The following is a 57,671-nucleotide window of genomic DNA, read 5'->3' as shown; positions in this document are numbered from 1 at the left end:
TTATGATATTTTCTTCCACAGAATCTTTAGCTATAAGCTTGATTACTTCAACAATATTTTGCTGGCCAATTCTATGAGCTCTATCGGTAGCTTGATCTTCAATGGCTGGATTCCACCATGGATCAAAATGTAGCACTAAATCTGAAGATGTAAGGTTAAGGCCAGTACCTCCTGCTTTTAAAGAAATTAAGAATATCTTTAATTCTTCACTTTCATTAAATTCCTTCACCATCTCCACTCTTTTATTGGCTTTTGTACTACCATCTAAATATAAATATCCTATATTTTTTTCTGATAATTCATCTCCTAATTTTTGTAGCACAGATGTAAATTGTGAAAAAATAAGTACCTTTCTATTTTCTGCAATTGCCATATTTACAATATTTAGAGCTGCTTCTATTTTAGCACTTCTCCCTACATAATCATCTAAAATAAGTGATGGATCTAAGCATAATTGCCTTAGCTTAGTTAGATAAGAAAATACTGTAATCTTATTGTCTTCTCCGCTATATAGCTTTTGCCTCACTTCTTTTATATAAGACTGATAAACGGCCTTTTGATTTTCCTCCATCTCCACCATGAATTTCTTTTCAATCTTATTTGGCAATTCATCAATTACATCCTTTTTAAGCCTTCTTAATATAAATGGCTTAATAAGCTCTTTAAGCTCATCATACATATCTTCTTTAAGATATTTTTCTTTAAATTTTGCCTCACTTAACAAATATCCTGGCATAATATAATCAAAAATTGACCATAATTCCATTAAGTTATTTTCCATAGGGGTTCCACTTAATGCTATACGGCAACTAGCTTTTATTGCTTTAACATACTTGGTATTTTGTGCCTTTGAATTTTTAATATTTTGAGCCTCATCTATAATACAGAAATCAAATTCCTTTTCTTTATAATATTCATAGTCATTTTTTATAAGACCATAGGTAGTTACAATTACATCAAACTCTTTTTCCATCATTACAGACCTGCTTTTTTTATCTGCATGAATTATTCCCACATTAAGACTTGGTGCAAATTTATTAAACTCATCTCGCCAATTATATATAAGAGATGTAGGTTTAATAACAATTGATTTTTTACCTTTTTGACTTAATAGAAAAGCTATTATTTGAATTGTCTTTCCTAGTCCCATTTCATCAGCTAAAATTCCTCCAACCTTCAAGTTGGCAATTTCATTAAGCCAATTAAATCCTTCTACTTGATAGTTTCTAAGTTTGGCATTTAAATCATCAGGTACTTCCCTCTGTTGCCTATTACTTAAGCCTTTATCAAGTTCCTTTATGGTTTCTTCACCTTTATCAAAAGCTGTTCCTTGATTTTTTAAACTTTCATTTATATAAAGCATCTTATTTTTATCTATCGTTATATTATCATCAGATATATCCAAGCTATCTAGAATATTTAATATTCTAATTACTGTTTTATCCTTTAAATCAAGATAGTTATTATTTTTTGTCTTATAAAATCCTTTTTTATTTTTCATATCATGTAAAGCTGAATTTAGCTCTTTAATAGTAAAACCCTTTACCTTAAAATAATACCCTTCATCCTCTTCTATAAATGAATAGTCTAAATCTTTTCCTTTAATAAGCCTTATATCTTTAAAGTCCTTTGTTAGATATACCTTACCTTCTTTTAAAAGTTCTTTAAATCTAACTGAAAGCAAATTATATATATCTTCATCTTCACCAATAAATTTAAATTTACTATCATCTCTAATAAATTTAAGTTTTTCCATTTCCATAACTATTTTTTCTTCATATATATTGTCACGAATAAAACTTAACTTATTTATATCCTTTAGCAAAGTTATTTTTCCTATGGAATAATTTATATCTACTTTGCAGTAAATATCATCATTGACCTTGGTGAAATAAAATTCTGGTTTTATTAAACTTGTAACTAATCTTTTAACTCCTTCTCCTAATGATATATCCTCAGTTATGTTAGAAAGAATTCTTAATATTTTCACTAGATTTTCCTCATTATTTGCAAGAATAACCTGTCCCTTATCCATTAGTGGCTTATATATTACTTTTAAGAATTTAATTTGTTCTTCATTAGGCAAATATATTTTCCTATCATATAAAAATACTTCTAAAGAATTATTTAAAGGAATAGGCATCTTATTGGTGGTTGTTACTGATATCTTTTCCTCTTTAAGCTTTATATTAAAATGTATTGGTAACATTTCTTTAATAACTTCTGCCTTGTAATTAACATAGTCATAATTAAAGAATATACTTTTATTATTCTCTAAAAGCATTAAGAATTCTTTCAAATCCTCTGCTTTAATTTCAAAGTATCTTCCTATTATTCTTTTTTCTTTGGAATCTTTGCTACTTATCTTTTTATTAATATAACTAATAATTCTTTCTGCCTCTTCATTAAGTATATGTTTATGAGGATTATATACAAAATTATCATTAAGGCTTAAAAATCTCTTATTTTCCATGCAATAAATAAATTCATTAATAGATTTCATAAGTGCTAATGAATTATCACCAATCCAAAACTCAGCAATATATTTTTCAATACCATTTTCCTTAATGGCTTTAAGCCTTGGCTCTATTCTAACCTGGATTTTTTCAATCTTTATAGGCTCTTTTGTGCCTTTTTTCTTCTTATCCTTTTTAGCTAACATATAAAACTTATATGCTACAGCCATCATATGCTTACATTTAAAATCTCTATGTAAATTCTTATTCTCTATGTAATCCTCACAACTACAATTTCCACCTGCCATTTTTTTATTCCTTAGGTCTACTTTTATGTGAACATTATAATATTTATCAATCTTTTCATCTTTTACTTTTCCATATATGTGGTATATACTTTCTATCTTCTTACCTTTAATATCACTTACCAGCTTATTTTGATAAAGTCTTTTCCCTTCAATTCTGCTTATCTTGGATCCTGATAGCAATATAAGATCAAGCATTTCATTTAAATCCATATATTTCACCCCGATTCTTATATGTGTTTATACACAATTATATCATAACAAATATGTTCTACCAGCTATATTCCACCCTTTCAAAATAATTAAACAGAAATAGCAGCAAAAATTTTTGCTGCTATTTCATATAATATAATCCTTAAATAATACCATTAAACAATTTTACATCTTTTGCAATACTTCTTTAACAATTCATTAATATCTTCATTATTTTTTAATGCCTTTAAATAATTTAAGAAATTATTTTCCATATCCTCCAATGAATTTTTGAAAGCCTTTTGAAAACTTCCCTCTATATCATCATTTAAATTGCTATAAAATTCTTTATAAGTATCTATGCCAAAGCTTAAAAGAAGATATTCAGTAAAAGCTCCTGCAATGGTATAAGTAATTACAAAATTCACTTTTTTAAATTCTTCATTGTCTACCAGTTTTGTTATATTTACATAGAGATTATTATCAATAAAATAGTTTACCCAATTGTAATTAGGTATTCCTAAATATCCCTTATCAAAAAACATTGCTAAACCTTCTCTGATAAAAGTTTGTGGAGGAATACTTAAGGTATTATATGAAATTACATGGGCATCTTCATGGAAGCCTATACATTTTATCTCCTCATTATAAACTGCATATATATTATTAGGTTCACAAGCAAATGCATTACATGGCTCATTATCACCAAAAATTTCACCAACCTGCTCTGGACTATCACAAAGATAATAGTTAATCTTACATGGCATGTTCACTTCAAGTGTATTACATATAAACTCAAAGCATGTTTCCTGAATATTAATTATCTTTTCTAATTGTTTTTCTGCAACTGATCCTTCATTATAATTAAAAATATAATTCTTACTTTCAATCTTTCTCATATTCTTTTCTCCCCTTAATTTTTTCATATATAATATTTATTAAACATGGAACCTCTAATTAATAAAATTATTATCTTCTTATCTTTCAATAGATTTCTCATTATTAATTCCTTTACTTTATATTATAAATTTAATTATACTATAAATTAACTACTTTTTCCTATATTGGTAAATAATTGGTTGACTATAGCAAAATTTCTATAAAAATAAGATTACTATGAATCTTTTTTCCATAGACTTTAATTTTGTCAATATACCTTTATCTTACTTCTTATAATAATTTTTTTATAGGTATTGCATATATATATTAGGTATATTCTTTTTTGAGGTATTTGAATGATAGATATTGTAGTTGAAACAAAACTTATAGCTAACTATATTAAAAATTTAAGAAAGTATTTTCATATGCATGCAGAATTAAGTATGCAAGAATATGAAACAAATAAAAAAATCAAAGAAGAACTTAATAAGATAAACGTTCCATATTTAAATGAAGTAACCACAGAAATAATTGCTTCCATAGGTAATGATAAAGGAAGAACAGTGGCTTTACGTTGTGATATGGATGGCTTAAAAATAACAGAAAATACTGGTGTGCCTTATGCTTCAATTCATGAAGGTGTTATGCATGCCTGTGGTCATGATGCACATATGGCTTCCCTTATAGGTGCTGCTATTATATTAAAAAAATATGAAGATATACTTCCTGGTAAAGTGCTTCTTATATTCCAACCATCTGAAGAAAATGCCAAAGGTGCAAAGCTAATATGCGAACATGGTTATTTAGATAATGTTGATGAAATATTTGGTCTTCATGTATTTACAGATATAGACTGTGGAAAAATTTCCATTGAAGCTGGCCCTAGAATGGCTGCCTCAGATAAATTCATAATTCATATAAACGGTAAAGCTGGTCATGCTGGCACTCCTCACCAATGTATTGATGCTTCTTTAGTATGTGCTGCCATACTGATGAATCTTCAATCAATTGTCAGCCGTGAGATAAATCCTCTTGATAGTGCTGTGGTAACAGTAGGCCATATTGAATCTGGATCAACTCATAATATAATTTCCAGCAAAGCTTTTATTGAAGGTACTGTCCGTACTTTTTCAGTTTCTACTGCCAAACATATTAAAGCATCCATTGAGCGTATTAGCTATGCTACTGCTCTAAGTTACGGAGCAACAGTAAATATTGAATATGAGTCTTCAGCTCATCCTGCAGTAATTAACGATATAAATGTTGTAAATACTGCCATTAACGGTGCAAAAAAAATCTTCAATGAAAAAACTTTCATTGAAACGCCTCCTATAATGCTGGGAGAAGATTTTGCTGTATATCAAAAAAAGATACCTGGTGCTTTTGCTTTTGTAGGTAGTGGTAATGATGAAATTGGTTGTGATTATCCTAATCATAATGAAAAATTTAATATAGATGAAAAATCCGTAATCATTGGTACTCAATTATACTTAGCCTATGCTTTAGAAGCTTTATCAAAAACATAATAATTTTTTATATAAAAATGGAGCCTGGAAGTGAGAGGCTCCATTTTCAAATTTGTTAAAATACTTTATAGTCATAGCTTTCATATTTTTTATTATATCCATCATGGATAAGGTTAATTTTTACCTTCACTTCCTCTTCCATAGACGCTTCTATCCTATATTCATTATATTCTCCATCTCTATAATTAAAGCTTTCACCATCATCACAGTAATGAGTATATTTCATATGTCCTTCTCCATTTTTAGAACTATAAATTTCTAAATGAAGTACCTTATTTTCTTTTTCCCCTATATAATTCATTTCTTCCATGATAGGAATTATAGAACCAGCTTTTATATAAATAGGACATGTATCTAATGGGGCATCTTTTATGATATACTGACCACCAGTAAATTCCTCCTTAGTCCAATAATCTATCCAACTATCTCCTTCAGGCAAATATACTAGCCTCTTTCTAGCGCCAGCTTCTACTACAGGTGCTACTAAAATATTATCCCCAAATAAAAACTCATCATTTATTTCATAAGTGTTTTTATCATCTTGATAATTATATAATAATGGCTTAAGTATTGGAGTACCATCAAGCTCACATTTTCTATAAGCATCATATAAATATGGAATAAACTTATATCTTAATTTGATATATTTCCTATTTATTTCTTCTGTCTCCTCATCAAAAGCCCAAGGCTCCTGGTCCCTAGTTACCAGTGAAGTATGATTTCTAAAAAATGGTGTAAATGCACCTACTTGCACCCATCTGCTTAATAACTCTCCAGTACAATCAAAACCAAATCCACCTACATCAGTACCGCAATATGCTAATCCACTTAATCCTAAATTCATAAGCATTGGTAGTGACATTCTAAGATGTTCCCAAGTACTTTGATTATCCCCTGTCCATACAGTTGAATATTTTTGTGTACCAGAATAGCATGCACGAGTTACAACAAATGGCCTTTTTCCTGTAGCTTTCTTTAAACCTTCATATGTGGCCTTAGCCATCATATGTCCATAAATATTATGAGCCTCTTTATGCATCATAGGAGTTCCATCATCATTAAACATCACATCATCTGGTAATGGCCCATTAAAGCTTGCAGGTTCATTCATATCATTCCAAATACCTGATATACCTGAATCTAGCATAATCTTTTGATTATTTCCCCACCAATTTCTTACAGCGCTATTCATAAAATCAGGATAAACTGCATCACCAGGCCATACTTTATTTACATAAACTACTCCATCCTTATCAGTGGCAAAATATCCATTTTTAAGACCTTCATCATATATAGTATATCCTTTTTCCTTCTTAACTCCTGGATCTACAATTGTTACTACTTTAAACCCTTTTTCCTTTAACTTTTCCATTATTTCCTGTGGATTACTAAATCTCTTCTCATTCCAAGTAAAAACTTTATATCTATCCATGTAACCAATATCTAAATATATAGTATCACAAGGAATACCCTTTTCTCTAAAGCTATCAGCAATTTCCATCACTCTTTCTTCATTGGCATATGTCCATCTGCTTTGAGCATATCCTAAAGTCCAAATTGCAGGAAGCGGTGTTCTTCCTGTAAGATATGTGTACATTTCCACTACTTCCTTAATTTGTGGCCCATTAATGAAATAGTAATCAATATTACCATCTACTGCTGAAAAGTAATAATAGTTGCTATTTTCCTTTCCCATATCAAAATGAGTTTCAAAATGATTATCAAAGAATATTCCATAAGCATTTCCTTTTTCTAATGCTATTAAAAATGGAATTGATTTATACAAAGCTTCAAATGTTTCTGCATGTGGTGCTGAATTATCTGTATTCCAATTCTTATAATGATATCCACGTTTGTTTAAGGAACCTGTTCTCTCTCCTAACCCGTAAAATAAAGTATCTTTATTCATAGACTTTTTAACAAATACTTTATATTCTATTTCTTTAGCATATTCATGTCCCTCATCTTCTAACAAAGTATAATCACCACTACGTCTTAAAAATGGCTTTCTATCTCCCCTATGATCTGAACATATTAGTTCATTATCTATGGTATATATATCTATCAAAAATTCATCATAAATTTTTATTATAAGAGCTTCTGTAATAATATTAATACTGCTATCCTTTTTCTCCACTGTAAAGTTACATATATTATTATCTAAATATTCTATAGCCTTAGATTTTCTTTCCTTAGAAACCTTTGGTACGAAGAAATTTACTATATTCTTAGTAATAACCTTTACATATGCATCATTTTTTTCATAAGCAATGCTCACTATATTTTCATCAACAGTATAATTTAATAACTTTCCAAATTCTTCTCTCATAATACCCTCATATACTTATATATTTTCTTTTATTATTTTAGCAGGATTTCCTCCTACCACTACATTATCTGGCACATCCTTAACAACAACAGCTCCTGCTGCTACAACTACATTATTTCCAATGGTTACACCCGGTGTAATTACACTTCTTCCACCTAGCCATACATTATCACCAATGGTAACTGGCTTTCCATATTCAGCGCCACTACACCTTTCCTCTGCATCTAAGGGATGAGTAGCTGTATAAATATGAACACCTGGTGCTAAAAATACATTTTTTCCTATATTAACTGGACATACATCTAATATTACACAATCAAAATTTGCATAAAAATTATCACCTACTTTAATGTTATATCCATAATCACACTTAAAGGTTGGTTCAATAAAAATATTTTCTCCTACTTGTCCTAAAAGTTCTTCTAATATTTCTCTTCTTCTTTCAATTTCAGTCTCAATTGTATTATTATACATTCTAGTAAGCCTTCTAGCGTTTATTCTTTCATTTACTAGAGTTTCATCTGCTGATAAATACATTTCGCCATTAATCATTTTTTCTTTCTCACTTCTCATAATTAGCTCCTCATTAATAACCAATTTATGTTATTATTAATATATTACTGTAATTATACATCGGTTTTTATGTTAATACTTCATTAAAAATTACATTTTTATATAACAAAACTGCTCTAGGAGGATTTATGAATTCAGATTTACTTAATTTAAAGGAAAATAAAAATCATGGAGATTTTAATATCTTACTTAGCACTTATAAAGGGGAAATAACTGACTCTTTTCCTCACGTAGTTCTTCATTGGCACAAAGAAATAGAAATGACCTTAATTTTAAGAGGCAAAGCCGAATATAAAATAGATTTTACTACATACCAAGTAAAAGAAGGTGATATTATTATTATTTCTCCTGAAAGCCTTCATGCCATAAATAAAATCAGTGGTTACCAAATGGAGTGGACAACTATAATCTTTAGTCTTGATTTGCTAAAAAGCCATCTTACTGATGGATGTTCATTAAATTATATCTCTCCATTATTAAATAAAAGTTATAAACTACCTGTAATAATCAATGCTGAAAGTTCTGGTTATGAAAAAATTTATTCGATTATTAAAAATATAATATTCACATATGATAAAAAAGATATTGCTTATGAATTAGAGCTAAAATCAATGCTATTCTCCCTTTTTGCAAATTTATATAAATATAACTATGTTCATAAGGAAAATACTCACAATGAACTTACTGATTATATTCAAAATAAAATGAAAACAGTACTTAATTATGTACAGGAAAATTTCAATAGAGATATGTCCATTGAAGAAATTGCCAAGCTATGTAATTTCAGCGAATATCATTTTATGAGATTCTTTAAAAAATATGCTGGTACTTCTTGTTTAAAATATATTAATAACTATAGACTAGAAAAATCTGCTGAATTATTAAAATCCACCTCTTCATCAATTACAGATATTTCTTTAGAATGTGGCTTTAACAATTTATCATATTTTAATAAGCTATTTAAAAGGAAATATCATCTTACTCCAAGAGAATTTAGAGATAATATATAAATTTTAATATTGCCTTAATATGCCTTCATAGGTTATACTAAATGTGCAAAATAAATATACATTTAAATTTGGAGGTACTAAAATGAGTTGCGGATGTTCAAACTTAGGAAATGACGGAAAAGCTGTAGTAGATTTAGTAAGAAGTAAAGGAAAAGCTGATCTTAAATTAAGAAACGCTTACGAAATAAATTGTTCTTGTGGACAAACTTTTACTATGGAAATATTAGTTGATAGATGTCCTCATTGTAATATGACATATGGAGTTACACCATGTAGCCAAGGAGATGTTAATAACATCAAAGCTGCTGGAATCAACTACTAAAATTATTTAAGCCCAGCAAATTATGCTGGGCTTAAATTCATATTAATTGTACTACTTATTTACTTTTCTTATTTTTTATTGCTTTATAAATTCCTAAACTTAATACTAAAAAAATTGATATTATTATTAAATAAGGGATTGCTGCTATAATAAAAATAACTGTATTTATTGAGAATTCTTTTATTTTCTTTAAAGAATTAACAAAGGAACTACTAATCTTTTCTCCTAATGTCTTTGGTACTGATTGTGCCACTGTTTCCTGCGAAACTTCCTGTATATTAATATTTACAGTAGCCATATCTACTAAGTTACTTATTTTATTTAGACAAGTGGTTAAATTTTCAATTTCATATCTTACATCAGTTAAGGCATTTTCAATTTCTATTATGTCTTTAACTTCAGTGGCAGTTTTTAATATCTCTAAATATCTTTCTTCCTGTATTTGAAGTGATTTTAATCTGCTTTCATTATCATAATACTGAGCTGTAATATCCTCCGCTGAGGTGCTCTTATTTCTTACCGTTGCTAGTTTACTACTTTCATCTAAAAAATCATCTAACTTATCACTAGGTACATTTATTTTATAACTGGCAAATCTTAAACATTGATAATTATTATTTATTCCCTCAGCATCTATACTGGATGATGCAATATATCCGCCATAACTTTTTACCATATCTTCCAATGAATTAATAACATCATTAAATTTAGCTGTTTCTAAGGATAACTGACTACTCTTTATTATTTTCCTTTCTGGTTCTAAAAGCTTCTCTCCATTGACACTACTTTCCTCTGTAGCTCCACTATCCATATCATACATTTCTGTACTGACACTAGAATCACTTTGAGCCATTTCTAATGCCTGTGATGCTGAACTTAAATTTTCACTAGTTTTAGAAGTACATCCTACCATGATAATTGAAAAAATTAAAATCAGTCCAATAATTCTTTTCCTCATAATATTCTCCTTTTATTTCTTTTATATTAATTAGATAGTAGCATATTCCATTTTGTTCCGTCAAAAATAAAAGATGCATCAAAAAATTGACACATCTTTTATTTCTTAATTATCTATATGATCCTTTCGCATTCCTTTAATAAAATAGTATAATGTCCTTAGTGGTACTGCTGTTGCTCCACATCCCATATACTCAGATATTGGGCTTTCAGTAGATGCTGTTCCAGCAATATCCAAATGTATCCATGGCTTATCCTGCACAAACTCTTTAATGAACATTGCAGCTGTTATAGTTCCAGCTCCAGTTTTATCGGAATTCTTTAAATCTGCAACTTTGCTCTTAAGCTGCTTCTTATAATGGTCAAAGGTTGGTAACCTCCAAAAGCTTTCATCTGTAACATTGGTTGCTTCCATAAAAGTTTCATAAAACTGATCATTATTAGAAACCACCGCTGTAGTATATCTTCCTAAAGCATGAATTGCTGCACCAGTTAAAGTGGCAACATCAATTATCATGCCAGCTCCTTCCTTTTCAATTATATATGTTATAGCATCAATAAGTGTAAGTCTTCCTTCTGCATCAGTATTATTTACTTCAATAGTCTTCCCTGCCATAGAACCTATGATGTCACCTGGCTTAAAGGCATCTCTAGATAATATATTTTCACAAGCAGCCACCACTGCCACCACATTTTTCTTAAGCTTATTTTTAGCTATAGCACTCATTGTTCCAATTACTGCTGCTGCACCAGCCATATCTTCCTTCATATCAATCATACCTGTAGGAGGCTTTAAGGAAAATCCACCTGAATCATAAGTAAGCCCTTTACCTACTAAGCCCAACACTTCCTTATTACCTTCATCACCCATATATCTCATAACAATAAGTTTAGGTGAATGAACAGATCCCTTTGCCACTGATAAAAAGGCCTGCATTCCCATATCTCTACATTTTTCTTCATGAATTACTTCCACTTCAAAGCCACTTTCAGCACCTATCTTAACCACTTCATTGGCAAGTATTTCTGGATATATTACGTTAGCTGGCTCATTTACTAAATCTTTAGCCATATTAATACTACTTACAATATTTAAAGTTTCATTTAATACTTTATTAGCTTTTACAAGCTTTCCTTCATCTACATTTGTAATATATATTTTAGGATTGTAATTACTTTTTTTGCTCTTATATTTATCAAAAGAATATAATGTCATTGCAGAAGCTTCTGTTATACATTTTATAATACCTGGAAGGCATATCTTATTGCTTTCAAAAACTTCTATTGCAAAACTATTAAGCTTAAGAGCTTTAGTTTGCTTAATGCCTCTAGCAATAGCATTTCTTAATACCTCTCCATTTAACTGTTCTTCTTTTCCTAATCCTACATAAATTCTATATTTTAATCCCTTATCTAAGTATGTTGTATAAAATACTTCATCAGCTTTTCCCTCAAAAGGAATAGATTTTAAAATATCATCATCTCCTGATAGCTTACTGATTTTATTTTCAAAAATAGGAATTATAGTACCTTTTAATTCACCGGAATCTATATTTTTAATCCTTATATTCATATTATACCTCCCTTACCTTATCTTTCTATTATTTGTATATTATCATATATAGTAATGTATTTCTACATGTCACCAAAGATTAAAGTAACTAATTTTAGTTTTTTCGAATATATTAGATATTATACCAATTAAAGGAGTATAAAAATGCATATTCTTTCTTCTATTTTACTCGCTTTTTCATCAAGTATTGACAGTTTGATAATAGGCATTGCCTATGGAGTAAAACAAATTAGAATAAAATTCATTATTAACTTAGTAATTTCCATAATTGTAACACTAACAACATTTCTTGCTATGTGTTTAGGACGCCTTATTTGTGACTATATTCCCGCTGATATTTGCAATTATATAGGTTCAACCTTGCTAATAATAGTTGGCCTATATATGATTTGGGATTATTATAAAAAAGAGCATAAACATACAGAGGAAAACTCAGTAGAATTTATTAACTCTTTAGATTACGACCAAATAATTGAATTTAACAAAACAGCCGACATAGATGGTTCTGGAAACATTGAAATAAGTGAAGCAATCACCTTAGCATTATCATTAAGCATAAATAATCTTGCTTTAGGAATTGGGGCTAGTATTTCAGGTATAAGCATAATTCTTACCACCATTTTAACTTTTGTTTTTAGCGTAATTACAATGATCATAGGATTAAAACTTGGATCACGTTACTTATCTAAAATTTTTGGTGAATATTCTCCACTGATTTCTGCAGTTATTATAATAGCTATGGGTATATTTGAATTTTTCTTTTAAAAAAATAGCCCCTTAATATTAAAGGGCTATTTGGTACTTAGAAGCTTTTTAAGCTTCTTTTTTTCTATTTTTAGCTACTATTATTATTCCTGCAGATATAATTAATAAACCAAATAGACATACAAAAGTTGTATCAGTTCCACCTGTTACAGGGATACTTACTGATGGATTATCTCCATTATTTACATTTTGTCCGTTTTGTCCATTAACTGTTATGCTACCAGAGCCATTATTTGGACTTCCATTTTGTGTATTTCCTCCAACAGTGTTATTACCTGAGCCATTACCTGTGTTATGATCATTGTTGTCTTCACCAATATTAGCATCTTCTAGTTTCTTAATTTCAGCTTCTGCTTTAGTTAATTTTTCATAGTTAGTAACTAATGCTTTTTCTTCCGCAGTCAATACATCATATTCCTTTCTTGCTTCTGAAACTTGAGCCTTGCATTCTAAAGTAACTTCTTCAGGAATTGCTTCAATTAGTTCAATTACTTTATTTACTGCTTCATTACTCACTACTTCTTCTACTTTTTTAACTTCAATTGAGTCTCTTACTCTTAATCTAGCTCCTAATGGATCTGTTGAACCAAGACCTATTGCTGTAACTGTGTCTCCTAGCTTGATATCACTGCTGAATTCACCAACATTTAATGAGCCATCACTAGCACCAACATATCCATTTAAGAATATTCTAATATCACCTGAACCATCATTTAAAATCATGTATTCTTTGTTATTTTCACCTATCTCAACAACCTTACCAGTTACTGAAATTAATAATCCTTCATTTTCTTTCTTAGCTGCATCACCTGTAGAAAGCTTAGTTGGATCTACTAGATTTATACTTTCATCAATTAATTCTATTGTTTCTAAATCTATTTCTTTTTCACCTTCGTATTCACTAACAAGACCAGTTACTCTAACTTTTTGTCCAAGTTTTAAATCGATACCTGCAACTGGGAATATATTAATACCTCCAGTACTATCTTGGATATAAATTGTATCAAAGAAAGCATTTCCTGCTTGAGTACCAGCTGTTACATAACCTTCTACACAATAGAAATCTCCTAATTCCCCATTATGAGCTTCTTTAATTGGTGAAACATTTATTTCTCTATTAATTGAATCCAATATATTTAATGCTATATTGTAATTTGTATATTGTAAATCATTGTAGTTATCTAAAGATGCTTGTACTTCAAAGTCAGAAATAAATATAGTTCCTCCTATGAACATATTTCCGCCACCATTAAGCTTTTCCATACCTAAAGCAACAACATCACCTTTTGCTACACTAGTACCTGGTGTATTTTTATTTGAATCGATAGAATATGTTGTGTCATGACCCTTTACAAGCCAAGTAGCTTTTCCTTCTTCAACAGCTTTCTCGTCTAATGAAACTGAACATCCATTGTAGAAGCTATATTTTTGCCCATCAACAACACCTGCTAAGAATTCATTTTCCATGTTGAAGTTTGTAAATGCTAATCTAAAGTTTTGGCTATTAACTTTATTGTCATCATCAACAACTTCATCATTATTAATTCTTGATGTAGCTCCTATACCTGCTAATAATTTATTTAACTGTGTTGAAGTTGCATAATCCCCAGTACCATCTTGATAATCAGCTATACCACATATTATTAAGCTACCACCATTATCAGTATATCTTTTTACCATTTCAATAAATTCTTCACTGAACTCTTGTGGTTGATAACTTATACCATTTGCATTTGAACTTTTCTTTGCTGGAGCTGATATTACTAATAAATCAGTATTTTCTAACATTTCATCTGTTATTTTTTCTGTTTCTATGTTAACTGCAATATTTTCCTTATTAGCTATAGTAGTAAAATTACCTAGGTTATTTGCATAATATCCTGATACATAATCATTAAAATGTGTTCCATCTACAACAACTCTGCTTACCACTGATGGATCCTTAACATCAATCTTTAATACATCAGTATAAATTTTTTCTACTCCATTGATTACAGCTGTAGCCTTTACATCAATATTAAAGTTACCTGCTTTTCCATGAGTATAATCAAATGTATAATTTGCTGTACCTAAAGAATCAACCTTAAATGAGTTGCTTGTTTCATGAACTACTTTACCACCTATAGAATAAGTGATATTAGTAACTTCTAAGTCTGAACTTTCATTGTTGAAGAAGTTTGATGTAATAGCAAATTCTTCACCTTTAATTGGCATTGTAGTACTTGTTGTAGTTTGTGCTATTCCAGCCTTTTCAACTTCATCTATCCATACTGGTGCAGTTACTGCAATGTCTTTATCTTCTTGATCTACTCTAATGAAATAGTATGAATAATCTGGTGATAAGTTAAATTCAACTGTCCCCTTATTTGAATCTAATTTCTTAGAATCTACTACTTTTCCACCATTAGCAATTACTGATACTGTTCCAATATTTTCAGCATCTTCATCAGATATTTCTACCTTGATATTAACTTCTTCTGGCTTTTCATTTAATACAGTTCCCATTATTTCGTTATTTAAAGTATATTTAATGCTTAAATTTTCATCTTCCGTTGCATATACTCTTAAATTTCTCATAGCATCATAAATGCTTTCTTCTGTTAACGATTCTGCTAATATAACTGATTTTGTTGTATTAGCATTGCCCCATCTACCTTTATGGTTATCTTGGTTATTAGTTGGAGCTACGTGCCATCCTTTGTCTAATGCTCTTGTATAGTATTCATATGAAGGGAAATATCCACTTCCTCTTACAGGACCTTCACCATTACCAACTTCAATCATATTTACAATTGCATCGATTTCTTCATCGTAATGAGAGAAATCATTAAAATCTCCAAAAGTATCTCCTGGATGGTTTAATTGAGATATTGACTGGCTGAATTCCTTTAATTTATTATAGTAATTTTGTAAAGCTTCTGTAGCCTTATATTCTGGCTTTGTTCTATTTTCAAAACCTGGAGTATTGAAAGTATTTATATGTCCAATACCATTTGACCAAGTCATCTCGAAAGCATATATTGCAACGAATTCCTCATCAGTCATTGATTCAGCTAAAGCTTTAGAGCTTGTCCATTCATCACTGGCAGATCCATCTTCCATTGAAGCATCATTACAGTTATCAAATGAATTTGAGTGGTCTGTAACAGCTAAGAAGTCAACTCCAGCAACATTTTTTGCATAATCATATGCTTCTGCTACTGTTCCTGCACCATCTGAGTTTGTTGAATGTGAATGTAGTTGTCCAAAATAAACATTTAATTCATCAGTATTGATTTTTTCCCTAACTTCAAATTGTCCACTAACTTCGCTCTTGAAACCTAAAGTATCGCAAGCTTCCACTTTTATAGTATGAGTTCCAACACTTAAATCTTCACCTGGTACATATATAACACTTGTTTCTGATACATTAGAGTGTGCTGTTACATCTATATCATCAACATATAATTTTACTGTTTGTAAATCTACAGCTGTCATATCAGTGTAAGATACTTTTATTGTTGGTTTAGCATTAGTTGTAGTTGCTGTTGGTGATACTATCTTTAATTCAGGACCTTCTAAATCTTCAATAATTAAGCTAGACTTAACTATATCTTCAGTTGATACAACCATTATTTGATAGTTGTTATGTTGTGAACATATTCCTACAACATCTACTAGTTCATCACTTGTAAAAGTAACACCTTCTGGAATTTTGTAAATATTTATACTGTTACCTTCAGTATCAGTCATTACTGTATTTCCTGAAGTATTAATTGTGCCTAGATTTACTCCTATGAATTTAACTCTTTGTGATTCATAGTTTTCTCCACCGTTATTATTAATTATATCTGCTACAGTTACTTCTTTTGGTGCTGGCAACTCATTACCCTTTGATTTTACAACAACGCTTTCGTTTTGAATTTGCACTAAAGATTTAAATTCTGAAGTCTTTCCTTCAACTATAACTTCATCGCCAATTTCTAAACTTTCAGTTCCTCTTATGGCAATTCCAGCACTTTTATCTTGAATTGCATAGTTATATCCATTGCCTGAAGCTTCTTTAAAAGTAACTATACCTTTTACTTTTACGCTGCTACCAAGCTCTGCAGCTCTAGCATCACTTATTTTTATAGTTCCTTTTTCATCTTCATCAATCTTTACAGTAGTAAGCACAATGTCATCTATTGTTACATTGCTTGTTACCTTAGTGTATTCTAATCTTAGCTTTGTTACATTTCTAGGGATTTCATATGTAACTTTTTGTCCTACATTATTTGGCAGGCTTCCATCTTCTGCTTTTAATACATAAAGATCAGTCCACTGATCATTTACCAACCCTTTGATCGATAAATATGATTCACTAACATTTTGACCTTTTATCCAAAAGCTTAATGTACCTTCTGTTTCTAGTTCAAATGAAGGAGTCTCAATATATCTACCGCTTTTATCAAGCTTTGCTGATGGAGATTCTTTTCCATAGTTTCCTTGAGAATCATATCCTCCCATATTACTTGGTTCAAGAATCCAGCCTTCCCCTGCAGCTATTTGATTCTTGTTACCGCTGAAGCCTTCATTGAAAACTTCCACAATTTCATTTTCACTGGCATTTGCTATTAGAGGTATGTCTATTAAATTTAGTACTAATGCAAATGCCATAAAAATACTTAATAATTTTTTCTTTTTACTTTTGTACATTATACCCCTCCTCTTTCCGAACTAATTATACACTATTTTAATTATATTTCGTGTTATTTTTTCCAAAAAATATTATTTTTCTCACTTTATTCTTTTTTAGCTAATTTTTTTATGAAAATATCATATTTTTATTGGTATAATTGTAATTTTTTAAAGTTATACAGAAAACTTTTTTGAAATACACATATATTAATAATATATTGCTACTAATTTCGAATTAATTAACATATAAAAAAGAAAAGGTAACTAGAAACTTTTTCTAGTTATCTTTTCTTTTAATATAAACTTTGAAAAATTTTATCTGTGTTTTCCAAAGATAATTTCTATAATCTTTTTAACTATTCTTATTACCTTTTCTACCTGTTCTTTAATTACAGTAATTATAGTATTATCTGCAGCTGATTTAAATGTTAAAACAGCAGTTCCTCCTTCTGATGTTTCAGGTATATCAATGGTAACTTTTCCATCACTTTCTACTGTATATTCTTTACCATTATATAAATCTTCAAGTTTATCCCCTTTTTTATAAGAAGTAGTAACAGTCACTGCATTAACTTCTTCTTTTAAATTTAATGCAACAATAACAGATTTATCATTGTAATTTCTTGAATATACTGTATAACCCTCTTCATCACTGGCAGCTATAGTCTTTCTATTACCTTTAGCAAAAACCATAGAATAATCTTTTCTGATATTTAACAGTTTCTTATAATGATTGTATATTACTGAATAATTTTCATCTTCTAATTTATCCCATGGCATATCATATCTATTTGCATCATTTTCAGTAAGTGCTGATTCTCCTAATTCCTCTCCATAATAAACAACTGGTATTCCCTTATCTGTTATTTGAAGAGCTGATGCAATCATCTGCTTATTTAAATCATAATTTACTGTTGCTAAGAATCCATTTTCATCATGACTGCTTAAGAATTGTCCTAAAAGATTTGTATTGTCAATAAGTGCTGCCCTTTCATCAAGGTACTTAGATGTTTCTTCAATGCTACCATTTACAAAATCTCTAGCTTTATTCTTATATGAGAAGTCTAATAATGCATCCATTTCACCATTATCAAGTTTTCCAACTGTATTATTAATGTCTGCACCATAATACTCACCAATCATTTTAAACTCTGGATCAATAATTGACATTTGTGTCTTAAATTCCTTTAAAGTTGCATTATCCACATGTTTTACTGTATCAACTCTAAAGTAATCAATGGTATTTCCTTTATCAGTAGTTGCTCTTTCTATCCAATCACTTTGCCATTTTATTATTTGCGCTCTAACAGCAGGATCTTCTGTTCTAAAGTCTGGAAGTCCACTTACCTCTTCAGTTTCAAAATCACTGCCGCTTTTTTCTCTAAACATACCTGTAAATGCTGCTCTATCATCATCTGTTGGATAATTTGGTGCTGCACTATTTTCCTCTACTTCCTTCATTCCATATCCTGCATGGTTAAGAACTACATCCACCATAATCTTTATACCATTATCATGAGCAGTATCAATTAATTCCTTTAAATCATCTAAAGTACCTAAATGAGGATCAAGACTTTCAAAATCTTTTGCCCAATAACCATGATATGAATATTGCTGTCCACCACTAGCAAACATTTGATTAAAATCTGTATTTTCAACTATTGGAGTAATCCAAATAGTATTGATGCCTAAATCCTTTAAATATGATACTTTTTCAGTAAGTCCCTTTAAGTCTCCACCATGATATGTCATAGCATTTTCTTTATCATAGCCAATATTATTAGGATCATCATTGCTGCTATCTCCATTAAAGAACCTATCTGTTACAACAAAATATATTCTTGATTCATCAAAGCCAAAATCTAGTTCATCTTCACTAGAAATAACTGATGTTACAGTAAGATTTGTAGAAGTACAATGCTCTTCTCCATTTTTATCAATTACTATAACTTTTATTTCTTTTTCTCCAGCAGTAACACTATCCTTAACACCTATAGATTGTCTTATTTTTCCTTCAAATAATAAATCTAAATTCATATTTACTTTACTTGCCATACCAAGGCTACTTAAATCCATATAAATACTTCTAATATTTTCTTTTGATACATCATCACCACTTAAAGAAACATTAACTATAGTATTTTGATTATAATTTACTTCTTTTAATGAAACATCTGCAGCCACATCTATAGCTAATTTCTTATATTCTATTTCATATTCTTCAGTAGAAGTTTCTCCTCCATCTTTAGTCACTATAAAACGATATTTATATACTCCTGATTCTATATTATCAAGGATATATTCAAAATATTGATTCTTTTCATCATAAGCCATATCATAATCATTTACAATGCCACTTGGGCTTTCCACATGAACGACTACCCTTTCAATAGTATCTTGTGCATTTTTTTCATATAGATCTTCATCTCTATATTTAAAACTTATCTTACCTTGATTTATTGATGCATTTTCTATGGCTGGTACTTGGAAGAACTCTCCTACTCCACTGGTAACAGTAACTTTTGTTATGGTCATAAAAGGATCTATACTTATATATCTATCTGAATCATATGGATCTTTTTCATTCCAATCAGTACCTTTTCTTAAAACGAATCCAACAGAAGATGTATCAGGGGCTATTTCAAATTTACAAACAGCTTTTCCATCCTTAACTTCTTGGAAGTCTTTTTGCCCATCTTCTACACCTGTTTGCCATGTCCATATATTCCATCCCTCATAATCTTCTTCTTCTCTTACATAAGTGAATTCTATATATTTCTTTGTATATTTATTTATTGTTATAGATTTTACAGCGCTTGCTCCATCAATAACTGCTGTAATTTCTACATTTCCTTTAGCTTTTCCTTTAACAACGCCAAATCCATTTACTGTGGCAATTGCTTCATTAGAAGATGACCACTGTACATCGTAATTATAAATCTCCTGTCCAAATTGATCTTTCACTTTAAGACCTAATTGAAGTTCCTTTGTAGCATATACTTTATCATCACCATATATCTCAATACTCTTGGCTTTTAATTCTTCTACATTAACTTTAACTTCAATTTCAGCATTGCCGCATTTTAAAGTTAAAGTTGCTATGCCTAACTCTAAACCATTTACCTTTCCAGTAATCTTATCAGCTGAAATAACTTTATCATCTGATACTATCCATTCTATATCTGCATTATCTATTACTCTATTATTTTGATCTCTTACTACAGGCTGTACAAATCTATATCCACCTGGATTAATTCCAATCTCCTCATTTTCAACTTCTATTGTTGTTGGAATTTGCTCTTCACCTTCAATAGATTCATCATATAACACCATCATTGATAATGGTGCTACATATGCAGTATTAGTATCCTCTAAAGTATTTAATACCTCTATACCTGCATTATATTCATCTGCCACCACATTCCAATTAGCCTTTTCTGGCAATGTTATTTTTTCTTCTGAAGTATTTCCATTATAAGCTACAACAATATTCTTCCATCCATCACCATTTGCATAATCTTTTAATTCAAAAACTACTACATTATCTTCACTCTTACAAATTACAAGATTGCTTTCTATGGCATCTCTTGTATTCATCCTAAAGGCTGGATGTGATTTTCTAAGTTCAATAAGTCCTTTATAGTAATCATATACTTCCTTAAACTTTTCTTTATTGCTCCAGTTAATTTTGTTTATTGCATCTGGACTCTTATAGCTGTTATGATCTCCATATTTACTTCTTAAGAATTCATCTCCAGCTTGGAAAAATGGTATTCCTTGAGATGTCATGATTATTCCTGTAGATAATACACTTCTTCTTACTAACTCATTATCAAGTGGATTTTCTTCAGTTATCATGTAATAAGGATTGCTGTTTGCAACAGCTTCATCAACAGATGAATACTTATCTGCACTATCTCCACTTAGCTTACCATCTTGAAGTGTTAAAAATCCTGCTGCATCATTAAGGCCTGCTGCCACAACAATCTTATCCCAAAGATTTAAATTATCATGAGCTGTAACATAATTAATACTTTCACTGGCATTTTGGGTAAAGTCATCAATTGACCCCATTACACCTTTTACTATATCAGCTTCCTTACCTGAAGCTCCTGTAGCATAACCTGTAGTTGCATCATCACTGCCACCTTTTATGGTATTTCTAAAGTTATCATTAAATACACCAAAACCATTTCCAGCTTGTGATCCTTTAAGTGTTTGCATTGAAGCACTAAGAGAGCTACCTCCTGCCTGCCAAGGTTCACCATAGATAATTATATTAGGATCAATTTCTGCTCTTAATTCATTAGTAAGCTCAATAATTGTTGTTGTATCAATAAGTCCTGCAAGGTCAAATCTATATCCATCTATCTTATATTCTTGTGCCCAATATTTCACAGAATCTTTAATATACTTCCTAACCATAGGTCTTTCTGAAGCTACTTCATTACCACATCCTGAACCATTTGTGTACTTGCCACTATCATTAACTCTATAATAATAACCTGGTACTACATCATCAAAAGGAGCACCACCTATTGAAAATGTATGGTTATATACCACATCCATTACAACTCTTATACCATTCTTATGAAGAGATTCTACCATTTCCTTAAATTCTTTAATTCTAGCTTCTGGATTTGCTGCATCACTGGAATAATATCCTTCTGGTACATTATAAGTTAATGGATCATATCCCCAATTATATTGAGTATCACTTCCTAGCTCATTAACAGAACCATAATCATATGAAGGCTGTATTTGAACATGTGTTACGCCTAAATCAACTAAATGATCAACACCTGTAGAAATATCAGTGCCAGATAATGTTGTTCCTTCTTCTGCTAAAGCTTGAAACTCACCTTTATTTGACATACCACTATCATCTGATATAGAGAAATCTCTTATATGCATTTCATAAATAATGGCATCAGTCATATCCATAAATGCTGGTTTTGCTGTTTTTTCCCATCCTTCTGGATCAGTAGAATCAAGATTTATTATTGCAGTTCTCTGCCCATTGGCTGCCACTGCTTTAGCATATGGATCCACAGCATAATTCACATCACCATTTGCAAAAGATACCTTATATAAATAATACTTACCATTTAGGTCTTCGCTTATTTCTACATTCCATACACCATTGTCATTTCTCTCCATTGCTACTTCATTACCTTTAGTATTATTATTTACGTATCCATCACTATCGTATTTACCTGCATCATCGTAAAGCATCAATGATACATCTTTGGCAGTAGGTGCCCATACTTTAAAGCTAGACTTATTTTTTCCATAAGTAAGTCCAAGATCATTTCCATCATAATAATACTTTTCATCATTTAAAATCTTTCTCATGGTAACTTCCACAGCTGCAAAATCATTACTGCTTACTTCATAAAGCTTAGTTGCATCAAGTTCACTAGCAACCATACGGAAGAACTTCTTTTTTAGTTTAAGCATCACTGAATTTTCATTTACTCTACTTACTTCAGTTTCTACTTCCTCATTAGCTTCAACATCCATAAGCTTAAAGGATGATAACTGTTCATCAGTAATTTCAGCACTTGCTGTAACTAATATCTCATCTAAACTATCAGCCATAGCTGCCTTAAGTTTAGCATTAGTCTCTGCCATATCTCTTGTGTAATAAACATTTTCATCACCAGATACAAGCCATACTTCAACAGTATTTCCTTCTTGTACTTCTATTGTTCTATCTATATCAGGGTCTTTTTCTTCCCAGTTTCCCTTTTTAACAATAAAATTTAAAGTATTTGATGAAAACTTATATTCAGCACGGGCAAAACCTTCTTCTGCCACATCATTTTTGTTAAATTCATATGTTGCACCATTCTTACTAGGTTCCCAAAGCCATAATTGCCATGAATCATAATTTCCATCTGGTCTAAAGTAATTAATAATATAAGTATACATACTAGAAATTATTGTTACTTCTTTTGTCCATGTATATATTCCTTCAGTTGCCTTTACCTTGATTGTCTTAGATTCATCTGCATCCTTACTTACCTTTAAAGTGCTACCTTCAATTGATACGCCATAAACTTCCTCTGCTAATTCCCATTGTGGATTAGCTTCTGTGTAACTTCCATTTTCATCATATAAATTTGCCTTTAATTCTCTTTCACTACCAGCTTCAATACTATCATCTAAGATGATTTCAAGGCCTGGCATATTTAAAAGCGAATTACCATTACTTGTATTTTTGTTACCTGCATCTAAGAAACCATTATCCCAGCTACCACTTGTTGGGAAATATTTATATTCATATTGACCTCCTGCTAAAGATAAAGTAACTTCAAAAATACCTTCCTCATTTTTTGTCATGGCAATTCCTTGATTATCCCATCCATTCATAGAACCAACTAAATTAAGAGTATCACCTTTATATGCTGCTCTAAAAGTTACTGTTCCATCTTCATTAATTATAGGGCTTTCCACCACCTCTTCAGGTTCTTCAGGAATAACTGGTGTTTCATCTTCTTTAAAATCTAAAGCTGATAGTATATCATCATAATTATTTACAGAGTCGATGATTTTTTCATCCTTTAAACTTACAATAAACAAAACTTCCATATCTTCTTCAAGGCTAATGGATTTATTATCACTTGATGGTATTCCTCCTCCATCCCAGCTATGGTTTACAACGGCTTTATAGCTATAAGTGCCTGCTGCTAACTTTAAAGAATATCCATAAGTATATTGATCAATCCTATACATATCATAATCAGTATTACCTTCTGCCCAGTTAATATTTTCATTATTTCTTAATGTACCTATAAGTGAAACAGTATTCTTTAAAGTTGGAATACTTATGGAATCTACTGCAAAATTTTCTAAGTAATTTCCCATAAATGTTACTTCTTCAGTTCCAGCTGGTATAGTCATCTTAACATTATCAGCTACTTCACCATTATTCCACCCACTATTGTACGCAATCTTATATTCAATTTCATGCTCACTAGCTCTAGCTTCTTCTGCTATCTTGAAAGTACCTAAGTAATTTCCCCCACCAATATAGTTAAGTACTAAATCTCCATCTACATTCCAATTTGAAGCGCCTTCAATTACTCCTTCAAAGTTTCCTGTAACCACAGCTTTATTTTTAAACTGCTCTGGATTATTTATTGAGTCATAAACCTTTTTTTCTTTATAATTTAATCTAAAAGTTACATAACTTTCTTCTGTTACTTTTATGGCTATATTTTCTCCGTTATCACCATAGCTTTCATCCCAGCTACCATTCATAGCTATTTTATAATTATATTCTCCTGGCTTTAATTTAAATGTTTCTTCATAAATATCCTGCTTATATAGCTTCATCTGAGCCAAACTATTAATTGGATTCCAATCCTCTCCTAAGTTATTTTCATCCATAAAGTCTCCTACAACTACTGCTGTAGCTATAGTTTCCTTTTGATTTACAGTATCCGCCTGAACTTGTAATGCATCTTTTGGAAACGGTACTAAAGTTAAGCAAAATACTATTAATGTTATAATGCTTAAATAGATTTTTCTCTTTTTTTTCTTTCCTCTAAACATTTATCCCCCTCCATAAAACTAACTGTAAAATTTTTACATTTATATTGTAAACCTTTTTAGTAATATTTTCCATAATATTTTAAACAATATTTTATAAAAAAAAATTGATAATGAATACTTAATAGTTAAATTTATTAAAATCCTCCATGAGATTTTTTATTAACTATTAATTTTCCATTATCAATTATTAATTATTTAGCTTTCACCTATATTTATACCAAGCATTCCTGATAAAAAACCTACTACAATACATAATACAAATCTTACAATTTCATAAAATCCAAACTTTGAACTGGCTCCCAATAATACCCCTATTATATATAGTGCTATGTAAAAAAATACTCCTACCGCTAGTCCAACTAACCATCCATTTTTGCCATGAAGCTTTGCTGCTAAAATTGTTCCAAATACCAAACCAAGAGAAGTAATAACAACATAAAGGCCACTAAACATAGATTCACTTATTTCAACAAATGTCATGAACAAAGATAATATTGCCGTCAAAATTACTGTTACCGCTATAGAACCTATTAACCCCTTTAAGACACAAGAAAAATAATTCTTCCAGTCCATATAAAAAAACACCTCCTATGCTTCATAATATGAAACAGTAGAAGGTATTATTCCTTACATCTTATGCGTCTTTAGTTATTTTTTGTGCAACAGAGTTCTTTGTTACTCTTATTCTAACTCTATCTGGACCACTTTGAATTACTAATTGATCTTCATCTATTGTGATGATTTTTCCAACGATTCCGCCTCTTGTTAAAACTTCATCGTTAACTTTTAATTCAGCTAACATGTTATTATATTTTTTACTTCTTTTCTTTTCTGGTAATATTAATAAGAAATACATTATTGCAAACATAGCTGCAAAAGGTATTACTATTTGAATTAAAGCTTGTGCCATAATTAAATTCACCCTCCGTATTTAATCTACATAACTTTTTTGTATCAATATAAATCATACTTCATTTTAAATATACTGTCAAATTCTAAATATAAACTTAACATATTTTTAATATTTATTAAAAATACTGCCTATATCATTGAGTCTAATATAGACAAAGTATTTTATTTATCTTTTTTACATCCCCATGCTTCAAGCTTAGCTGCTTTATATTCTGCAAAAGTACCATTATCAAGATTATCTCTTATCTCTTGCATCATATTGTTATAGAAGTAAAGGTTGTGTAATACTGCAAGTCTCATTGCTAGCATTTCTTTTGCCTTAAATAAATGTCTAATATATGATCTTGTGTAATGCTTACATGCTGGACATTGACATCCTTCATCAATTGGTCTTTCATCTGTTTCAAACTTTTTGTTCATGATGTTTATCTTACCATTAGCAGTAAATAAATGTCCATGTCTACCATTTCTTGCTGGAAGAACACAGTCAAAGAAATCAACTCCTCTTTCCACTGCTTCTAGTATGTTTTCAGGTGTACCAACTCCCATTAAGTAAATTGGCTTATCTTCTGGTAAATGAGGAACTACTGCATCAATTACTCTATACATCTCCTCATGAGTTTCACCAACAGCTAACCCACCTATTGCATATCCATCCATATCTAAACTAGCAAGATGCTTAGCATGTTCAATTCTTATATCTTCATAACATCCACCTTGGTTAATACCAAATAGCATTTGCTCTTTATTGATTGTATCAGGAAGTGAATTTAATCTATTCATTTCTGCTATACATCTGTCAAGCCATCTGTTTGTTCTTGCCACTGATTGAAGAACATACTCTCTTGTAGAAGGATTTGGTATACATTCATCAAAAGCCATTGCTATTGTAGATGCTAAATTACTTTGAATTTGCATTGATTCTTCTGGTCCCATAAATATCTTCTTACCATCTATGTGAGAACTGAAGTACACTCCTTCTTCTTTTATCTTTCTCATACCAGATAATGAGAATACTTGGAATCCGCCTGAATCTGTAAGTATTGGTCTATCCCAATTCATAAATTTATGTAATCCACCCATTTCAGCTACAACTTTATCAGATGGTCTTAAATGTAAGTGATATGTATTTGATAATTCCACTTGACATCCTATTTCCTTTAAGTCCATTGATGATACTGCACCTTTAATGGCTGCTAAAGTACCAACATTCATAAAAACTGGCGTTTCTATTGTTCCATGAGGAGTTTCAAATCTACCTCTTCTTGCTTTGCCTTCTTTTTTTAATAAAGTATATTTTTTACTCAAAATTTCACGTCCTTTAACTTATGTTACTTTATAATCATTGAATCTCCAAATGAGAAGAATCTATATCTTTCTTTTACAGCTTCATTATATGCATTCATAACCTTTTCTTTTCCTGCTAAAGCAGATACAAGCATTATAAGCGTTGATTCTGGTAAGTGGAAATTAGTTATTAGCTTATCTACTACCTTGAATTCATATCCTGGATATATGAAAATGTTAGTCCATCCACTTTGTGCTCTAACCATTCCATTTTCATCACCAATAGTTTCTAAAGTTCTTGTGGAAGTAGTTCCAACAGAAATTATTTTTCCACCATTTTTCTTTGTATCATTGATAATTTTAGCATCTTCTTCTTCTAAATGATAGAATTCTGAATGCATTACGTGTTCATTTACATCATCAACCTTTACAGGTCTGAAAGTTCCAAGCCCTACATGTAAAGTTACATATGCAATATTGACACCCTTTTCTTTTACCTTTTCTAAAAGTTCTTTTGTAAAATGTAAACCTGCTGTTGGTGCTGCTGCTGATCCCTTTTCTTTAGAATATACAGTTTGATATCTTTCCCTATCTTCTAATCTCTCAGTGATATAAGGTGGAAGAGGCATTTCTCCAAGTTCATCTAAAACTTGTTCAAATATACCATCATAGATAAATTCAATTATTCTATTACCTTCTTCTACTATATCAACAACTTTACATTTAAGTTTTCCTTCACCAAAAGTGAAGATTGTTCCTATTTTTGCTCTTTTACCTGGCTTAGCTAAACATTCCCATTTATCTCCCTCTATTCTTTTTAAAAGAAGGAATTCTATTTTCCCACCAGTATTTTCCTTTTCACCTATTAATCTAGCAGGCAATACTCTAGTATTATTTAATACTAAAGTATCTCCTGGATTTAAATAATTTAAAACGTCATAAAAATGTTTATGCTCTATTTCACCAGTAGCTTTATCTAACACCATTAATCTTGAAGTATCTCTCTTCTCTAAAGGGTGCTGAGCTATCAGCTCTTCTGGTAAATGAAAGTTAAAATCACTTGTTTTCATCTTTTACTCCTTAATCCTCAAAAAAACTTGCTTGATGTTTATTTTTCTTATTTACTCTTGTGCGTCCAAGATGTTCATATGCTTTATCTGTAGCCATTCTTCCTCTAGGCGTTCTTACAATGAAGCCTTTTTGTAACAAATATGGCTCGTATACATCTTCAATAGTACCTAATTCTTCACCTATATAATAAGATAAAGTCTCTATTCCTACTGGACCACCTTTGAAATTATCTATAATAGCTTCTAATATCTTGTTATCCACATTATCAAAGCCTTTATTATCCACTTCCAATAATTCCAGTGCCGCCCTAGCTTCCTTATAGCTTATTACTGAATCTGAATATACTTGTGCATAATCCCTTACTCTCTTTAATAACCTATTGGCTATTCTTGGAGTTCCTCTTGATCTCCTAGCTATTTCCATGGCACCTTCTTCTGTTATACGACAACCTAAAACAAAGGCAGATCTTACTATTATCTCCTTAAGTTGTTCATCTGTATAGTAAACCATATTACACATTACACCAAATCTATCTCTTAGTGGTGCTGTAAGCATCCCTACTCTAGTTGTTGCTCCTATTAGTGTAAAGTGTGGTAAATCAAGCCTAATTGACTTTGCTGCTGCTCCTTTTCCTATAACTATATCTAATGCATAGTCTTCCATAGCAGGATATAATATTTCTTCAACATTTCTATTTAACCTATGTATTTCATCTATAAATAAAACATCATTATCTTTTAATGTTGTAAGTATAGCTGCTAAATCTCCAGCTCTTTCAATAGCAGGACCAGATGTAATCTTAAGGTCTCCCTCCATCTCTTTAGCAATTATATTAGCCAATGTGGTCTTCCCTAAACCTGGAGGTCCATAAAGCAAGACATGGTCCAAAGCTTCACCTCTAGATTGTGCTGCCTTAATAAATACATTAAGCCTTTCCTTAACCTTATCCTGTCCTATATACTCATTGATTTTCTGTGGTCTTAAACTTAATTCACTGTTACCATCTTCCATCAATTCAACTGGTGTAATAATTCTCTCCACTATTTCACCTCTATCCCATTAAAACTTTTAAACAATCTTTGATAATATCCTCCAATGATGCAGTTTTATCTACTTGTTTAAGTGCTGTTTCTGCTTCTTTTTCTGAATATCCTAAAGCTAATAATGCACCTAAAGCTTCCCCAACTGTATTTGCATTTACCGTTGGCTGTAAGTCCTCAAATCCTTCTTGGATATCAACACCGCTCATTATATCTTCTTTCTTAATTTTATCCTTAAGCTCTAATATAATTCTTCCAGCGGTTTTCTTACCAATTCCCGGGGCTCTGCATAAATGTTTATCATCTTCCATAATAATAGCATATTTAAGATTATTTATTCTGCTGATAGATAATAAAGATAAAGCTGCTTTAGCTCCTACACCACTAATTGATAATAAAAGCTTAAACATTTCTAATTCTTCTCTATCTTTAAAACCATAAAGCCCAATAAAATCTTCTCTCACTATTTGTTCTAAGTAAAGCATAACTTCATCATTTATTCCTGGCATTTCTGCCATTGTTGCACCGGAAGTAAATATCTTATATCCTATATTATTATTTTCAATAATTATATAGTCCTTATTTATTCCCATGTATTTTCCTTTGATATATTCGTACACTACATTTATCCTCCTGCCCCACTATTTCGTCTACATTCTACTTTAACATTTTAATAGCTATTTTTCAATCAAAAAAGCTGACAAAACAAATAATATTGTTTGTCAGCTTATTTACTTTTATATAATTTTCATCAATTTAACTATTGTCCTGTAATAGGGTCACCATATTGTTCCATAATATCAATTGGTTGCACATCTCGAAAAATATTATCAAGAGCATAATCGTATGTATTAAACTCTATTTTAGGAGCCATTAGTTTAGAAATAACCTCTTCTTTTTCTTCATTAAATACTAATTCATCTTGCAACTTTTCAATTATATCAGAAGTGTAGTATAATTGACATTCTCCTTCTTCTATGCCAATTTTATAACAAACTGTATCTACTATATCATCAAAATCATTGGTTAAATCATCATATGCTCCTACTTCTTCAACTCGTCTAGTTTTATAGTAATAATAATTATTTATATACGCTTTTGCCATTGCATAATCATCAAAACCTTTTACATTACCACTAGGCATAACTAGCAAATACTCATTGCTTGGAACTATATTCATATACTTCCCTCCATTTCATCTTTGCTACTAAATACTTTTGATATTTATTAGTTTTGTTTTTTTATTTCTTTTACATTTTTATTGTCCCCCTTTATCATTTTTGTTATACAAACGCTAGGACATATGATAAAGGGAGAATAGCATAAAAATGGTTTCACCACTGGTTAATTAATAATTAACTAATGTATCCGCTTAGTATTTCTTTTGCTTCATCCTTTGTATCATATCCAAATTTAAAACTCTTAATAGCCTCTTGATCATCCTTAGGAATTGTATTTACCATTTTGCTACTTCTATATACATCACTTTCATCTTCTATAAATACCTTGCCATTTTCATCACTTTTATATATTGCAAAATATCCATCTTTTTCACCTAAATAGTATTTATTAGGTTCAAGTATTACTTCTTCATCCTTATTTAAGACAACTTTCTTTTCACTTAAACTTTCTACACTATATCCTTTAGAAGCATAGTAGTCTACTAGAAATTGTTCATTTACATTGTCAATGTTATTATCAAGTTTAAACTCTTTTAAAGTTTCTGAAGTTTCTACTATTCCATCTACTTTTAGTATTATCTTCATATCATCACTTAATGAATTGGTATTATTATATACTATTGTTTTAGATTGATTATCACTGACATCTTTATGTTTGCTATTAGTTAATCTATCTACAATAAAATAAGTTGAGAAAAAGCATACTATAAGTAAAACTATAAATAGTGTCACTTTATTTCTAATACTTTTTTTCTTTTCCTTTTTCTCTACATTATTATATTCTTTTTCATTGTATTCTTGGAAATTATTATTCATAATCAATCACTCCTTTTATGAATAATTATTTCCATTTTTTTCTTTGTTATTCAATATTTTTTAATTTTCGTGAACTTTTTCACTAAAAAACCACCTTATCCATATAGATAAAGTTGCAAATGTTATATCTATGGAAAGACATATTATATATTTAACCAGTAGTATCCTTCAAATAATACATAGCAATTTGAACCCGGTTAACAAGTCCAGTTTTACTTAAGATAGAATTTATATATTTCTTCACTGCTCCTTCAGAAATAAAAAGCTTCTTAGCAATTTCCTTGTTAGTAAGGCCACTTGCAATTTCTTTTACTATTTCTTTTTCTTTTCTTGTAAAACTTGATATCCCCTTTTCATTTCCAAGTGTTTCTTCACCAAAGACTTCTTTTCCTAACCAAGCTATACTTTTACACATTAAATCTTCCATATAAATATTTTTAATAGTATCTAATATTTTATTTGATGTGCTGTTTTTTAAAATATATCCTCTTGCTCCAAATTTCATTGCTTCAGCAATATATTCATCCTCATCAAAAGTGGTTAAGATAATAACCTTTGTATTGCTTCTTTTTACTATTTCTCTAGTAGCTTGGATACCATTTATTCTTGGCATCCTTACATCTAAAAGTGCTATATCCACTTTTTCTTTGCTACAATACTCTATAGCATCCATACCATCTCCAAAGACTTTCATTATCTCTATATGTTCATCATAAGAAAGCATTATTTTAAAACTTTCTCTTATAAGACTATCATCGTCCACTAGCACAATTTTAATTCCCATTTGATAACTCCTTTATACTTATTTGAATAATAGTTATAATCCATAACTATTATCTATAAAGACTTTATTTTGACTTTGAGATTTATTTATTAAATACTATTTTTCATTTATACTATCTATATATACTAACTTATTTACTATTATTTACTAAATTTATAAAATTTAATAACAAAAAGCTGATATTAAAAACATTTTAATATCAGCTTATTTATAATATATTTTATTATTCTACTTTAGATTTTTCATTTCTTAGCATACCTGCTCCTATAGCCATCACTATCATTGCAGCTAATACAACTTGTACACTTGATATTGGTGCACCAGTGTTTGGTAACTTTGAAGTATTCTTATCATTTTCAGTTTTTCCAGTTTCAGTACCACCTACAACTATTTTGTCATCAGATACTATTTCATCTTTAACTTCATCTTTGTTTTCTTCTTTATCCCCTGCTGCAGTATCTCCACCTACAACTTCATCTTTTGAAGGTTCATCTACTGTAGTGTCTTCTCCAGCAATTAGTAAATTATAGTCATATGCTTTAATACCATTTTCTTTCCAATAAGCTTGGATACCTTCTCTCATTACTTCACAAGTATCTACTACGTCTATAGCATTAGAGAAGTCATATGAATCTCCACCAGTTAATAAGAAATCAATTGTTGTAACTGTGTAATATTGATCATCTTCAACTTTAGTTCCATCTTCTAATCTCATAGATGTAATTTTATCAGTTGCAGGATCATACCATACTTTTAATCCTGCAAATTGCCCCCATCCAAATGAAGGTGGGTTGATTCCATGTTCGATTAATAACTTAAGATCTGCACCTGTAACCTTTAATGTAACTAATTGATTATCGAATGGTAAGATTGTATACATATCACCTACAGTAAGATCTCCAGCACTTAAAGGTGCTCTAATTCCTCCACCATTTGCAATAGCCACGTCAGTTTGTCCAATTTCTTTCATTGCTTCTGCAACTGTTACTCCAAGTGGTGTAAGTCCATTATTTCTATCATGTTCTAAATCAAATGGTAAATCTGTAACCTTTTCTGCTAATATAGGTTTAAGATTTTCATTAATTTCATTTACTTTTTCTTCAACTACTTTATTTACAGGAAGCTCTCCTTCTTCATAAAGCTTTCTTGTATTTCCTTCAGATTGCACAATATTGTTATTTTCATCTAATGTAAAGCTTATAACTGATAAACCTCTACCATTGTAACCTGCTTGTACAACTGGAATACCATTAACAATTCCATCTACAAATTTGTGATTATGAGCTGCTATTACTGCATCTATATTTTCAGCATTTTCAGCTATTTCTGCTGCTTCACCTGTAATAGTTCCATCAGAATTTTCTGTTGCAGCACTATGAGTTAATGCTATGACAATATCTGCACCTTCTGCTCTTGCTATAGGAGTCCATTTATCTAATGTTTCTACTGCATCTAGGAAGTCAAGTCCTTCTACATTTTCAGCCTTTGTACTTGTTACAGTATCTTCACCTGCTATACCTATAAAAGCAATATTTACTCCTTCACTTTCAGTTATTATGTAAGGTTCTGCAAAATCAACTATTGTATCTGTTCCTTCATAAACTATATTAGCTGCAACAAACTCAAATCCTCCATCATTTGCCCAGCCTGCTATTTTATCAGCACCCCAGTCAAATTCATGGTTACCAATTGCTGAAGCAGCAAGGTTAATTTCCTTTAACATTTCTGTAACTGGAGCTCCTTGAGTAAGATTTGATATAGCAGTCCCTTGATATAAATCTCCAGCAGACACTGTTACAACTCCATATGTATCATCTAATTCATCTGCTAATTGATATTCATTAATAACGCCTGCTAATCTTGCTGCTCCAATATTCTTTCCATCTTTTAATACATTTCCGTGAAAATCATTAAAAGTTAAAACATCAATTTTCTTTAATGTTGGTTGGTTAATAGTTGCTAATTCATCAGCCCATACAGATATTGCTGAATTAACTAAATTTGACGATAATGATGCAGCACATAAAACAGCTGCAAGTTTCTTACTTTTTAACATTTGTTTCCTCCTATACTTTTATTTTCTAATAGTAGTATAATTTATGCGAACTAAAATATCAATATTTTTTTCATTATTCGTATATAATTTCTTGCACTTTTTATGTTAAATCAAGCAATACTGACATAGTATACTGATACTTACAAAACACGAATATTTTTATATAAATCATCATATTTCGTATTCCTTTTTTAACACTTTACTAAGGCTCCATTTTTCAAAAAAATAATCACTATTTATTCTAAAAATTAGAGCCTTAAATAAAACATCATATTCTCACCATTCAATAACTAAAATATTATAATCTTCTTTTCTTAAAGAAACTCTATATCCTTCTTTTATTAGCCAACTAATCAATGCTCCTTGTATTATCTCATCTTCATCATCTATTGCCAAAATTGCTGTAATCTTATTCATTCCCATTGATTTACTTTTAGTTATATTTTCAACGACCTTTGCCTTATGACTTTCAAATACTTCTAAATTTTCACCTTCTAAATAATCCATAATATCCCCCTATAATTTTACTTTCCTTTTTATTTATAGTATTTTTCTATACTTTTTATTACAAAAAAATAATAGAGGGAGCTAATGCTCCCTCTAACTATTATGATATTTTCTTCTTTTCATTAATTAATGCTAAACCAGCTCCTACTAAAGCTAACGCACCTGCTAAAACAATAGCAAATGAAATTTCTGCTCCTGTATTCGGTAGCTTATCTCCCTTATTTACTTCTGGATTTTTGTTTCCTTCTACAACAATTGTATCATCTTTCTTATCTGAAGATTCATTTTTTTCCTCTTCAACTATTCCTTCTGAACCTTCTCCAGGTTCCTTTGAAGGTTCTTTTTCTTCACTGCTTCCTGCTTCATTTAATTTTCTTAATTCTTCTAATTTTTCAGTAAGCCCTGCTTCTGTAAGTTGTCTTTCAACATCTTCAAAAGTTAAAGAAGCTGCTGCAATACCATAACTTATTTCTAATTTAATTGTACCATCATTAATTAATTTTACTACTTCATTTCTTAAAGCTTCGTTATATTTAACACCTGTAAGAGTCCAGTTATTATCTACCTTTCTTTCAACAACTCCACCTTTAACATTAACGATATAATCAGCAATCATATCTCTTACATCTGATAATGAATCATTTGTTGATTCATATATTTTTTCATGCTCACCTTCATCAAAGATAGGTGCTAAATTAGAGCTGTATCTGTAATCATTAACTGCTAAATATACTATATCGCTATCTTCCATAGTTTTACCATCGTTAAACTTAATATTTTCTACTCTTTCGCCAACTTCTTTTGAAATATTTACTTCATAAGTAATTCCTGATAACATATCATACTTAAATGATGCAAAGTTACTATCAAATGATACATTTAAATCTCCATCTTTAAATGTATTATAGAATTGTGCTGTCCACTCTAAGTACTTTTTAATTTGCTTACCTGTAGTTTTTACCGTATATAACTTATTATCAAATTTATAAATATTTGCAAGACCTGCCTTAGTTATATCTCCAGCATAAAGATTTGAAGTTGCTGAAAGCATTGCTGCACCTGATACATGATAACCATCTTCCATGCTTATTCCTGCATCTGCTAATTGTTTTGCGCTATAGTAAAGTTGAACTTCATTAATTAAATCTGTAACACCTTGATCACTTACAAAAGATTGAGGTATTCCTTTTATTTCATTATCCTCAGCTAAGTTACTTCCTTTTAAAGTACCAATTACGCTATTTGCATCTGATAAAGCTAACTGATGAGCTTGCTCTAACTCAGCATCTAGTTTAGCATCTACTTCTGAAGTGGCACTTAATGAAACATGAGATACTTCTTTATTAACAACATTTACACCATCAGCAGTTTTTTCAACTTCTAATTCTACTTTTGCAACTGCTTGTCCAGCATTCTTAGGTTGAGTTATTAATACTCCATTTACATACTGGCTTACAACACTTTGATGGCTATGACCAGCAATTATTAAAGAAACTTCCGGATTTAATTCTGCAATTGTTGAAGCTCCATCTCCATCACCATACTCTTCTTCTACACCTACGTGTGAACTTACTACATATAAATCTGCAAGATCCTTATCTTTTATTTCCTTTATAACTTTTTGCACTTCTAACGCTGGGTTTGTTGGTGTATATCCAACTAATTTATCTGCATCCCATTTTGTAATATGATTAGTTACAACACCTATTACAGCAACTCTGATACCATCATATTCTTTTATTATATACGGATCAAATACTCTTTCACCATCTTTATATAAGTTGGCACATAAAACATTAGTACCTCCTGCTTCTAATTGATTTTTTATAATATCTAATATATTCATTCCATAGTTAAATTCATGATTTCCTAATGTCATTGAATCATAACCAATTTCAGTTAAAGCTAATACCATAGGATTAATATTTGAATTTAAATACTCTTCAGTTAAGAATAAATGATTATAATTCCCTTGAATAGTATCTCCATTATCTAATACTAATGTATTTTCATTTTCTGCTCTTGCATCACTAACAACTTTAGCTACTTGGTTTAATCCTCCAGCTGCTTCAGAAGTAGTTGCATACTCATAGTTTTTAAACTTTCCATGTACATCTGTTGTAGCTAAAATTTGAATTGTAGTTGTTTCTCCCTGATTTACTTCTGCATAAGCTTTTATGCTATTCATAGGTAATAAACCTGTACAAACAGCCATAGCCGCCATGAAAGAAACAAATCTTTTTTTACTTTTTAACATTTTCATCCCCCTAATCCCGAATAACTTTGCCATTATTCGCCACAAATATACGTTTATTATATATTATGCGAATATTTTTATCAACTATTTTTCAAACATTCGGCATTTTTTTGCAATAAAAAAAGACAGATAATACTGTCCTTATTTATATATAATATATTATTCCTTCTTTAGATAATTGGTATTTATCAACTAAATCCTGTAATGTTATAGATTTAAAATATTCATTTATCTTATCATTAATCCCTTTCCAAAGATTCTCATTAATAAATGATTCCAATTCATCTACTCCATCATTACTTATGTCTACTAAAAGAGATTCTCCTTCTAGAACTCTAAGTATTTCACTAATTGTAATTTCTTTAGGATCTTTAGCTAAAGTATACCCTCCCTGTGCACCTTTTCTTCCAATAATTATTCCTGACTTTCTTAATGCAGAAAATATCTGTTCTAAATATCTCTCTGATATGTTTTGTCTCTTTGATATAGTCTTTAAAGTTACACTTTCATTTTCAGAATTCATTACCAGGTCTATAAGCGCCTTTATACCATATCTTCCCTTAGTTGAAATTTTCAAACCATCACCCCTGTATAAATTAGTTATTGCTTATAGTTTTATCAATAACCCCCTTAATTATAATATTTTTTTAAATTTAATTCCAGTTTATTAAAATACCTATTCTATTTTACATTATTTGGTAATATAATATAGGTATGATATTTTTTTAGTAAGGAGTAGAATTTATGAAAAGAAAATTTTTAAGTATAAGCTGTTGCTTTTTCCTTTCTCTATCACTTATGTGCTGTAGCCAAGTAAAGAGTTCTTTAGATGGTGATGATACCAGTAGTAATTCTGAAGCTGAAACTTTAATAAATGATGCATTATCCGTTAATGAATCTGCTTCACAAGATAGTGAAATCACTACCAGCGATTCTGATGTAACTACATCTGAAAATTCAGAAGAAGATTCCAATACTTCCTCAGTTGTTGAAAAAACAACTACTACTTCTTCTAATACTATTACTACTGCTGAAAACTTGTCTGCCACTGAAGAATCTAGTACTTCGTCACAAACATATAGGTTATTCTTTTATAATCCAGTTGACGGAACAAGATATTATGTAGATGAAGATATTACTGTTGAAGAAAACGCCTTAGTATCTGCTTTAACTTCTGCATTACAAAATAATAACTACAACTCCGACTTTATAGTATTATCTGATCAAATTGGTGTCAGCAATGCTACAGTAGATACTGCTAACAGTGCTCTTACAGTTAAATTCAATAATTCATTTGAAAAATATATGAATCTTGATCCAGCTTCAGCATATGAACTAATATACACTTTAGTTAATACTTATGCATATAATTATAAAGTAAATAAAATATCTCTATATTTTAATGATATTCAATATACAGCAGCTCCAAGCGCTGATAAAAATGGTTGGTACGCTCCATACTTTGATTCTTCAGTATCTTATAATAAAAACTAAAAAAATACTCAAATCCATAAGAGGATTTGAGTATTTTTTATAAGTTAATTGTTTTGTTGCTGTTTCATGTCTTAAATTTTATTATTTTGCTATCATTTTCTTTTGTATACCAATAATTCCACAAACTACTTCTTGTATTTATATACCTCCTTTGTTACTATAATATACGGGTTTACGCTATCTCCTAGAGGAGATATAAATTAATAGATTAATATTACTTAATTTTCTTATACAGGAAGCTATTTTTATAGCTTCTCTTTTTTTATAGATATTTTTATTTTTTAGAAGGATTTAGGTAATTTCCATAGAAATATTAATTTATATATGCTTAAAAGGAGGCTCGGAAATGAAGTTATATCTTAAAGCTATAAAGAAACTTAAAGAATACAGTTGTAATAATTCAATACGTACCCATTGGAAAATTCTTGGTGAAGTATCATTATCTAATGAAGAAAGTGCTACAATTTGTTTTTGGAAACTCTATGGCGGTGTAAATACGGAATATATAAGTCATGATAAAAATCATCAAACTAATATTTTCCTTCAAAATGATGATAAGTTCATAATAAATCTAGATGCTTCAACTTCATATAGTATAATGACACCTTGTGAAAATCGGGAATTTATAATTGAAATATATTTTAATAATTATAAAAATCTTAGAAGGAAATATATTTTCACCTATTATATAAATAATGCTGATGAATTTATTTTTAAGGATTCAAAATTACATCTTTTAGAATAAGTAATTACTCTCATGGCTAAAAAAATACGCATCACTTTGATGCGTATTATTAATTAGTTGTAATAGCTTTAGATAAATCTGATTTTAGCTCAACCCATTTTCCTAAATTTGTTTCATTTATGCCTTTACAAATTACATAATCATAATTAATATCTGATACGTTTAAAAGCTTTAAGGTAGAAATTAAAGTCTCCTTAAAAGCAGTAACTCCGGCTTTTACTGCTTCTCTTAAGATATCTTCAATATTTATCTTAATATCTGTAACAACCTGAAGCATTTCTCCTAAGATAACCTTAAGGACTTCTGCCATTGATGATTTTTGTGCAAGTAGCAAAACTTTACTTATAACTGCATCATAACTACATGGATATTTTACTTCTATGCCTATATTAATTTTATTCTTTCTTATAAGAAGGCATGGCATTGGTAGCTCTAATGTATTCACTACTTTTTTCAATGCATCTGTTATATTATCTTGTAAATCAGTAACTATTTTCTTTTGCTTACTTACTTTTTCAACTGCTGTATTGGTGGCAGTCTTGATTTTCTCCCCAACCTCTTCAATCTTCTTCTTGGTAGTGGACTCTCTTAAATCAATCCTATTCCAGCCTTCGTCTTCCATACTATAATATCTTATTTCATCATCATCAATAAAATATCGTAATTTTATCATAGATTTAAACTTTTCACATATCTCATTTATCTTACTATCTTCTAATGTCAAGGTCTTTTTGCATAAGCTTAGCTTTAATTCTGGAACTTGTATCTCTGGTAAGATGATTTTAGCTAAGCACTGACCACCTTCTACTGTTTTTTCAGTTACAAAATCGCATTTTTCAAGGCCAATTCTAAAATTCCTATTATTAATTGCATAGACTGCCTCCCTAATTTCCTCTGCCATAACTCCCATTTCAGCACTTACAAATTCATTATATCCGCTAAAATATTCATGTATTTCTTCTATAATATCAGTTATTTCCTTTGCCATTTCATCCTCTTATTAAATCATTGATTTATAAATATATTATGCTTATGGAAACTTTTTGTGTTTTTTTCAAATAAATAATATTATTTATTAATTTTCCATACAACTATACCGATAATAAATTATACTTTTTAAATAAGGAGGTACCACTTTGTATTCTTATCACTCAGCAACTGTAGAATCTGATAGTGGAAATAAGCTATCTGATGGGGTAATTGTATCATTTGCCTGCGATCAAATGTCAATCCATCTTAACAACACAGATAAGATTAAAATCAACGAAACTCTTATAATAAATATTTTTACTAAAACAAATGGCTGCATAATCTATAAGGGCATAGCTAAAGCCTTATATAATAATGCTTTAACAATAGATTGCGTTATTTTTATAGAAGAAAAACAAAGAAGGAAAAATCACAGAATGACTGTAAGCATACCTCTTCATGTAAAACGTATAAACAGAGGTAATAAAAATACTTTTAATCTACAGAAACCTATTTTAATGAAAGCTAGAGATATAAGTATTAATGGCATATTATTAGAATCAACATTAGATATACCAGATGATATTCATTTTAACATTGACTTACCTTTAAAAAATATGACTTTGAATATAGTCACTGATACTGTAAGAAAATATGTAAAAGATAATAAGTTTTATTATGGATGTACTTTTACTTTACAAACAGAAGAAGAGCTTAATTTCCTACGTAATTTTATTAATAATAATTATATATATCAAGTAAAGAATAAAAACCCTAAAATAAAACTTTATCCTACTATTAGAAATTAGTCACTGATTAGTGGCTAATTTCTTAAATCACATCTGCATCACTGGTATAAATATAAGCCTTTTTTCTGCCATTTAAAAGATATGCAAACTTTGGATCAACCTTAACTTCATAATATTTATTGCCTACCTTCTTAACAACTTCAAAAGAATGATTTAAAGCTTTTCCATACCATTCTCCTCCATTACACTTTTTCACAATAACCTTCATAAATACTTCCTCCATATATGCCTTATTTATTAATGATTATTGACCTTAGATAACAACTTTATTCATCTTTTTCGCACAAACGTTCTGGAAATTTTATTGCATAATTTTTCATGTTGAATTTATGTTATTTTATTGTTATTATTAATTTACGGTTTTAGTAGCTTCCAAGTGGAGTAAAAAAACATTTTAAAACAAATTTTATTTGTAAAGAACATCCTTGGCAGGTTGTTCTTTTTTTATATACATTTTCAAGAAAATCTTCATAAAATATTTTTATTTCTATTAATAATTTGTTTACATTTATGTTAAAATAATCTTATGAAATTTAAACTTAAATTATTTAAAATAATATTATAAAAAAGAAGTGATAATAATGTTTTTTGTTAATACTCTTCACTTAAGTGTTTTAAAGCTAAAGAAAAAAACATTTAAGCTAAATGAACAACAAATGTCTTTTTTTAATGACTGTTTAAAAAATATATGTGAAGAAACTAATTTTTTAAAACTTGACAGCTTTATGCAACATGGAGATACTACATGCCTTTGGCATAGTATTGCCGTAGCATATTACGCTTATTGTTTTGCTAAGTTTTTTAATATTAAATGTGATGAAAAAAGCCTTATATATGGTGCATTACTTCATGATTACTTCTTATACGACTGGCATATTCATGATAAATCACATAGGCTTCATGGCTTCAAGCATCCTAAAACAGCACTTAACAATGCATTAAAGCATTATGATTTAAACAAAAGGGAAATAGATATAATCAAAAATCATATGTTTCCTTTAACCTTAGTACCACCTCATCATCGTGAAAGCATCATGGTTTGTTTATCAGATAAAATATGTTCTTCCTTTGAAACTTTTATTGGTAACATGTATAAAAACTTAAAGCAGAATAGTTCATTATATACTAATAAGAGCACTGAGAATTAATTTCTTCCCAGTGCTTTCTTTAATCTCAATTACCATATTGCAATATACCTTATTTAGTCTACTTTAATACTTTATGGCCTTCTATATTTATTATTTCTTTGAGATATTTATATTCATCATTATTTAATACATCAACTTTATTATGGGTAGCCTTTAAAACACTATCCCTACATATCTTTATTCTTTCAACCATTGGCTTTATTACCGAACTTGACTGATTTATAAATGATAATATTTCACTTTCCCTTATAGGTATCTTATACCCCTTCTTACTGGTGGCAATTAATATTCCACTATCTCTTAAAGGAGCAATTATTCTAGCTTGAAAATAATGTGGTGTAAATTCTCTACCAGTAACACAGCTTAAGTTTTTGCGTATTTCCTCTGAAAATACATATCTATTTTCACCATAATTTAATAATATACTTAGTAAATATTTAAGGCATAAAACTTGAGCATATTTGGCTTCATTTTTAGTGCCACCATTATTACTTATAAAATCAAAAGCTATTCTAATGGAATTATATGCTATATCTTCATCAAATTCTTCTCTAATATACTTTTGCAAATTCTCCATATACTCTTCTGGAGTCCTTGGCCAAGAAGCTAATGGTAAAACTTTCTCCCTAATTATTTCATAGCACTGTTCATATTCTGCTAAATCACTTTTTCCTTCATATTTATTAAATAAAATATCACTAATAAAAGAACCTATATCTAAAAATGAATATTCCTTCTCTTCATCTACAAAAACAACATCATATTCTCCTAAAAGATCTGGTGAATGCTTTTCAATCAAATATTTATCAAATTCCTTCAAGAACTCTTTTTCTATTAATTCATTACTTATAAGCTTTATATGAGGATAAGCTGCTATAATATCTGTATATAAAATACCATTTAAAAATTCCAAGAAGCTTTCTTTATCTTTTATTCCGTACTCTTCCTTAAGTCTTTCTTTCTTCACTAAAAAAATAAATATCTCTATATCTAAATGGCTTAAATCTTTAAGGGCTACTTTCTTCATTGTCCACTTTAAGTCCTCATCAATTAAATTATCTGCCTTAAGAAAATCCTTAACTATAAATGATGATTCTGTATTTAATTGCTCTAATTGATTTTCATTTACCACAATACAACTGACCATAAAAGTTTTTGATTCATTTTCATCATTAAAGTCAAAATTATAGCTTCCTCTCTCATTAATAAAACCATATTTATTTTTTACCCTCATCCTTTACTCACCACCATTTATACTTATTAACAATAATTATTATACCATATATTTCCATATAATTTAAAATAATTACATTTTTGTTAAATAAGTCCTCAAAAATACTGAATTAGTTATTTTTATTATGTATAATATTTATAACAAGTTTTATAATTGTTTCATTATAAATTTCACAATAAAACAAACTAGGAGGTACTATCATTGAATAAAGAAAATCTTTTAAGATTAAGTAATATATTATGGGATAAATCTAGAGAACTTTATGGCGAAATTTATGAAAATGAAGATTCCTTTAAAGATATCATGGACTATAGGCAATTACATAGCAAAATAGTAGCTGACTTAGCTGTCAATATGTTTGACAAGTATTTTTTAAAGCTTTTGGGCACTGCTGATCCAGCTTATAGACCTTCATTATATTTTGCTTGCCTTATCCACGATGTAAGAAAGCTTAATAAGAAACATAATTTAGCAGGAGCAAGATTCTTCTTAGAAAACCAGGGATTATTAACTTCATCACTTTATGATTTGCAACTTGTTTTCTGTATAGTTAATTATCATAGTGCTGATAAAAAAGGCAAGGATTTAGAATATATTAATGAAATACGTAATCTTAGTGATGATATTAAACTTTTGTTACTTTTTACTCGCCTTTCAGACAAGCTTAGTAAGCTAGTAATTAAAAGCCATTATAAAGAAATATCGCCAGATGAAGTAGATATAGTACTTACTAAGATAAATAATAATTCTAAGGAATTGCTAAATTTTAATGATGGTATAAGTGAGATACTTAAAGAAATTGAAAATAACTTTAAACATAAATATTGTATATAACTATAAAATTAAATTTACAATAAAAGGTATTAAATGAAGTAACCATTTAATACCTTTCTTTTTTAGAAAAACAAAAAAGTGCTTGGATTTATACGCTTAAAATTCTTTAACATCCTATCATCTACTGCAATGACATAATCTTTGTATTCTCCTCTTCTCATAACTGTCAATTTAAGCATTGTATAATTATCACTATCTCCTACATAGCACTCCATTGCTCCATCACTTTTTAAATATTCACTTACCTTACTTGCCCTTTTAATATTATTTAAATCTAACTTATCAATTAATTTTCTTCTGCTTTCACAAACTATTTTATAAATCCTCAATTCATTTTCACATAAATGATATTCATACTCTGCTAATCTTTTATTACTGTATATTAATATTAGTGCTAATAAGATAATTGGAATTATTACACCCATAATAATTCTAGCAAAAAGGCATGTTGCTGCTATTATTAGTAATACAACTTGAACGAATTTTATAAACTTAATCTTACTTTTATGATCCTCATATAAAACTTGCTCATAATATTCATCCATAAGCATCACCTAACCTTTATAATTAATCTATTATAATTTATTACTATTTTTTATTACTTTGCAATAAATTATCACTATTTTAAATTATTGATACTTTATTATTATTTAATGCTTCAATTTATAAATAAAATAAGGACTAATCACTTTTGGTGCTAGTCCTTATTTTTATCTACCAAACCTCAGAAATATAATTTATCATCTTTATATTAACATCGGCTATATATTCATAATTATTCTTAATAAAATATTTCATCATTATAAGCTGTATCATATACAACATATTTTTTATACTTTTTTCTTCATCTATATTCATTTCTACAATAGCTCTATATCCTAAGATTACTTTTCTAGCAAAACTTGGCCATTTTTTTCTCTTTGAAAGATTATCGAAGCCACTAGCCAAGGCACCAGTACATAAATAACACAAATCATATAACCTGGCATTCTTTTCATTTAAATCAAAATCAGTATATCCAGCTAACCTTCCATTATTAAATATAATATTTTGTCCATGAAAATCTCTATGAATTATTTGTCTAGGAAGTTTTTTGTAATCCTTTTCAAAATTATCAATAATATTTAAATAAATCTTATTAAAAGTATCCATATCTTTTTTAGGTAAATTACACCTTTTTAAATATTCATCTATATCTTCTTTTCCCCAAGTATTTACCTCACTAATTGTATAATTATCATAAATCATGTAATTATCATCTAAATTATCTGTTATCTTTTCCAAAGCCTTATGAAGCTTTCCTAAGCATTTTCCTAAATAATATGCTCTTGCAATATAATTGCCCTTATAATAATCAAATAGGGCTTCACCTTTAATTTTAGTAAATAGTGCATAAAACTTATTATTAATTTTTATATAAGTGTTTCCTTCTAAAGATCCTATAACTTTTGGTACAGGTATGCCTTCATTTAAAAGTAACTGAGATACATATATTTTGTGCTTAATATCCTCTTCACTATTACTCATCTTTAATATATAATCATCACCTACAGACCATACATTTGTTTTACTATACACTTTATCATTCTTTTCTTCATCTGATAATTCTATTTCCTTTTCATGAATCCATAAAGGTAATATATCATTTGTAAAGTTATCATTCTTTGAAGTTTCACTCATGGCTTTCCTCCCATATTTTTCACTTTATTTAATACTATGATTATTTTTTAAAACATATCATTAAGTAATATTTTAATTCTCCTAATTTAATAAATTCTTGATATATTATTTTTTTCCTTCACTGAAAATCTCATAAAGGTATATAATTTATGTATAGTATTATATTTTATTGTTAATATTCTAGATAAGTATTCTTTAGAAAGGAGTATGTTATGGGTATTTTAATAAGTTTCTGTTGTATATTTACGTTAGTTACTGTCTTAGCAATGATTATAGAACCTTCAAGATTTAGAAATGGTATTCTTATTCTTTTCTGTATAGCTTTTTGGTGCCTGGCCTTATTAGGTCACTTTTTCAAAAATCCTGATTCTTGGACAACTTTTCTTATTGTAACCTTAATAATGATGGTTCCTATCTGTTATGGACTAATAACATTATTTTTATTTATTAATGGAATAATAGTTATTCTTAGAGAAGGTTTTTCATTTTCTCATAGCTTAAGCTTAATATTATCACTAATTATGTTTACTCTTCCCATTGGACTTGTACTGTTCATAATTTCTAATATGCATAATGGACGTATAAATATCTTATTATGTGCTCTTACATTAATTTTCTATTTTATGATTTCCTTTGGCGGATACTTTTGTTATTCACTGGTATACTCTATTATACCTAGACGTTTAAAATGTAATTATATAATTATCCACGGTGCTGGCTTACTACCTGATGGAACCATGACTCCTCTTTTAAAAAGAAGAGTTGACAAGGCCCTTGCCATTTATTATAAGTGTAAGAAAAAGCCTAAAATTGTTGTATCTGGTGGTAAAGGCAGTGATGAAAAAATTTCTGAAGCAGAAGCCATGGCTAATTATCTTTTTTCAAAAGGTATTGCAAGAAATCAGGTAATATTAGAAAAAAAATCTACCAACACTTATGAAAACTTAAAATTTTCCAAGGAAATCTTAGATGAAATCGAAAATCATGGATATTATAAATGTATTTTTGTAACTAATAACTATCATGTATTAAGAACAGCTTTTTATGCTAGAAAGCTAAATCTTCACGCAAAAGGTGTAGGTTGCCATACTGCTGGTTATTATCTTCCTAGTGCCTTTATACGTGAATATCTGGCTGTGATGAAAATGAATACTAAATCTCTTGTAGTACTGGTTTTTTTGCTAGTTTTAGAATTATTTTTAATTTAATTTTTTAGGTTTTTTACTAATTAATTCTCTAACAATTTTTATTATATAGTACTGTTAGCAGTAAATGTTGTTATTAAAAAAGTGGATAAATTACTTGTCCACTTTACTCTCATTAGGCTTATTTAAAAGTTTTTCCTGCTTGTTAGGCTTCCTGCAATATTTTCTTAAACTTTCTTGCACTGCACCAAACCTTTTATAGTTCTCTCTAGCTTGATTCAATGTTAACCCACCATTTTGATCACTTTTTTCATCATTATCTTATACCCTGTTATTTATTTCATCTTCTATTAATGCTTTTGCAAGATACATTGCTTTTATAATTTTATTTAAGCGAGTGTGATGTCCTGTTCCCTCCGTAAATTTTAACTGTGCTTTTTCTGATTTACTGATTATTGAAACCACTGGTGGCAATGCTGCTAGCATCTCCTCTTTTGTATACTGCTCTATAGTATTTTCATTATTCATCAAGGCTTTTGAAACATACAAAGCTTTAATTCTATTTTTTAAAAGTGTATGCTGGGATGTCCCTTCTGAAAACTTTGGATGTATTTTTTCACAGTTTCTGATTGTTGAATCTATAACATTTAAACTCTCTATTAACTCTTCTTTATTATACTGTTTCATAAATGCTCATCTCCAATTTTAACAGTTATTATTTATCATATAAATGATGCTGTTGTTTATTATACATGGAGATAAAGCATATTTCTATAAAACTTACCTCTTTACTTCATTAATTTTATAAAAATTAAATCATTGCACAAAGAGTTTATTTATTACTACTCATAACCCCTACTAATGGATGTGGTTTATATAATTCTTCTAAATACTTAATTTCTTCATCACTTAAAATGATATCAGCTGCCTTTACTGCACCATCAATATGATGTTTCTTAGTAGCACCTACCACTGGTGCAGTAACTTTGGTCATCAACCAAGCAAGAGAAATTTCTGTCATGGAAACATTCTTTTTATCTGCTATCTCTTCTACCCTTTCAATAATCCTTAAATCATCATTATAAGAATCATCATATTTGCCTTTAGCATATTTATCTTCACTTAAACGTTTTGATTGTTCTCCTGGATGCTTAGCAAGTCTACCTGATGCCAGTGAACTATACGGCGTCATTGCGATATTTTCTTCCTGACAGTATGATGCCATTTCTCTTTCTTCTTCTCTAAATATTAAATTATAATGATTTTGAACTGATATAAATGTTTCCCATCCATTAGCTTTTGCAATTTCATTGGCTTTAGCAATCTGCCAAGCATAACAATTAGATATTCCTATATATTTTACCTTGCCAGCTTGAATCATCTCATGAAGGATTTCCATAGTTTCTTCTACTGGAGTATTATAGTCCCACATATGCAAAATATATAAGTCAACATAATCCATCTCTAATCTCTTTAAACTACTATTTAGACATGTTTCAATGTGTTGTCTTGCGGTTATGCCTTCCTTTATTTGCTCCATAGTACGAGGTATAAATTTAGTGGCAATTACCACATCTTGTCTTTTAGCATATTCTCTCATTGCCTTTCCTAGAAATTCCTCACTTGTTCCACCTTGATATCCCATTGCTGTATCAAAGAAATTAATACCATTATCTAAAGCATATTTTATGATTTCTTTTGATTCTTCTTCTGGTAAAGTCCATGAGTGCATTCCTTTTTCTGCTTCACCAAATCCCATACAACCTACGCATACCCTTGAAACCTTTAAATCTGAATTTCCTAATTGAACATATTTCATTTTTATATCCTCCTGCTTGTTTAATTTTGGAGCAACTACTTGCCTCTTTTCATTTATCTTAATATACGGAAAAGGGGAATTCAATTTACATAAAAATTCAGTTGTCTAAAAGTTGACATTTCACGTGATTTGTCAATTTCTCTTATATGGATTACCTTTGGTCTTTCCATTCTTAAAAAGCTGTTCCATGCCTATGCCACGCATTTCAGTAATCATCTTAGAAATTTCTTCACAAGATACAGGCATATCAGATAATATCCATGAAAGAGTCATGCTACTTGATGCAGTTGCATGATATTCTGTGGCAAATCTTAATGATTCAGGCATAGGCTCGTCTCCATATAGTTCTTGATGCCACTTCAAATCAAATTCTTTACAATGATTAAATATATAGTCCTTTAAACAATTTTGCCCTTCCATAAGGCATGCTTGCTTCATAAAATAATTATATTTTTTCATATTTTCAAAAGCTATTACTAGCGAATCATAAAAGCTTATGTTCATATTATTATCATGAAAATCTGGAATAATCTTTTCCTTATATACATATTGGATTAAATCATTCTTATCAATAAAATGATTATAAAATGTTTGTCTACTGACACCACTTTTTTCTAAAATCTGCTTTACTGTTAATGCTTCTAATGATTTTGTCTCACACAGCTCAAGTAAGGCACTGGCAATGATATTTTTTACATTTATAGCCATAATTAACACCAACCTTTTGATAAATTATATCATATTCATAAACACTTATCTCTATTTGATTGTATAAAAAAACAGCCAAAAACGGCTGCTTAATCATAATCTTTTAATATTTCTATGTGATTTTGCTTAGGTATATTTTTCATAATACTTGCTTTAGTTATTATATCTTTTATATCTGTTCGTTTAGCATATATTATGCTTAACTTTTATCTTTCCATATGATGTTCTGTCATTTTTCTTGTCTTTTTTATCTCATCCATCTTCTTTCTTCTCTTCGCTTTCAATTCTGCTTCTGCTATAACCTCATTTAAACTACGTCTACGCACTTCGTCAACTAGCCTCATATTTCCCTTTTCACTTTGCTGTAAAACTTCTTTTTCATGTTCTTTCTCTTTTAATTTTCTTTCTTCCTCTTCTTTTTCTTTCTTTTCCTCGTAATATCTAGCACTTGTTTTTATTATACTTTCTTCCATACTCCTAGAATAATCATCATAATCTCTTTCTCTAACTAAATCTTCCATAGTATCTTCACTATTATTTTCTTTATAATCAACTATATTTATCCTTGCTATATCTTCAGAATAATTCTTATTTATTTTAAAATTATCTTCACCTTCATCACATGTAATAATATCCTCATCACTCTTCTTAATAAAAATATATTTTCTACATATAATGGTAGCAAATATAATTATCACAACACCAAAAGGTATCATTAGTTCAAACTCCATTTCCCTACCTCCTTAAATAAATTTACAATATTTGTAATTATATCATATTTTACTTATATTGGTATATATAAGTTTAAATGAAAAAGGAGTCGTTATTTATGTCTTATAATCATAATGGCACATATGTCTGTAAAAACTGTGGCAAAGAAGTATTCGTAAATGTTATGGAAGAGGATGTACCTAAATGTTGTGGCCAAACCATGAGCAAAAACAAAAGAGCTAGGATTTTTCCTTAGCTCAATATAACTTACATATTTAATCTTACTTCTTAAATTACTTAATTTATTTCTGTATTACCGTAAGTTGAAATATGATACAATAATTTTCAGTTAAAATTTTTCATTTAAAATCTTAAGGTGATATTATGAATTTAAAATTAAATGACTTTATTTTAAAGGAGCTTAATTTCAATATTAATGATGTTTCTATTAAGACAAAACTATCCGGACTTAATAATGAATGCTATAAAATTGAATATTTAAATACTCCTTATTTTATTAGAATATGTAATAAATCTAAAGACATGGAAGAAAAAAATATAATAAAAATATGCGCACAAAATAACATAGCTCCAAGGCTTTTATATTATTCAGCCGCTTCTGGCAATATGGTTACTGAATGGATAAATGGACACATGCCAAATGAAAGAGAATTTTCTTCCATAGGTTTCATTGCTGATTTAACTACAAAATTAAAAACTCTTCATAGCTTGAAATGCTGTAAGCACTTTAATCCTTTTAATGAAATTAAGGAAAGCTTATTATTATGCGAAAAAAATCAACTTCAATTACCTACCTTTATCAATATACTAATTGATAAACTAAAAACTATTGAATATTTTTGCTTAGAGAATATGGATATAGGACTTTGTCATAATGATCTCAATCCATCAAATATACTTATTACAGGCAATGATTTATACTTTATAGATTATGAGTTTTCAGCCATAGGTGATATATTCTACGACCTTGCCACTTTATCTTGGATGATGAATGATGAGGGTAAAGAAAATCTATTAAAGTTCTATTTTCATAAACCTACCAATTATCACTATAAGAAGCTTGCTTATTATCTTTATGTTGTTAAGTTTTGGAATGCCTGTTGGTCATTACTGAAGTCTAAAGACAATACCAGTACTTATGACTATAAAAAAGGTGCTGAAATGATTTTTCAGGATTTATGGCAGAATTATAGTTTAGATTAACCATATTTTCTTTATCAAAATAGAGGCAGCCCTAATGGGCTACCTCTTTAATTGATATTAATAGTTATAAATAGCTTTATATTTATTATCTAAGTATTGAAGGAAGTACTTTGCTTGAAGCTCTTCCCCAGTAATTTTCTTTATTAAATTACTTGGATCATAAAGATTTGCATATTCATGAACATTTTCCTTTAACCATTTATGCACTGGCTGAAGATTTCCTTTACCAATTTCCTCATAAATTCCTGGTACATCCTTAGTCATCTTATGAAGCATTTGTGCACCATATAGATTTCCTAAAGCATAGCTTGGAAAGTAACCAAATGATCCATCTGACCAATGTACATCTTGCAGTACACCTTCCTTATCATTGGTAGGCTCTACACCTAAATATTCCTTATATTTTTCATTCCAAACTCTTGGTAAGTCTTTAACCTCTATTAAATCATTAATTAGAAGTTTTTCAATTTCATATCTTATTATTATATGAAGACTGTAAGTAAGCTCATCTGCTTCTGTTCTAATAAGTGATGGAGTAACTTTATTTAAAGCCTTATAGAACTGTTCTTTTGAAACTCCTTCAAACTGCCCTTTAAATTGCTTAACTGATTCATTATATAAATAATTGCTAAATTCTCTACTCTTTCCAATGATATTTTCATAAAATCTTGATTGAGATTCATGAATTGCCATTGAAGCTGCAACATTTAAGCCAGTACCCTCTAATGAATCTGGTATATCTTGTTCATAAATGGCATGACCACCTTCATGAATAGCTGAAAATAAAGCTGAAGTAAAATCATTTTCATAATAATGATTTGTTATTCTTACATCCTTATTAGTCATATCAATAGTGTAAGGATGCTCTGTTTCATCCATCCTTCCTCTTTTAAAATCAAAGCCCATAATATCTAGAAGTTTTAAACATAAGCTTTCCTGTTCTGATTTAGGAAATTCTTTATGGAAGAATGAATCATCTATTTCTTTTCCTGTAGATTTAATTTTATTTAATATTTCTACTATGCCATCTCTTAATTCACCAAAAACCTTATCAAGCTTTTCTACAGTAAGCCCTGCTTCATAATCATCAAGAAGGGCATCATATTTATTATCATTATATCCTTTATATTCTATAGACTTTTTAGTAAGCTCTACAATTTTTTCTAAAGCTGGCTTGAAAATTTCAAAATCGCTGGCATTTTTAGCTTTTTCCCATGCTACTTCTCCCCTTGATGCTGCCAGTGAAAATTCCCTAATAAACTCTTCAGGATATCTTTTCTGCTTTTCATAATCCTTTTTAAGTTGTTTTGTCATTCTCTTGTAAGTATAATCAAATTCATCCATATGACTTTCAAAGAACTTAATAAATTCTTCAATCTTTGGTGATACATTTAAATTATGAACTTCTGTCTGGAAAAATGATAATGTTTCAGCTCTAGTTTCTGCCATTGCTTCTGGCATTCCTGTAGTCATATCCCAATACATAAGATTTCCTGCTGTAGTATAGTGATTTATTTTTTTTAAATATTCAGCAAATTCTTTTAATTTTTTTTCTACTTCACTCATATATATAGCTCCCACTTTAATATTTTTATATGAATCTATACTACCACTTTATATAAAATTTTTCCATTGATTTAAAAAGATGATTCCTGTTCACAGTATTGAAACTCTCCTTATATATATGTTAAAATAAGAAAATAATAATATAACTTTTATTAATTTATGTATATTATTATTTTTTTATAGATAACATAATAATATATGCTGATATACATAAAAATTAATTTAATATAAATTATAAATAAAGGAGTATGCTTTTTATGAATAAAAATGAAGTAATTAATATATTAAACTTTAGACATGCCTGTAAAGAATTTAATAATCAAAAAAGTATAAGTAAAGAAGATTTAGATGTTATCCTAGAAGGAGGTCGCTTAGCTCCTAGCTCTGTAGGTATTGAACCTTGGCACTTTATTGTTGTAGAAAATAAAAATCTAAAAGATAAATTAAGTGAAGTATGCTTTGGTGGAACAAAACAAATTCAAACTTGCAGTGACTTTATTGTATTATTAACTAGAACTGCTGATGAAATCAAATCTGATTCTCATTACATCGAATATTTACTAAAAGATGTGCAAAACCTTACTGATGAACATTATAATATGATGAAAGGCTTTTTAAAAAATGTAGATACTATGTTTGATAATGATAAAGCCTTCCAAGCCTATGCAACTGAACAAACATATATTGCTTTATCAAGCATGATGCTTACTGCTGCTATGCTAGAAATTGATTCTTGCCCTATTGGAGGAATGGATAAGAAAGCTGTTACTAAAATTCTTGTGGAGGAAGGTTTGCTAGACACTAAAAAGTTCCAAGTAACCCTTGGTTGTGCTTTTGGTTACCGTGCTAAGCCTGCCACTCCTAAGAAACGTCAACCCCTAAGTGAAGTATCTACCATTGTAAAATAAAGAACAATTGATATGGATTCAAAAGTTGAAAATAATCTAAGCGAATAATGTTAAATTAAAAAATCAGCTTTATTTAGAAAAAAAACTAAATAAAACTGATTTTTTAACAATTTCACTTAATACTATCTAGCTTGATATTTCCATTGGCTCGTCTACTGTTATCCTTATTTCTAAAACACACCGCTTAGTGGCCTTTTGGATTACTATCTTAAGATTTTTATATTCAAAACTTTCTCCCACCTTTGGTATCTTGCCAAACTGTTGCATAACCCAGCCATTAACTGAGTTCACCTCAAATTCTTCTTCCAAATCAAACTCTTCTAGTACCTTTTCTATATTGGCGTTACCTCTGACAATATACTCATCTTCAGCTATCTTTTCAATATCATTTACCACCTTATCATGCTCGTCCCAAATTTCTCCTACCAATTCCTCTAAAATATCCTCTAAAGTTATAATTCCCATAGTACCACCATACTCATCTGCTATAAGAGCCATATGAGATTTATTATTTTGTAAGACTTTTAGTAATTGTGATAACTTCATATGAGGTTGTATAACATTAAGAGGCTTAATAATACTACTAATTTCTTCGTTCTTATTATTGACCACAATATTAATAAGATCCTTTTCATTAATTATACCAATAACATTATCTATATTATCATGATAAACTGGAATCCTTGAAAATCCACTTTCAATAAATAGGTTCAAGAGTTCTTCCTTGCTGCAGCTATCTTTTATGGCAACCATATCAACACGTGGTGTAAAAGCTTCTATAACTTCTTGATCATTAAGCTCTATGGCGCTTTTAATTATTTCTAATTGCTGTGGATTGATTCCACCTTCATTTTCTGCTTCTTCAGCTATTGTTAATATTTCATCTTCAGTAATACCTGAATGCTTTTGTATTTTAAATACCTTGCTTATGACCTTTTTCCATAGACAAAATAAATTATTTACAGGTTTTAAAATAATGCAAAAAGCATTAAGCAATGGTGCTGAAACTATGGCAAAACTTTCTGGAATATCTTTTGCTATACTCTTTGGTGAAATTTCACCAAAAATAAGTATTAGAATAGTCATAACAATAGTTGAAACTGTAACACCTGAACTGCCCAATAACTTAGTGAATAAAACTGTTGCTAAAGATGCTGTGGCAATATTAACAATATTATTACCAATTAAAATTGTTGATATCACTGAGTCATACTTTTCAGAAAGCTCTAAAGCAAGCTTTGCTTTTTTATTTCCCTTATTAGCTATACTTTTTAGCTTAATCTTATTTAACGACGAATACGCAGTCTCTGTTGCTGAAAAATAAGCAGACATTATAATTAATAAAACTAAAATTAAGATACTCGATATACTATCTTCCATACATATTTCCCCTTATCTTTAATTTAACTCTTCATTTTCTATATGAATACCATTTATTTAAATTTGTTCATTAATCCTTTCAAAAAATATAAATGCAAAAAGACATAACCTCCATTTTAAATAAAAATGCAGACTATGTCCTATATTATAATTTCCATGTTTATCATATATAACTTAGCCGTTTGTTCATCATTTTCACACGACTTATACATTTAGCTTCCCTTCCTTTTTACCATTTATAATATTCTATTCATATAAATACAAAATATTTCCTATTAATAATATAATATCATATTTCTGTAATTTGTAAAAAAATATAAATAACTCTATGTTCTGAGAACCTTTATGAATCTAATTAAAAATATACTTATAAAAATAAGAGCACCAAAGAAAAGGTGCTCTCATTTTTATGCTGAACATGGCATAAGCTTATCTATTTTCCATTATTAATATGAATCCTTCTATTCCTTCCACATAGGCTCTATATATTCCTTTATCAATTTCATTCTGTCCTTAACCCTTGGTTTAAAATATGAAGCAATAATAATTACCATATTCTCCTTAGGATTAATGTATATAACATTGCCACCATCCCCTAAAGCAGCAAATGAATGCTCTTCTTTATTGTGAAAAATAATATCACCTGGCACCTCAATTTCAAGTGGTTCAAATAAATATTTCTTAGCAAAATTCAGTACAGTCATTGCTGTTGTATTTTCTATAATGCCAGAAAAAATATCTGGTCCTATAACAGGTGCATATCTAAATTCTCCTATCTTTCCTTTTCCCCCAAGTAAATCTAAAGAAGATTTCACCCAATCTTCACTTGTAAAGTACTTTGTATACGGTGCATATTTGTATTTATATGGAGCAATCATGGTCATCATATGATAAAGTGTAATGCTCTGAATTGTTTTTTCACGTTTCTTTACAATATAATCAGGAAAAAAATCTAAAATTGGTTGATGAATACTCTTTATATACCCCTTATCTATTGCTATACCAATTAAAATCGAAAGAATACTTTTGGTAACTGAAAACACATGAAAGGGACTGTTTTTTGTACATTCATTTTCATAATACTCATATACAGATACTCCATTCTTTTGCACTATAATAGCACCAGTATTCCCATACTTTTCTCTAATGATTTGTTCTAATTTTATTGTATCCATTTAAAATTCCTCCATTTCTTCAAATGGGTTCAATTGGCAAATAGATGTCAACCTTAATTATATGATCTTTTTCTTGCTGAGGATTATTTAAGTACACCTCAAAAGGACAAGCATTTCTTGGAACATATCCACTTGTCATAAGCCATTGTTGATACATATAATCCCATGCATCTTCAAATTGCTCCTGGGTGATTTCAAAATGTCCCACTGCATATAATCCACCTTCTATAGTCATTACGCCAAGCATTCCGTCTTCCTTTGCTGTACAAGACTTAGGAACAGTTATACATAAACTAGTTCGAAACTATTCTTCCTTTCCGAATTCAGGATTATCATGATACATGGCAAGAACTTGATTTTCATCAGCTTTCAAAAGTTTCTGTTTTGCTGCAGCTCTAAAAAGATTTTCCATTAATCTTGCATATTCCTTAGCTAACGAAGTGTAGTTACCAGTGTGTCTAATATATACCACTTGAAATTCTTCCACTTTTTTAAGTTGAATTTGTCCAGTTATAGGAAACGGATTTGTTACCCATTCTTTCTTTTTCTCAGGTTTATTGTACATGGATATAAAAATATTTTCTTTGCATTTCGTGCTATATTTTTTTCTATACTCAAAGGGACTTATTCCATAATAATTTTTAAAAGCTCTTGAAAAAATAGCTGAATCAGTAAAGCCTAAATCATATGCAATATCAGTAATATTTCTATCTTTTCTATGGGCCAACATAAACAAAGCATACTCCATACGAATTCTATTTACATAATGAGATAAAGACTCATGTAATACACTTTTAAAAATACGGTTAAAATTATATTTTGAAAAACCAGCTACATCAGACAACTCTTTGGTAGACATATTCCTCCAATAGTTATTTTCAATATAATCTTGAACCTTATGTATTCTACTAACATACTGACACTTATAATCATCTAACACTTTTCCTCAACCCCTAAAACATGCTTTAAATTAATACTTGTCTTTCAAAGCCATATTCATGTAATGTAAGACTATCATCAATTATTTCATCATAAATCCCCTCTGCTCTTTTAAAACCATTCTTTATATATAAATGCTAAGATAATAATGTACAGAGTTGCTAAT

47 protein-coding genes and 2 pseudogenes (1 of these 49 running past the window's edge) are annotated in these 57,671 nt (G+C 29.5%); 13 read left to right on the top strand and 36 right to left on the bottom strand.

From position 1 onward, the window contains the following. Both Q5O44_RS09230 and Q5O44_RS09225 read right to left on the bottom strand, forming a co-directional pair. Positions 1-2,974 carry the 5' portion of an SNF2-related protein gene (locus tag Q5O44_RS09230; RefSeq protein WP_302637734.1) on the bottom strand. 113 nt of this gene lie to the left of the window's left edge, so 2,974 of the gene's 3,087 nt are visible here — the first part of the coding sequence; its start codon is at positions 2,972-2,974; its stop codon lies beyond the left edge, outside the window. A 155-nt stretch (positions 2,975-3,129) separates the two neighbouring features. Further along, entirely contained in the window at positions 3,130-3,852 is a 723-nt protein-coding gene (locus Q5O44_RS09225) for a hypothetical protein (protein ID WP_022168128.1), read from the bottom strand. 336 nt (positions 3,853-4,188) lie between these two features. Here Q5O44_RS09225 and Q5O44_RS09220 point away from each other — a divergent pair, with 336 nt between their 5' ends. Beyond that, a complete protein-coding gene (locus tag Q5O44_RS09220) occupies positions 4,189-5,358 on the top strand; it encodes a M20 family metallopeptidase (RefSeq protein ID WP_022168127.1) in 1,170 nt (389 codons plus the stop codon). 55 nt (positions 5,359-5,413) lie between these two features. Here Q5O44_RS09220 and Q5O44_RS09215 read toward each other — a convergent pair whose 3' ends face one another. Together Q5O44_RS09215 and Q5O44_RS09210 are read right to left on the bottom strand one after the other, a co-directional pair. Further along, positions 5,414-7,687, bottom strand: a complete 2,274-nt coding sequence (locus Q5O44_RS09215) for a glycoside hydrolase family 31 protein (protein ID WP_022168126.1) — start codon at positions 7,685-7,687, stop codon at positions 5,414-5,416. A 15-nt stretch (positions 7,688-7,702) separates the two neighbouring features. Continuing rightward, positions 7,703-8,260: a maltose acetyltransferase domain-containing protein gene (locus Q5O44_RS09210; protein ID WP_022168125.1), complete on the bottom strand. Its 558-nt coding sequence runs from the start codon at positions 8,258-8,260 to the stop codon at positions 7,703-7,705. A 128-nt stretch (positions 8,261-8,388) separates the two neighbouring features. Between Q5O44_RS09210 and Q5O44_RS09205 the strand changes: the two genes are divergently transcribed. Together Q5O44_RS09205 and Q5O44_RS09200 are read left to right on the top strand one after the other, a co-directional pair. Beyond that, positions 8,389-9,270: an AraC family transcriptional regulator gene (locus Q5O44_RS09205; RefSeq protein ID WP_022168124.1), complete on the top strand. Its 882-nt coding sequence runs from the start codon at positions 8,389-8,391 to the stop codon at positions 9,268-9,270. A gap of 82 nt (positions 9,271-9,352) precedes the next feature. Next, positions 9,353-9,592, top strand: a complete 240-nt coding sequence (locus tag Q5O44_RS09200; RefSeq protein ID WP_022168123.1) for a hypothetical protein — start codon at positions 9,353-9,355, stop codon at positions 9,590-9,592. A gap of 55 nt (positions 9,593-9,647) precedes the next feature. On the opposite strand, the gene Q5O44_RS09195 is transcribed toward Q5O44_RS09200, so the two are convergent. Together Q5O44_RS09195 and Q5O44_RS09190 are read right to left on the bottom strand one after the other, a co-directional pair. Next, positions 9,648-10,550, bottom strand: coding sequence for a DUF4349 domain-containing protein (locus tag Q5O44_RS09195; RefSeq protein WP_022168122.1), 903 nt, complete (start codon positions 10,548-10,550; stop codon positions 9,648-9,650). 105 nt (positions 10,551-10,655) lie between these two features. Then, the gene (locus Q5O44_RS09190) at positions 10,656-12,122 is read right to left on the bottom strand and encodes a leucyl aminopeptidase (protein ID WP_022168121.1); all 1,467 of its coding nucleotides are present in this window, start codon (positions 12,120-12,122) and stop codon (positions 10,656-10,658) included. Positions 12,123-12,266: 144 nt separating this feature from the next. Between Q5O44_RS09190 and ytaF the strand changes: the two genes are divergently transcribed. Beyond that, positions 12,267-12,887: a sporulation membrane protein YtaF gene (gene ytaF, locus Q5O44_RS09185; RefSeq protein WP_022168120.1), complete on the top strand. Its 621-nt coding sequence runs from the start codon at positions 12,267-12,269 to the stop codon at positions 12,885-12,887. A gap of 48 nt (positions 12,888-12,935) precedes the next feature. Here ytaF and Q5O44_RS09180 read toward each other — a convergent pair whose 3' ends face one another. The 15 genes from Q5O44_RS09180 to Q5O44_RS09110 all read right to left on the bottom strand — a co-directional run bounded on the left by Q5O44_RS09180 (position 12,936) and on the right by Q5O44_RS09110 (position 37,594). Beyond that, the gene (locus Q5O44_RS09180; RefSeq protein WP_022168119.1) at positions 12,936-17,564 is read right to left on the bottom strand and encodes a CehA/McbA family metallohydrolase; all 4,629 of its coding nucleotides are present in this window, start codon (positions 17,562-17,564) and stop codon (positions 12,936-12,938) included. A 297-nt stretch (positions 17,565-17,861) separates the two neighbouring features. Next, positions 17,862-25,106, bottom strand: a complete 7,245-nt coding sequence (pulA, locus tag Q5O44_RS09175; protein ID WP_022168118.1) for a type I pullulanase — start codon at positions 25,104-25,106, stop codon at positions 17,862-17,864. A gap of 195 nt (positions 25,107-25,301) precedes the next feature. Continuing rightward, positions 25,302-25,679 carry a TIGR04086 family membrane protein gene (locus Q5O44_RS09170; protein ID WP_022168117.1) on the bottom strand — a complete coding sequence of 126 codons (378 nt, stop codon included), beginning with the start codon at positions 25,677-25,679 and terminating at the stop codon, positions 25,302-25,304. A 61-nt stretch (positions 25,680-25,740) separates the two neighbouring features. Continuing rightward, positions 25,741-26,016, bottom strand: a complete 276-nt coding sequence (yajC, locus tag Q5O44_RS09165; protein ID WP_022168116.1) for a preprotein translocase subunit YajC — start codon at positions 26,014-26,016, stop codon at positions 25,741-25,743. A gap of 164 nt (positions 26,017-26,180) precedes the next feature. Further along, complete coding sequence (gene tgt / locus Q5O44_RS09160; RefSeq protein WP_291661428.1) at positions 26,181-27,329, bottom strand: tRNA guanosine(34) transglycosylase Tgt; 1,149 nt, start codon at positions 27,327-27,329, stop codon at positions 26,181-26,183. 20 nt (positions 27,330-27,349) lie between these two features. Then, positions 27,350-28,375: a tRNA preQ1(34) S-adenosylmethionine ribosyltransferase-isomerase QueA gene (gene queA / locus Q5O44_RS09155; protein WP_022168114.1), complete on the bottom strand. Its 1,026-nt coding sequence runs from the start codon at positions 28,373-28,375 to the stop codon at positions 27,350-27,352. Positions 28,376-28,385: 10 nt separating this feature from the next. Next, complete coding sequence (gene ruvB / locus Q5O44_RS09150; protein WP_022168113.1) at positions 28,386-29,417, bottom strand: Holliday junction branch migration DNA helicase RuvB; 1,032 nt, start codon at positions 29,415-29,417, stop codon at positions 28,386-28,388. Positions 29,418-29,427: 10 nt separating this feature from the next. After that, complete coding sequence (ruvA, locus tag Q5O44_RS09145; RefSeq protein WP_022168112.1) at positions 29,428-30,036, bottom strand: Holliday junction branch migration protein RuvA; 609 nt, start codon at positions 30,034-30,036, stop codon at positions 29,428-29,430. Between the two features lie 140 nt (positions 30,037-30,176). Then, positions 30,177-30,596, bottom strand: coding sequence for a hypothetical protein (locus Q5O44_RS09140; RefSeq protein ID WP_022168111.1), 420 nt, complete (start codon positions 30,594-30,596; stop codon positions 30,177-30,179). Between the two features lie 175 nt (positions 30,597-30,771). After that, positions 30,772-31,413 (bottom strand): hypothetical protein, encoded by a 642-nt coding sequence (locus Q5O44_RS09135; RefSeq protein WP_022168110.1) that lies wholly within the window; start codon positions 31,411-31,413, stop codon positions 30,772-30,774. Positions 31,414-31,564: 151 nt separating this feature from the next. After that, the gene (locus Q5O44_RS09130) at positions 31,565-32,197 is read right to left on the bottom strand and encodes a response regulator transcription factor (RefSeq protein WP_022168109.1); all 633 of its coding nucleotides are present in this window, start codon (positions 32,195-32,197) and stop codon (positions 31,565-31,567) included. Between the two features lie 223 nt (positions 32,198-32,420). Next, on the bottom strand, positions 32,421-34,253 hold the full coding sequence (locus Q5O44_RS09125; protein WP_022168108.1) for a 5'-nucleotidase C-terminal domain-containing protein: 1,833 nt from the start codon (positions 34,251-34,253) through the stop codon (positions 32,421-32,423). A gap of 276 nt (positions 34,254-34,529) precedes the next feature. Then, positions 34,530-34,760, bottom strand: coding sequence for a hypothetical protein (locus Q5O44_RS09120; protein WP_022168107.1), 231 nt, complete (start codon positions 34,758-34,760; stop codon positions 34,530-34,532). A 100-nt stretch (positions 34,761-34,860) separates the two neighbouring features. Next, positions 34,861-37,017, bottom strand: coding sequence for a 5'-nucleotidase C-terminal domain-containing protein (locus Q5O44_RS09115; RefSeq protein WP_022168106.1), 2,157 nt, complete (start codon positions 37,015-37,017; stop codon positions 34,861-34,863). A 145-nt stretch (positions 37,018-37,162) separates the two neighbouring features. Beyond that, entirely contained in the window at positions 37,163-37,594 is a 432-nt protein-coding gene (locus tag Q5O44_RS09110) for an Rrf2 family transcriptional regulator (RefSeq protein WP_022168105.1), read from the bottom strand. A gap of 167 nt (positions 37,595-37,761) precedes the next feature. Here Q5O44_RS09110 and Q5O44_RS09105 point away from each other — a divergent pair, with 167 nt between their 5' ends. Beyond that, a complete protein-coding gene (locus tag Q5O44_RS09105) occupies positions 37,762-38,511 on the top strand; it encodes a GerMN domain-containing protein (RefSeq protein ID WP_022168104.1) in 750 nt (249 codons plus the stop codon). 346 nt (positions 38,512-38,857) lie between these two features. Then, complete coding sequence (locus Q5O44_RS09100; protein ID WP_022168103.1) at positions 38,858-39,256, top strand: hypothetical protein; 399 nt, start codon at positions 38,858-38,860, stop codon at positions 39,254-39,256. A gap of 49 nt (positions 39,257-39,305) precedes the next feature. Here Q5O44_RS09100 and Q5O44_RS09095 read toward each other — a convergent pair whose 3' ends face one another. Further along, a complete protein-coding gene (locus Q5O44_RS09095) occupies positions 39,306-40,244 on the bottom strand; it encodes a hypothetical protein (protein WP_022168102.1) in 939 nt (312 codons plus the stop codon). A 148-nt stretch (positions 40,245-40,392) separates the two neighbouring features. On the opposite strand from Q5O44_RS09095, the gene Q5O44_RS09090 reads away from it, so the two are divergent. Continuing rightward, on the top strand, positions 40,393-41,034 hold the full coding sequence (locus Q5O44_RS09090; protein ID WP_022168101.1) for a PilZ domain-containing protein: 642 nt from the start codon (positions 40,393-40,395) through the stop codon (positions 41,032-41,034). Positions 41,035-41,056: 22 nt separating this feature from the next. Here the strand turns inward: Q5O44_RS09090 and Q5O44_RS09085 are convergent, their stop codons facing one another. Then, positions 41,057-41,242 (bottom strand): hypothetical protein, encoded by a 186-nt coding sequence (locus tag Q5O44_RS09085; protein WP_022168100.1) that lies wholly within the window; start codon positions 41,240-41,242, stop codon positions 41,057-41,059. Between the two features lie 373 nt (positions 41,243-41,615). Between Q5O44_RS09085 and Q5O44_RS09080 the strand changes: the two genes are divergently transcribed. Further along, the gene (locus Q5O44_RS09080) at positions 41,616-42,182 is read left to right on the top strand and encodes a hypothetical protein (protein ID WP_022168099.1); all 567 of its coding nucleotides are present in this window, start codon (positions 41,616-41,618) and stop codon (positions 42,180-42,182) included. Positions 42,183-42,240: 58 nt separating this feature from the next. Here Q5O44_RS09080 and Q5O44_RS09075 read toward each other — a convergent pair whose 3' ends face one another. Further along, positions 42,241-43,416, bottom strand: coding sequence for a hypothetical protein (locus Q5O44_RS09075; protein ID WP_022168098.1), 1,176 nt, complete (start codon positions 43,414-43,416; stop codon positions 42,241-42,243). Between the two features lie 201 nt (positions 43,417-43,617). On the opposite strand from Q5O44_RS09075, the gene Q5O44_RS09070 reads away from it, so the two are divergent. After that, positions 43,618-44,250: a hypothetical protein gene (locus tag Q5O44_RS09070; RefSeq protein WP_022168097.1), complete on the top strand. Its 633-nt coding sequence runs from the start codon at positions 43,618-43,620 to the stop codon at positions 44,248-44,250. A gap of 62 nt (positions 44,251-44,312) precedes the next feature. On the opposite strand, the gene Q5O44_RS09065 is transcribed toward Q5O44_RS09070, so the two are convergent. Then, positions 44,313-44,795, bottom strand: a complete 483-nt coding sequence (locus tag Q5O44_RS09065; RefSeq protein ID WP_302637725.1) for a hypothetical protein — start codon at positions 44,793-44,795, stop codon at positions 44,313-44,315. A gap of 169 nt (positions 44,796-44,964) precedes the next feature. Further along, on the bottom strand, positions 44,965-45,930 hold the full coding sequence (locus tag Q5O44_RS09060) for a phosphotransferase (RefSeq protein ID WP_022168095.1): 966 nt from the start codon (positions 45,928-45,930) through the stop codon (positions 44,965-44,967). Positions 45,931-46,142: 212 nt separating this feature from the next. Here Q5O44_RS09060 and Q5O44_RS09055 point away from each other — a divergent pair, with 212 nt between their 5' ends. Then, entirely contained in the window at positions 46,143-47,138 is a 996-nt protein-coding gene (locus Q5O44_RS09055; protein WP_022168094.1) for a YdcF family protein, read from the top strand. 90 nt (positions 47,139-47,228) lie between these two features. On the opposite strand, the pseudogene Q5O44_RS09050 reads toward Q5O44_RS09055, so the two are convergent. The 5 genes and pseudogenes from Q5O44_RS09050 to Q5O44_RS09030 form a co-directional block, all read right to left on the bottom strand. Then, a pseudogene (locus tag Q5O44_RS09050) lies at positions 47,229-47,381 on the bottom strand (CPCC family cysteine-rich protein); the annotation flags it as partial. Positions 47,382-47,396: 15 nt separating this feature from the next. Then, positions 47,397-47,762: a hypothetical protein gene (locus tag Q5O44_RS09045; RefSeq protein WP_022168093.1), complete on the bottom strand. Its 366-nt coding sequence runs from the start codon at positions 47,760-47,762 to the stop codon at positions 47,397-47,399. A gap of 145 nt (positions 47,763-47,907) precedes the next feature. Then, a complete protein-coding gene (locus Q5O44_RS09040; RefSeq protein ID WP_022168092.1) occupies positions 47,908-48,894 on the bottom strand; it encodes an aldo/keto reductase in 987 nt (328 codons plus the stop codon). 132 nt (positions 48,895-49,026) lie between these two features. After that, positions 49,027-49,602 carry a TetR/AcrR family transcriptional regulator C-terminal domain-containing protein gene (locus Q5O44_RS09035; RefSeq protein WP_022168091.1) on the bottom strand — a complete coding sequence of 192 codons (576 nt, stop codon included), beginning with the start codon at positions 49,600-49,602 and terminating at the stop codon, positions 49,027-49,029. Positions 49,603-49,808: 206 nt separating this feature from the next. Then, positions 49,809-50,333, bottom strand: coding sequence for a hypothetical protein (locus Q5O44_RS09030; protein ID WP_022168090.1), 525 nt, complete (start codon positions 50,331-50,333; stop codon positions 49,809-49,811). Between the two features lie 98 nt (positions 50,334-50,431). On the opposite strand from Q5O44_RS09030, the gene Q5O44_RS09025 reads away from it, so the two are divergent. Together Q5O44_RS09025 and Q5O44_RS09020 are read left to right on the top strand one after the other, a co-directional pair. Beyond that, on the top strand, positions 50,432-50,569 hold the full coding sequence (locus Q5O44_RS09025; protein WP_022168089.1) for a hypothetical protein: 138 nt from the start codon (positions 50,432-50,434) through the stop codon (positions 50,567-50,569). Between the two features lie 128 nt (positions 50,570-50,697). Then, the gene (locus Q5O44_RS09020; protein ID WP_022168088.1) at positions 50,698-51,537 is read left to right on the top strand and encodes a choline kinase family protein; all 840 of its coding nucleotides are present in this window, start codon (positions 50,698-50,700) and stop codon (positions 51,535-51,537) included. A gap of 57 nt (positions 51,538-51,594) precedes the next feature. Here the strand turns inward: Q5O44_RS09020 and Q5O44_RS09015 are convergent, their stop codons facing one another. After that, on the bottom strand, positions 51,595-53,103 hold the full coding sequence (locus Q5O44_RS09015; RefSeq protein ID WP_022168087.1) for a carboxypeptidase M32: 1,509 nt from the start codon (positions 53,101-53,103) through the stop codon (positions 51,595-51,597). A gap of 257 nt (positions 53,104-53,360) precedes the next feature. On the opposite strand from Q5O44_RS09015, the gene Q5O44_RS09010 reads away from it, so the two are divergent. Further along, on the top strand, positions 53,361-54,011 hold the full coding sequence (locus Q5O44_RS09010; protein ID WP_022168086.1) for an NAD(P)H-dependent oxidoreductase: 651 nt from the start codon (positions 53,361-53,363) through the stop codon (positions 54,009-54,011). 126 nt (positions 54,012-54,137) lie between these two features. Here the strand turns inward: Q5O44_RS09010 and Q5O44_RS09005 are convergent, their stop codons facing one another. The 4 genes and pseudogenes from Q5O44_RS09005 to Q5O44_RS08990 form a co-directional block, all read right to left on the bottom strand. Further along, positions 54,138-55,391: an HlyC/CorC family transporter gene (locus Q5O44_RS09005; protein ID WP_022168085.1), complete on the bottom strand. Its 1,254-nt coding sequence runs from the start codon at positions 55,389-55,391 to the stop codon at positions 54,138-54,140. A gap of 461 nt (positions 55,392-55,852) precedes the next feature. Next, a complete protein-coding gene (locus tag Q5O44_RS09000; protein ID WP_022168084.1) occupies positions 55,853-56,566 on the bottom strand; it encodes a serine hydrolase in 714 nt (237 codons plus the stop codon). Positions 56,567-56,585: 19 nt separating this feature from the next. Continuing rightward, positions 56,586-56,858: pseudogene (locus tag Q5O44_RS08995) on the bottom strand (GyrI-like domain-containing protein); the annotation flags it as partial. A 12-nt stretch (positions 56,859-56,870) separates the two neighbouring features. Then, the gene (locus Q5O44_RS08990) at positions 56,871-57,506 is read right to left on the bottom strand and encodes an AraC family transcriptional regulator (RefSeq protein WP_022168082.1); all 636 of its coding nucleotides are present in this window, start codon (positions 57,504-57,506) and stop codon (positions 56,871-56,873) included. Positions 57,507-57,671 lie beyond the last annotated feature (165 nt).

The sequence above is a fragment of the Clostridium sp. CAG:221 genome, assembly GCA_000435835.1.
In the GTDB taxonomy this organism is placed as follows: Bacteria; Bacillota; Clostridia; order Clostridiales; family Clostridiaceae; genus Clostridium.
Note: the sequence above shows the minus strand (reverse complement) of the source record. Positions and strands in the feature narration are given on the sequence as shown.

What these genes read in the sequence shown, in the direction of transcription:
- Q5O44_RS09130 (WP_022168109.1), bottom strand. Translation starts at nt 32,197, where the DNA reads ATGGGAATTAAAATTGTGCTAGTGGACGATGATAGTCTTATAAGAGAA.
- Q5O44_RS09195 (WP_022168122.1), bottom strand. Translation starts at nt 10,550, where the DNA reads ATGAGGAAAAGAATTATTGGACTGATTTTAATTTTTTCAATTATCATG.
- Q5O44_RS09210 (WP_022168125.1), bottom strand. Translation starts at nt 8,260, where the DNA reads ATGAGAAGTGAGAAAGAAAAAATGATTAATGGCGAAATGTATTTATCA.
- Q5O44_RS09135 (WP_022168110.1), bottom strand. Translation starts at nt 31,413, where the DNA reads ATGAATAATAATTTCCAAGAATACAATGAAAAAGAATATAATAATGTA.
- Q5O44_RS09180 (WP_022168119.1), bottom strand. Translation starts at nt 17,564, where the DNA reads ATGTACAAAAGTAAAAAGAAAAAATTATTAAGTATTTTTATGGCATTT.
- Q5O44_RS09075 (WP_022168098.1), bottom strand. Translation starts at nt 43,416, where the DNA reads ATGAGGGTAAAAAATAAATATGGTTTTATTAATGAGAGAGGAAGCTAT.
- Q5O44_RS09095 (WP_022168102.1), bottom strand. Translation starts at nt 40,244, where the DNA reads ATGGCAAAGGAAATAACTGATATTATAGAAGAAATACATGAATATTTT.
- Q5O44_RS09120 (WP_022168107.1), bottom strand. Translation starts at nt 34,760, where the DNA reads ATGGATTATTTAGAAGGTGAAAATTTAGAAGTATTTGAAAGTCATAAG.
- Q5O44_RS09100 (WP_022168103.1), top strand. Translation starts at nt 38,858, where the DNA reads ATGAAGTTATATCTTAAAGCTATAAAGAAACTTAAAGAATACAGTTGT.
- Q5O44_RS09115 (WP_022168106.1), bottom strand. Translation starts at nt 37,017, where the DNA reads ATGTTAAAAAGTAAAAAAAGATTTGTTTCTTTCATGGCGGCTATGGCT.
- Q5O44_RS09200 (WP_022168123.1), top strand. Translation starts at nt 9,353, where the DNA reads ATGAGTTGCGGATGTTCAAACTTAGGAAATGACGGAAAAGCTGTAGTA.
- Q5O44_RS09225 (WP_022168128.1), bottom strand. Translation starts at nt 3,852, where the DNA reads ATGAGAAAGATTGAAAGTAAGAATTATATTTTTAATTATAATGAAGGA.
- Q5O44_RS09025 (WP_022168089.1), top strand. Translation starts at nt 50,432, where the DNA reads ATGTCTTATAATCATAATGGCACATATGTCTGTAAAAACTGTGGCAAA.
- Q5O44_RS09085 (WP_022168100.1), bottom strand. Translation starts at nt 41,242, where the DNA reads ATGAAGGTTATTGTGAAAAAGTGTAATGGAGGAGAATGGTATGGAAAA.
- Q5O44_RS09045 (WP_022168093.1), bottom strand. Translation starts at nt 47,762, where the DNA reads ATGAAACAGTATAATAAAGAAGAGTTAATAGAGAGTTTAAATGTTATA.
- Q5O44_RS09020 (WP_022168088.1), top strand. Translation starts at nt 50,698, where the DNA reads ATGAATTTAAAATTAAATGACTTTATTTTAAAGGAGCTTAATTTCAAT.
- Q5O44_RS09005 (WP_022168085.1), bottom strand. Translation starts at nt 55,391, where the DNA reads ATGGAAGATAGTATATCGAGTATCTTAATTTTAGTTTTATTAATTATA.
- Q5O44_RS09215 (WP_022168126.1), bottom strand. Translation starts at nt 7,687, where the DNA reads ATGAGAGAAGAATTTGGAAAGTTATTAAATTATACTGTTGATGAAAAT.
- queA (WP_022168114.1), bottom strand. Translation starts at nt 28,375, where the DNA reads ATGAAAACAAGTGATTTTAACTTTCATTTACCAGAAGAGCTGATAGCT.
- Q5O44_RS09060 (WP_022168095.1), bottom strand. Translation starts at nt 45,930, where the DNA reads ATGAGTGAAACTTCAAAGAATGATAACTTTACAAATGATATATTACCT.
- yajC (WP_022168116.1), bottom strand. Translation starts at nt 26,016, where the DNA reads ATGGCACAAGCTTTAATTCAAATAGTAATACCTTTTGCAGCTATGTTT.
- Q5O44_RS09030 (WP_022168090.1), bottom strand. Translation starts at nt 50,333, where the DNA reads ATGGAGTTTGAACTAATGATACCTTTTGGTGTTGTGATAATTATATTT.
- Q5O44_RS09080 (WP_022168099.1), top strand. Translation starts at nt 41,616, where the DNA reads ATGTTTTTTGTTAATACTCTTCACTTAAGTGTTTTAAAGCTAAAGAAA.
- Q5O44_RS09000 (WP_022168084.1), bottom strand. Translation starts at nt 56,566, where the DNA reads ATGGATACAATAAAATTAGAACAAATCATTAGAGAAAAGTATGGGAAT.
- Q5O44_RS09015 (WP_022168087.1), bottom strand. Translation starts at nt 53,103, where the DNA reads ATGAGTGAAGTAGAAAAAAAATTAAAAGAATTTGCTGAATATTTAAAA.
- Q5O44_RS09105 (WP_022168104.1), top strand. Translation starts at nt 37,762, where the DNA reads ATGAAAAGAAAATTTTTAAGTATAAGCTGTTGCTTTTTCCTTTCTCTA.
- Q5O44_RS09040 (WP_022168092.1), bottom strand. Translation starts at nt 48,894, where the DNA reads ATGAAATATGTTCAATTAGGAAATTCAGATTTAAAGGTTTCAAGGGTA.
- ytaF (WP_022168120.1), top strand. Translation starts at nt 12,267, where the DNA reads ATGCATATTCTTTCTTCTATTTTACTCGCTTTTTCATCAAGTATTGAC.
- Q5O44_RS09125 (WP_022168108.1), bottom strand. Translation starts at nt 34,253, where the DNA reads ATGTTAAAAAGTAAGAAACTTGCAGCTGTTTTATGTGCTGCATCATTA.
- Q5O44_RS09205 (WP_022168124.1), top strand. Translation starts at nt 8,389, where the DNA reads ATGAATTCAGATTTACTTAATTTAAAGGAAAATAAAAATCATGGAGAT.
- Q5O44_RS09035 (WP_022168091.1), bottom strand. Translation starts at nt 49,602, where the DNA reads ATGGCTATAAATGTAAAAAATATCATTGCCAGTGCCTTACTTGAGCTG.
- Q5O44_RS09010 (WP_022168086.1), top strand. Translation starts at nt 53,361, where the DNA reads ATGAATAAAAATGAAGTAATTAATATATTAAACTTTAGACATGCCTGT.
- Q5O44_RS09140 (WP_022168111.1), bottom strand. Translation starts at nt 30,596, where the DNA reads ATGAATATAGTTCCAAGCAATGAGTATTTGCTAGTTATGCCTAGTGGT.
- Q5O44_RS09220 (WP_022168127.1), top strand. Translation starts at nt 4,189, where the DNA reads ATGATAGATATTGTAGTTGAAACAAAACTTATAGCTAACTATATTAAA.
- Q5O44_RS09055 (WP_022168094.1), top strand. Translation starts at nt 46,143, where the DNA reads ATGGGTATTTTAATAAGTTTCTGTTGTATATTTACGTTAGTTACTGTC.
- Q5O44_RS09065 (WP_302637725.1), bottom strand. Translation starts at nt 44,795, where the DNA reads ATGGATGAATATTATGAGCAAGTTTTATATGAGGATCATAAAAGTAAG.
- Q5O44_RS09190 (WP_022168121.1), bottom strand. Translation starts at nt 12,122, where the DNA reads ATGAATATAAGGATTAAAAATATAGATTCCGGTGAATTAAAAGGTACT.
- pulA (WP_022168118.1), bottom strand. Translation starts at nt 25,106, where the DNA reads ATGTTTAGAGGAAAGAAAAAAAAGAGAAAAATCTATTTAAGCATTATA.
- Q5O44_RS09170 (WP_022168117.1), bottom strand. Translation starts at nt 25,679, where the DNA reads ATGGACTGGAAGAATTATTTTTCTTGTGTCTTAAAGGGGTTAATAGGT.